General features: G+C 41.4%; 66 protein-coding genes (2 of these 66 running past the window's edge). 4 read left to right on the top strand and 62 right to left on the bottom strand.

Features of this window, described 5'->3' with window-relative positions:
* Positions 1-174: the end of an LTA synthase family protein gene (locus DWV68_RS00845; protein ID WP_197420789.1), read on the top strand. The gene continues 2091 nt to the left of window position 1, outside the view; only the last 174 of its 2265 coding nucleotides appear in the window; the start codon falls outside the window, past its left edge; the stop codon is at positions 172-174.
* A 73-nt stretch (positions 175-247) separates the two neighbouring features.
* Here DWV68_RS00845 and DWV68_RS00840 read toward each other — a convergent pair whose 3' ends face one another.
* The 45 genes from DWV68_RS00840 to DWV68_RS14345 form a co-directional block, all read right to left on the bottom strand.
* A complete protein-coding gene (locus DWV68_RS00840; RefSeq protein ID WP_118664775.1) occupies positions 248-1414 on the bottom strand; it encodes a cation diffusion facilitator family transporter in 1167 nt (388 codons plus the stop codon).
* 35 nt (positions 1415-1449) lie between these two features.
* On the bottom strand, positions 1450-2145 hold the full coding sequence (gene lepB, locus DWV68_RS00835) for a signal peptidase I (RefSeq protein ID WP_118664773.1): 696 nt from the start codon (positions 2143-2145) through the stop codon (positions 1450-1452).
* A 430-nt stretch (positions 2146-2575) separates the two neighbouring features.
* Positions 2576-3349 (bottom strand): N-acetylmuramoyl-L-alanine amidase, encoded by a 774-nt coding sequence (locus DWV68_RS00830; RefSeq protein WP_197420788.1) that lies wholly within the window; start codon positions 3347-3349, stop codon positions 2576-2578.
* A 19-nt stretch (positions 3350-3368) separates the two neighbouring features.
* Positions 3369-3623 (bottom strand): DUF2829 domain-containing protein, encoded by a 255-nt coding sequence (locus DWV68_RS00825; RefSeq protein WP_243089412.1) that lies wholly within the window; start codon positions 3621-3623, stop codon positions 3369-3371.
* Position 3624: 1 nt separating this feature from the next.
* Positions 3625-4086, bottom strand: a complete 462-nt coding sequence (locus DWV68_RS00820) for a phage holin family protein (RefSeq protein ID WP_118664769.1) — start codon at positions 4084-4086, stop codon at positions 3625-3627.
* A complete protein-coding gene (locus tag DWV68_RS00815) occupies positions 4079-5146 on the bottom strand; it encodes a tail fiber domain-containing protein (RefSeq protein WP_118664767.1) in 1068 nt (355 codons plus the stop codon). Before DWV68_RS00815 ends, DWV68_RS00820 begins: the two co-directional genes overlap by 8 nt.
* 2 nt (positions 5147-5148) lie before the next feature.
* Positions 5149-6138: a BppU family phage baseplate upper protein gene (locus DWV68_RS00810; protein WP_118664765.1), complete on the bottom strand. Its 990-nt coding sequence runs from the start codon at positions 6136-6138 to the stop codon at positions 5149-5151.
* A 52-nt stretch (positions 6139-6190) separates the two neighbouring features.
* Positions 6191-15583, bottom strand: coding sequence for an ADP-ribosyltransferase-containing protein (locus tag DWV68_RS00805; RefSeq protein WP_118664763.1), 9393 nt, complete (start codon positions 15581-15583; stop codon positions 6191-6193).
* 11 nt (positions 15584-15594) lie between these two features.
* Complete coding sequence (locus tag DWV68_RS00800) at positions 15595-16752, bottom strand: hypothetical protein (RefSeq protein WP_118664761.1); 1158 nt, start codon at positions 16750-16752, stop codon at positions 15595-15597.
* A complete protein-coding gene (locus DWV68_RS00795; protein ID WP_117841386.1) occupies positions 16739-16921 on the bottom strand; it encodes a hypothetical protein in 183 nt (60 codons plus the stop codon). Before DWV68_RS00795 ends, DWV68_RS00800 begins: the two co-directional genes overlap by 14 nt.
* On the bottom strand, positions 16914-18734 hold the full coding sequence (locus tag DWV68_RS00790; protein WP_118664759.1) for a hypothetical protein: 1821 nt from the start codon (positions 18732-18734) through the stop codon (positions 16914-16916). Before DWV68_RS00790 ends, DWV68_RS00795 begins: the two co-directional genes overlap by 8 nt.
* Before the next feature lie 11 nt (positions 18735-18745).
* On the bottom strand, positions 18746-19111 hold the full coding sequence (locus DWV68_RS00785; protein ID WP_117841388.1) for a hypothetical protein: 366 nt from the start codon (positions 19109-19111) through the stop codon (positions 18746-18748).
* Between the two features lie 69 nt (positions 19112-19180).
* Positions 19181-19501, bottom strand: coding sequence for a hypothetical protein (locus DWV68_RS14620; RefSeq protein WP_242988676.1), 321 nt, complete (start codon positions 19499-19501; stop codon positions 19181-19183).
* 11 nt (positions 19502-19512) lie between these two features.
* Positions 19513-20493: a N4-gp56 family major capsid protein gene (locus DWV68_RS00775; RefSeq protein WP_118664757.1), complete on the bottom strand. Its 981-nt coding sequence runs from the start codon at positions 20491-20493 to the stop codon at positions 19513-19515.
* A 17-nt stretch (positions 20494-20510) separates the two neighbouring features.
* On the bottom strand, positions 20511-21410 hold the full coding sequence (locus DWV68_RS00770; protein WP_118664755.1) for a hypothetical protein: 900 nt from the start codon (positions 21408-21410) through the stop codon (positions 20511-20513).
* A gap of 48 nt (positions 21411-21458) precedes the next feature.
* Entirely contained in the window at positions 21459-21809 is a 351-nt protein-coding gene (locus DWV68_RS00765; protein WP_118664753.1) for a ribosomal-processing cysteine protease Prp, read from the bottom strand.
* Positions 21810-21818: 9 nt separating this feature from the next.
* Positions 21819-23792, bottom strand: a complete 1974-nt coding sequence (locus DWV68_RS00760; RefSeq protein ID WP_197420787.1) for a portal protein — start codon at positions 23790-23792, stop codon at positions 21819-21821.
* 11 nt (positions 23793-23803) lie between these two features.
* On the bottom strand, positions 23804-25252 hold the full coding sequence (locus DWV68_RS00755) for a terminase large subunit domain-containing protein (protein ID WP_243089410.1): 1449 nt from the start codon (positions 25250-25252) through the stop codon (positions 23804-23806).
* A complete protein-coding gene (locus DWV68_RS00750) occupies positions 25191-25952 on the bottom strand; it encodes a terminase small subunit (protein ID WP_158561806.1) in 762 nt (253 codons plus the stop codon). Before DWV68_RS00750 ends, DWV68_RS00755 begins: the two co-directional genes overlap by 62 nt.
* 213 nt (positions 25953-26165) lie before the next feature.
* Complete coding sequence (locus tag DWV68_RS00745) at positions 26166-26507, bottom strand: hypothetical protein (protein ID WP_118056621.1); 342 nt, start codon at positions 26505-26507, stop codon at positions 26166-26168.
* Positions 26508-26527: 20 nt separating this feature from the next.
* A complete protein-coding gene (locus DWV68_RS00740; RefSeq protein WP_117841395.1) occupies positions 26528-26758 on the bottom strand; it encodes a hypothetical protein in 231 nt (76 codons plus the stop codon).
* Between the two features lie 24 nt (positions 26759-26782).
* Positions 26783-27358 (bottom strand): HD domain-containing protein, encoded by a 576-nt coding sequence (locus DWV68_RS00735; RefSeq protein ID WP_243089409.1) that lies wholly within the window; start codon positions 27356-27358, stop codon positions 26783-26785.
* The gene (locus DWV68_RS00730) at positions 27355-27933 is read right to left on the bottom strand and encodes a hypothetical protein (RefSeq protein WP_118664749.1); all 579 of its coding nucleotides are present in this window, start codon (positions 27931-27933) and stop codon (positions 27355-27357) included. The genes DWV68_RS00735 and DWV68_RS00730 overlap by 4 nt, the downstream gene beginning before the upstream one ends.
* Positions 27933-28160 (bottom strand): hypothetical protein, encoded by a 228-nt coding sequence (locus DWV68_RS00725; RefSeq protein WP_118664747.1) that lies wholly within the window; start codon positions 28158-28160, stop codon positions 27933-27935. The genes DWV68_RS00730 and DWV68_RS00725 overlap by 1 nt, the downstream gene beginning before the upstream one ends.
* Entirely contained in the window at positions 28160-28450 is a 291-nt protein-coding gene (locus DWV68_RS00720; RefSeq protein WP_118664745.1) for a hypothetical protein, read from the bottom strand. Before DWV68_RS00720 ends, DWV68_RS00725 begins: the two co-directional genes overlap by 1 nt.
* Positions 28447-29595: a hypothetical protein gene (locus DWV68_RS00715; protein ID WP_118664743.1), complete on the bottom strand. Its 1149-nt coding sequence runs from the start codon at positions 29593-29595 to the stop codon at positions 28447-28449. Before DWV68_RS00715 ends, DWV68_RS00720 begins: the two co-directional genes overlap by 4 nt.
* Position 29596: 1 nt before the next feature.
* Positions 29597-31729 carry a PcfJ domain-containing protein gene (locus DWV68_RS00710; protein WP_118664741.1) on the bottom strand — a complete coding sequence of 711 codons (2133 nt, stop codon included), beginning with the start codon at positions 31727-31729 and terminating at the stop codon, positions 29597-29599.
* Complete coding sequence (locus DWV68_RS00705) at positions 31726-32265, bottom strand: DUF7666 domain-containing protein (protein ID WP_118664739.1); 540 nt, start codon at positions 32263-32265, stop codon at positions 31726-31728. The genes DWV68_RS00710 and DWV68_RS00705 overlap by 4 nt, the downstream gene beginning before the upstream one ends.
* On the bottom strand, positions 32262-32759 hold the full coding sequence (locus tag DWV68_RS00700) for a hypothetical protein (RefSeq protein WP_118664737.1): 498 nt from the start codon (positions 32757-32759) through the stop codon (positions 32262-32264). Before DWV68_RS00700 ends, DWV68_RS00705 begins: the two co-directional genes overlap by 4 nt.
* A 68-nt stretch (positions 32760-32827) precedes the next feature.
* Positions 32828-33034, bottom strand: a complete 207-nt coding sequence (locus DWV68_RS00695) for a hypothetical protein (protein WP_118664735.1) — start codon at positions 33032-33034, stop codon at positions 32828-32830.
* A complete protein-coding gene (locus DWV68_RS00690) occupies positions 33027-33293 on the bottom strand; it encodes a hypothetical protein (RefSeq protein ID WP_118664733.1) in 267 nt (88 codons plus the stop codon). The genes DWV68_RS00695 and DWV68_RS00690 overlap by 8 nt, the downstream gene beginning before the upstream one ends.
* A 23-nt stretch (positions 33294-33316) precedes the next feature.
* Positions 33317-33571, bottom strand: a complete 255-nt coding sequence (locus tag DWV68_RS00685) for a hypothetical protein (protein ID WP_118664731.1) — start codon at positions 33569-33571, stop codon at positions 33317-33319.
* Positions 33572-33629: 58 nt separating this feature from the next.
* On the bottom strand, positions 33630-33830 hold the full coding sequence (locus DWV68_RS00680; protein ID WP_118664729.1) for a hypothetical protein: 201 nt from the start codon (positions 33828-33830) through the stop codon (positions 33630-33632).
* Between the two features lie 13 nt (positions 33831-33843).
* The gene (locus tag DWV68_RS00675; RefSeq protein WP_118664727.1) at positions 33844-34080 is read right to left on the bottom strand and encodes a DUF3850 domain-containing protein; all 237 of its coding nucleotides are present in this window, start codon (positions 34078-34080) and stop codon (positions 33844-33846) included.
* Between the two features lie 140 nt (positions 34081-34220).
* Positions 34221-34565: a hypothetical protein gene (locus DWV68_RS00670; RefSeq protein ID WP_118664725.1), complete on the bottom strand. Its 345-nt coding sequence runs from the start codon at positions 34563-34565 to the stop codon at positions 34221-34223.
* A gap of 253 nt (positions 34566-34818) precedes the next feature.
* Positions 34819-34992 (bottom strand): hypothetical protein, encoded by a 174-nt coding sequence (locus DWV68_RS14350; RefSeq protein WP_156454667.1) that lies wholly within the window; start codon positions 34990-34992, stop codon positions 34819-34821.
* Between the two features lie 2 nt (positions 34993-34994).
* A complete protein-coding gene (locus DWV68_RS00665) occupies positions 34995-35342 on the bottom strand; it encodes an HNH endonuclease (protein ID WP_118664723.1) in 348 nt (115 codons plus the stop codon).
* Entirely contained in the window at positions 35302-35757 is a 456-nt protein-coding gene (locus DWV68_RS00660) for an RNase H family protein (protein WP_118664721.1), read from the bottom strand. Before DWV68_RS00660 ends, DWV68_RS00665 begins: the two co-directional genes overlap by 41 nt.
* A 2-nt stretch (positions 35758-35759) precedes the next feature.
* Positions 35760-36530, bottom strand: a complete 771-nt coding sequence (locus DWV68_RS00655) for a rolling circle replication-associated protein (protein WP_118664719.1) — start codon at positions 36528-36530, stop codon at positions 35760-35762.
* 174 nt (positions 36531-36704) lie between these two features.
* Positions 36705-37238: a hypothetical protein gene (locus DWV68_RS00650; RefSeq protein WP_118664717.1), complete on the bottom strand. Its 534-nt coding sequence runs from the start codon at positions 37236-37238 to the stop codon at positions 36705-36707.
* Positions 37223-37465, bottom strand: a complete 243-nt coding sequence (locus DWV68_RS00645; RefSeq protein ID WP_118664715.1) for a hypothetical protein — start codon at positions 37463-37465, stop codon at positions 37223-37225. Before DWV68_RS00645 ends, DWV68_RS00650 begins: the two co-directional genes overlap by 16 nt.
* Entirely contained in the window at positions 37455-37748 is a 294-nt protein-coding gene (locus DWV68_RS00640; protein ID WP_118056636.1) for a hypothetical protein, read from the bottom strand. The genes DWV68_RS00645 and DWV68_RS00640 overlap by 11 nt, the downstream gene beginning before the upstream one ends.
* A complete protein-coding gene (locus DWV68_RS00635) occupies positions 37745-37975 on the bottom strand; it encodes a helix-turn-helix domain-containing protein (protein ID WP_242988674.1) in 231 nt (76 codons plus the stop codon). The genes DWV68_RS00640 and DWV68_RS00635 overlap by 4 nt, the downstream gene beginning before the upstream one ends.
* Before the next feature lie 9 nt (positions 37976-37984).
* A complete protein-coding gene (locus tag DWV68_RS00630; RefSeq protein ID WP_118056637.1) occupies positions 37985-38170 on the bottom strand; it encodes a hypothetical protein in 186 nt (61 codons plus the stop codon).
* A 10-nt stretch (positions 38171-38180) separates the two neighbouring features.
* Positions 38181-38330, bottom strand: a complete 150-nt coding sequence (locus DWV68_RS14345; RefSeq protein ID WP_156454666.1) for a hypothetical protein — start codon at positions 38328-38330, stop codon at positions 38181-38183.
* 127 nt (positions 38331-38457) lie between these two features.
* Here DWV68_RS14345 and DWV68_RS00625 point away from each other — a divergent pair, with 127 nt between their 5' ends.
* The gene (locus DWV68_RS00625) at positions 38458-38820 is read left to right on the top strand and encodes a helix-turn-helix transcriptional regulator (protein WP_118056638.1); all 363 of its coding nucleotides are present in this window, start codon (positions 38458-38460) and stop codon (positions 38818-38820) included.
* Positions 38821-39144: 324 nt separating this feature from the next.
* Here DWV68_RS00625 and DWV68_RS00620 read toward each other — a convergent pair whose 3' ends face one another.
* Complete coding sequence (locus DWV68_RS00620; RefSeq protein ID WP_118056639.1) at positions 39145-39333, bottom strand: helix-turn-helix domain-containing protein; 189 nt, start codon at positions 39331-39333, stop codon at positions 39145-39147.
* A gap of 127 nt (positions 39334-39460) precedes the next feature.
* On the opposite strand from DWV68_RS00620, the gene DWV68_RS00615 reads away from it, so the two are divergent.
* Together DWV68_RS00615 and DWV68_RS00610 are read left to right on the top strand one after the other, a co-directional pair.
* Entirely contained in the window at positions 39461-40075 is a 615-nt protein-coding gene (locus DWV68_RS00615; RefSeq protein ID WP_118056640.1) for a YHYH domain-containing protein, read from the top strand.
* A 27-nt stretch (positions 40076-40102) separates the two neighbouring features.
* On the top strand, positions 40103-41215 hold the full coding sequence (locus DWV68_RS00610) for a tyrosine-type recombinase/integrase (protein ID WP_118664713.1): 1113 nt from the start codon (positions 40103-40105) through the stop codon (positions 41213-41215).
* A 134-nt stretch (positions 41216-41349) separates the two neighbouring features.
* On the opposite strand, the gene gdhA is transcribed toward DWV68_RS00610, so the two are convergent.
* The 16 genes from gdhA to DWV68_RS00530 form a co-directional block, all read right to left on the bottom strand.
* A complete protein-coding gene (gene gdhA, locus DWV68_RS00605; protein WP_022243643.1) occupies positions 41350-42684 on the bottom strand; it encodes an NADP-specific glutamate dehydrogenase in 1335 nt (444 codons plus the stop codon).
* A 238-nt stretch (positions 42685-42922) separates the two neighbouring features.
* Positions 42923-43384 carry a MarR family winged helix-turn-helix transcriptional regulator gene (locus tag DWV68_RS00600; protein WP_117841417.1) on the bottom strand — a complete coding sequence of 154 codons (462 nt, stop codon included), beginning with the start codon at positions 43382-43384 and terminating at the stop codon, positions 42923-42925.
* Between the two features lie 12 nt (positions 43385-43396).
* Positions 43397-44359, bottom strand: a complete 963-nt coding sequence (locus tag DWV68_RS00595) for a beta-ketoacyl-ACP synthase III (protein ID WP_117698963.1) — start codon at positions 44357-44359, stop codon at positions 43397-43399.
* An 11-nt stretch (positions 44360-44370) separates the two neighbouring features.
* The gene (locus DWV68_RS00590; protein ID WP_278336391.1) at positions 44371-46083 is read right to left on the bottom strand and encodes an acetyl-CoA carboxylase carboxyltransferase subunit alpha; all 1713 of its coding nucleotides are present in this window, start codon (positions 46081-46083) and stop codon (positions 44371-44373) included.
* Position 46084: 1 nt separating this feature from the next.
* Positions 46085-46522 (bottom strand): 3-hydroxyacyl-ACP dehydratase FabZ, encoded by a 438-nt coding sequence (fabZ, locus tag DWV68_RS00585; protein WP_117698965.1) that lies wholly within the window; start codon positions 46520-46522, stop codon positions 46085-46087.
* 14 nt (positions 46523-46536) lie between these two features.
* Positions 46537-47772: a beta-ketoacyl-ACP synthase II gene (gene fabF / locus DWV68_RS00580; protein WP_118056644.1), complete on the bottom strand. Its 1236-nt coding sequence runs from the start codon at positions 47770-47772 to the stop codon at positions 46537-46539.
* Between the two features lie 94 nt (positions 47773-47866).
* Positions 47867-48607, bottom strand: a complete 741-nt coding sequence (fabG, locus tag DWV68_RS00575; protein ID WP_118056645.1) for a 3-oxoacyl-[acyl-carrier-protein] reductase — start codon at positions 48605-48607, stop codon at positions 47867-47869.
* Complete coding sequence (fabD, locus tag DWV68_RS00570) at positions 48594-49508, bottom strand: ACP S-malonyltransferase (RefSeq protein WP_118664709.1); 915 nt, start codon at positions 49506-49508, stop codon at positions 48594-48596. The genes fabG and fabD overlap by 14 nt, the downstream gene beginning before the upstream one ends.
* A gap of 10 nt (positions 49509-49518) precedes the next feature.
* Positions 49519-50445, bottom strand: coding sequence for an enoyl-[acyl-carrier-protein] reductase FabK (gene fabK / locus DWV68_RS00565; RefSeq protein ID WP_022243651.1), 927 nt, complete (start codon positions 50443-50445; stop codon positions 49519-49521).
* Positions 50446-50448: 3 nt separating this feature from the next.
* The gene (gene acpP, locus DWV68_RS00560; protein WP_022243652.1) at positions 50449-50679 is read right to left on the bottom strand and encodes an acyl carrier protein; all 231 of its coding nucleotides are present in this window, start codon (positions 50677-50679) and stop codon (positions 50449-50451) included.
* 329 nt (positions 50680-51008) lie between these two features.
* Positions 51009-52265, bottom strand: a complete 1257-nt coding sequence (locus DWV68_RS00555) for a leucine-rich repeat domain-containing protein (RefSeq protein WP_118664707.1) — start codon at positions 52263-52265, stop codon at positions 51009-51011.
* Between the two features lie 51 nt (positions 52266-52316).
* A complete protein-coding gene (srtB, locus tag DWV68_RS00550; RefSeq protein WP_022243654.1) occupies positions 52317-53432 on the bottom strand; it encodes a class B sortase in 1116 nt (371 codons plus the stop codon).
* Positions 53433-53575: 143 nt separating this feature from the next.
* Entirely contained in the window at positions 53576-54235 is a 660-nt protein-coding gene (locus DWV68_RS00545) for a hypothetical protein (protein WP_117841423.1), read from the bottom strand.
* A 1-nt stretch (position 54236) separates the two neighbouring features.
* Positions 54237-56348, bottom strand: coding sequence for a transglycosylase domain-containing protein (locus DWV68_RS00540; RefSeq protein WP_118664705.1), 2112 nt, complete (start codon positions 56346-56348; stop codon positions 54237-54239).
* Between the two features lie 52 nt (positions 56349-56400).
* Positions 56401-56949, bottom strand: coding sequence for a stage V sporulation protein T (spoVT, locus tag DWV68_RS00535; RefSeq protein ID WP_022243657.1), 549 nt, complete (start codon positions 56947-56949; stop codon positions 56401-56403).
* 203 nt (positions 56950-57152) lie between these two features.
* A protein-coding gene (locus DWV68_RS00530) for an MATE family efflux transporter (protein ID WP_330419920.1) crosses the window boundary here: on the bottom strand, positions 57153-57393 show its final stretch. The gene runs 1109 nt beyond the window's last position; 241 of the gene's 1350 nt are visible here — the last part of the coding sequence; the start codon falls outside the window, past its right edge — the gene reads right to left on this strand; the stop codon is at positions 57153-57155.

Below are 57393 nucleotides of genomic sequence, written 5' to 3'. Positions count from 1 at the left end.
CATACGGAAGAGCCTGCTACCGAAACAGAGCAGCCTTCTACTGATACAGAAGGTTCTACCCAGTCCACTGAGAAATCCACAGAGCAGTCCTCTGAACAGTCTTTAAGTGGTGCCGGTACAGCAACTGGCCAGTCTGTAGAGCATGCAGTCAATACTCCACTGACACAGAATTAAAATAATACACAGAAAGCCCCGATGGGATGAATTCTTCTATCAGATTTCTCCCATCGGGGCTTTGTTATTTCTTTTATTTCACATAATTTTTGTCTACGTTGACCACGATATGATACTGTTCGCCCAGCTTTTCCTTTACCTGATGTTCCAGTTCTTTTAACACTGCTTCATCACTGGAACGGTAACCAAATGGAATCACTACATCAAAGATAAGATTGGTATGGGTCGGTCCCTGAACCATACGAAAATCATGCATGGTAATGACCTCATCAATATCCTTCAAAATACCTGTAACCGTTTCTTTTATCCCGGTCAGTTCCTTGCTTCCGGTAATCACCGGATCCATATGTATGACAGCCTCACAATTCAGTTCCCTTTTCAATTTCATTTCTACATTGTCTATCATATCATGTATTACAAGGATATTCATTTCTGCCGGCACTTCCGCATGTAGTGATACCATCAGACGTCCCGGTCCATAATCATGTACGACTAAATCATGAATACCGATAATCATTTTTTCTTCCAACACCAGATGTTCTATCTCTTTTACGAATTCTTCCTCCGGTGGCTGTCCCAGCAGTGGATTTAAAGTCTCCTTCGCTGCATTAATTCCACCATATAAGATAAACAGTCCTACCGCCACACCACAGTAGCCGTCAATATTGACTGATGTAAATTCTGCAATCAATGTGGTAATTAAAACCACAGATGTGGTAATGCTGTCGCTTAAGCTGTCCATTGCAGTTGCCCGCATAGCCGCTGAATTAATCTTCTTTGCAACTCTCCTGTTATAGAAGGTCATATACAGCTTTACAGCAATAGATATCAGCAGAATCACGATAATTAATACAGAGCACTCCGTTGCTTCCGGATGAAGAATCTTTCTGATAGAATCCTGTATCAGTTCCACTGCCATAATTAAAATAACTGCAGCAACCACAAGTCCGGAAACGTATTCCATTCTTCCATGTCCAAATGGATGCTCCGGATCCGGCTTTGCTGCTCCCAGTTTAAAACCAAGCAATGTTACAATGGAAGAACCGGCATCCGACAGGTTATTAAATGCGTCCGCTGTAATTGCAATGGATTTACTGATGGTTCCCGCAATAAATTTTCCTGTAAATAATAATACATTTAGTAAAATACCTACAATACCACATAACGTACCGTAGGCAAGCCTTACTTTCTCCGGCTTGTCATCTTCCCGGATAAATATCCGGGCTAATAATGTTATCATAAATCTTCTCCTTTTGCTCCCTTATTCGTTCCGCACTAATTCAATATTTTAAAATTCTTTAATGGCCAATACCGGAAAATCGCTTTTCCAAGTATTTTATCTTTCTTCACATAGGTATTGGTCCAGTATCTTCCATCATAGGAGTTATTCCGGTTATCTCCCATTACAAAATAGCTGTCCTCCGGCACTTCAAAGGTATATGGTCCTGTAGCTACCGTCCATGTCTCTTTGAGATAATCCTCCTCTAAGAGTTCTCCGTTGACATATACTTTACCATCTTCTATCTTTACCGTATCTCCCGGGCAGCCAATGACACGTTTTACATAATTCTGGCTCTCATCATCCGGAAACTTAAAGATAATGATGTCTCCCCGCTCCGGTCCGGAAAACAGATATGACCATCGGAATCCAATCAGCTTATCTCCGGTCATGATTGTATTTTCCATGGAACCGGATGGAATCTCTGCATTAATTAACACAAAACGATTTAAAAACATAGCAATCAGCACCGCTGCTACAATCGTAATTACCCAGCTTAGAAATTCCCCTGCTGTAGACGCCGCATTCTTTGTATCGGATTTTCTTCCTTTCTTCCTGCGTCTGCCACCTTCTGAATATTCCTCTTCTGGTTCTTCTAATTCTTCCCGGTAGTCCTCTGACTCTTCCGGTTCTTCGCCATCCTCAAGTTCATCTATATATTCTAATTCTTCATTTCTTTCCTTTTTCTGCATCTAAACTGCCTCCGGTCTCTTTTCTTCCCGTTGTTCGTTCTATTATACTCCAAGCAGGGAAGAAATTCCACTGGAAATGCTTTGCGAATTTCTCGTGTAAATTAAAAAGTCCCCGAAACATAACGTTTCGGGGATGTTTTCTATGTGTTCAATGACATCTGCATTCTCTAAGTGTTCAATGACATCCACTCGGCTAAGATTCAAACTTCGTCTGCGACTCGTTTTCATCAAGTCTCGGGATGGGCTTTCACACTAAGTTCACGCTTCGCCTATGGCTCGCGTTCTCTAAGTGTTCAATGCCTAGCAGACGCCCTGGGCAAGCATAGCCCTCGCTTAGGGTATATCTTATTTACTTACATGCACACATTTTTGTAACCCACCAGTATACAGCCATTGTCAGACTATTTGGCTTTTCTCGCCCTATAATACACTATTTTTCATACACCGATACATACTTACTTGCTGCTGTAATATATACTCCTGAAATGAGTTTATACATACTGCCGCCACCCACTTTAATAGGTCCTTCTGCGATTGTAAAGACTTCATTCTTTGCCACTCTTCCATAAACAGCACTACTATCCCAGCTTGGTGTTTTTCTGACTGCCAAATTATCCACCAGTACTTTCACATACTTTTTCTTCTCCGGCAGTTGTACCGGTGCAACTGGCTTCGATTCAGCTGCTACATAATCAGATAAAGCGTATGCGATTGCTCTGCATACCTCTTCAAACTTCTGTTCATACAGTGCTGCATCCGGATTGTTCACAAAGCAAACCTCAATAAGCATTGCCTTTGCCTTTGTTTTGCGGATAACATATAATCCGCTTCCGGCTTTTACTCCACGGTTAGTAAATCCAAGTGCTGCAATGTGTTCACATACCTCTACAGCATCCGGATACTGTCTGCCCTCGTATGTATACGCCTCTACTCCATGTCCTGCTCTTGCAGCATCATTGTTAAGATGAATACTAATAAAATAATCCAAATCAGTTGCATTTGCCATTGCTACTACTTTCTGTAAATATGCTGCCTGTGTTGGTGCGGAATCTACTGTGCATGGTACCACCTGCACCCCCGCTGTTGTAAGAAGCTCTGTCAATCTGTTACAGACTCTTCTTGTTTCTGCGCTCTCTGAAATAACTCCAATTGTTCCACTTCCTGCTCCGGAAAGTGTATGTCCTGCATTTAATCCAATCTTCATCTTACTACTCCTCCTCTTTTTATTCAGCTTTAATCCAATCTTCAGCAAGCATATCTGCTTGTGATGCAAGCCACCCCATCTGAACGCCAGATGTTCCAACAAATGCAATAGCCTTGTTTCCAATTGCTTCATGCTCGCAATTCACGAGTTCTCCATCCGCTGACACATATGAAATGCCAGCTGCAAGCTGGATGTACTGTTTCTTCCCATTCCAACCCTTGCGAGCAACCTTTTTTCCTTTTTTCAAAAGTTCTAATGCTTCTCCAAAATTCATCTTATTCTTCCTCCTTCTCTTCTGTCTTTGCGGCATCTTCCACCTGTGATTTCAGATTTTTCAACAGTGGTAATAAAAACGGTGGAACCGGTGCACCTATATCCTTGATATTCTCCAGAATACTGATGATTTCATTGCATATGATCCATATGGCTACCACGCACGCTATGAGGAATGTTATTGGCATTGTGATTCCGATTGTGGTGGCAGCATATTTCAGTAACTGGTCAACAATTGCTCCAACCACCACCAGAAGCCACATGGAAATCTTCTTTGCAATTCCACGAAATCCTCTGTATGAATCTACCGGCTGATTACGGTACTTGGATGCGAAGATACCTGTCGCATAGTCAATAATGTTGCATGCCACCAATAACAATACCGGTACATACAAGATACCGAGCAGGGATGATAAGAACCCCGTTACTGCTGTTATGATTGCTTTGATTGTGTTGTTATTCATTTTCTTTTCCTCCTTCTTTGTTCATTGCTTCTTTCAGTTTTTCAATTTCTTCCTGTTGTATCTGCACCATCTTAATAAGGTATGGAACCAGTTTTGAATAATCAATTGCAAGTACCTTATTCTTAATTCCTTTACTTGCATTGAACTCTTCTTCTGAATATCCATCAGGGATTTGAACGCATGATGGGATTATATTAAGAACATCTTCAGCAATTAAACCTCTCTGGTCTTTATCTCCACCAAACTCTTTGATGTAATCAAAACTTACTGGTGTCAGCTGAAGTATTTTCTTTGCTTCCTCTTTTGATAAATCTGCAACATTCTTTTTTACTAACTTTGAAGACGGATTTGTAAAGGAAGCACCATACACTGTAGCATAGCCAGAGCTATTCCAATCTGCCGCCATGTAAATAGGATTACCAATTATAGCTGTTCCTCCTGCGCCTGCACCAAATGAACCGTTAGCTTTCAAACATGCTGTCTGATTTCCATTTGAAGTGTTTTTAAAATAATGGTTACCATCACTTGAGGAGTACTGAAATCCGCCGCCAGGACCATAGTCTACAATCCTACTGGTGAAGTCTGCATTACTGTTGTTATAATGAAAGTCTATATATGGAACAACGGCGGTAATTTCTAATGCTCCCGCATCCAAAGCCTGCCCTGCATGGCTATGACTAGCCGGCGGATAACTACTTGGTTTTCCAGTTACTTTACTCCACGCTACTGCATTTGCACTTCCGGCACTGGTTGCATACTTGACACTCTGCGAACCTATATTTGATGTTGTGATTGCAGTAGATGCATCCTGTTTCTTATTTACATCCGTCTTTAATTTACTGATCTGATTTGCCATGGTCCCAGAAATAGAAGCATTCTTTTCTCTTGCATCTAGTGCATATCCATCCTGGTTAACTGCTGTACTCTGTGTTATTTTGTCAATATTCAGTTTTTCATCATCCAGTGCTTTTATTCCATCATCCATATGACCGAGATTTTCAGCCGATATCAAGGTTGATTTATCTGGGTAATTTTTCCAATTTACTTTCTCATATGACATTCCTATTCTCCTTTCGGATAGCCTATCGAATCTATTACATTCTGAAGACTATTAAATAATTCTAGTGTTTTTTCATAATAAAACTTTGCTGAGTTTTTATCTCCGGTAGCGTAATTTTTTGCTTCCGTTGCACTACTCGCTGCTCCTGTTGCACTGCCGGCTGCTCCTGTTGCACTGCTTGCCGCTTCCGTTGCACTGCCGGCTGCTTCTGCGGCACTGCTTGCCGCCCCTGCGGCACTGTTCGCTGCTCCTGTTGCACTGCCGGCTGCTTCTGCGGCACTGCTTGCCGCCCCTGCGGCACTGTTCGCTGCTCCTGTTGCACTGCCGGCTGCTTCTGTTGCACTACTCTTCGCTCTATCTGCATATCCACTAGCTTCTGTTACTGACTGGTTTATTAAAGTTATTGCATCATCTGCCTGCTGCCTCAGTGTTTCCTGCATACCTGATATCTCATTCTGATACTCCTCAAGAGCTGTTGCTTTCTCGGTAAATCCGCTTTCCATAGCAGATATATTCCTCTCTGCGTTCTCCGAAAGTGTCTTGTACTGTTCTGCCTGGTTGCAATAGTCTTCTGCCTGAGCAACCTGCTGCACCAATGATTTGTATTCATTTTGAGATTCAATGATATTCGGGTCCAGAATCTTGTTATATACATAGATTACAAACTCCGGCGAAGTAATAACTGCCCCATCCTGCATAGACAGCTCTATCTGTCCAATACATTCGCCCAACACATTAATGGTCTGTGTCGTGACTTCGTACTGTATCTCAGAGCCATCTATTACACAATCGTTGTAGCAAACTTTACCATCTGGCTTCACGATGCTTACTGCCGCCACTAATACATCCGACAAGTCGTATATCTTTCCGCTCTGCATAAGTGTAAAATGCAGGCTTCTTGTCTTTGTATCTCCCTGTCTTACAGAAATCCGGGGGCGTGTCCGTTCATGATCCAGGTCAAGTCGCATATTATTTACGATATTATTCCTCATAGATAACCTCCTTCGCCCTCATTATATAAAAAAGAAATAGGGGATTTCTCCCCTATTTCGTCTTCTTTTTTGACCATTCTTCGATTTTTTTATTTGCTTCTGCATTCGTATATCCAAGGTGCATATAGATTGAGATAAGCAGGTTCTTCATATCAGCATATTTACCTTTTTCCTTTGCCTTAAGGTATTTCTTTTTATATTCTCTTGTTACAACTCCACTGATATCTTTATTTTCTTTCCCGCCTTTACTTTTTGCTTCACTTATGTAGTCAAAGATAGCCTCTCTGTCTGCTCCCTTGTTTATAGAATTGTCAATTGCATCATATAGCCTCTGATATGTTTCACCGTAGTTCCATTCTTCCAGGGTGCACCATATCTCCTCATCACTCTGTCCAGCTTTCTCTCTAAGGAACTTCTTGGCTTCTTTCTCTGATATATCTCCAGCAAGATAACCATCCTTCATCTCTTTTTTCACCTTGGATGTAATCTCCTTTTTCTCCAGTCCCTTTTCTTTCAGTTCTCCTTCTATCTCTTTATATGCTGCATTATCTTCGGAAAGGTATGCATCCAGCATTCTCTCATACTGTCTGCTATTCTTTCTCTTGATTCCTCCCAGATATTTTCCAGTTGTAGTATTATAGATTGCTTTGAAATCTCTTTCCACATTGTAAATTGGAATACCCGTTACAGAAGAAATTCCGCTCATTAAAGACTCAGCCGCTTCTAACCAGGTATGATTTTCTCTGTAGTCTGCATCTGTCGCATATTTCTGCACATTCCTTACTCCGGCAAACAGTTTTGACAGCCCCTGCATATCCAGTCTGTTTACATCATATCCCTGTGCTATAGAAAGAATATCTTTCATGTATGGAATTAACTGAACTGGATTCAGGTTGTCTACTACATTGTCTTTGTAATCATCAAGCCATCTCTCCCAGTATGTAGTATCATCATCCTTCTTGTCCCTGAATGCATCCATAAAGGACTGTGCTGCTGCATTCACAACATTTGTAATAATATATGCTTTCAATGTCTGTTTAAAGAATCTTTTACTTCCGGCATTCCATTTACCCGGCATCTCATACCAATCCCTCAATGCATTTGCCAGCATATTGTAAGACTTCGTAGGCTCTGCCATGAACGACGTTGCCATTTTATGTAAGCCATTGTTGCTTCGCATAATCTGTGACCGGTGCAATACAGAGTCTACTACCTGTGTCTGGTCGATTAGTTCATCGTATCTGTCTACACATAAATCTGTAAACTCTTTGGAATTTACGTCTATATCCGGATGCAGTGCCTTTGTCTCCTGTTTTACTGCATTCCACAGTACACCCCATGTAATATCATCTGCCTGTTGAGCAAGAATCATGGATTTTTCCTGCAATCCCTCTTTAAAGGTATGCTGGTCCGTAATAACCTCTTTCATAGACTGACCAATTGATGTTTCAAAATATCCCCAGGACTTCCACTTTGCAATAGGTGCTTTTTCCTGTACCTCATGCACTGCAGGTTTCATGGTCAATGCTTTTAAAAGATACTTGGAATCCATCACTGCCATTGCACGGAAATAAGCTGTTGGCTGCTGTATTGCTACCCTGATATTTGCTGCTACAGATGCAGCCTTCATATTTCCAACCAATTCATCCACAAACTTGACCTGGACATCCCCTGTTCCTTCTGCATTAATATCCTGCACCAGTTTTTTAAAGTATTCCTGGTATTCTTTTCCATAAGCCCTTTCTATCTGTGCCTTAACGGATGTCTTGGAATTCAGAATATCCAGCATTTCATCCTCTGACATATGTTCATCCAGTCCTGCTTTTTGTCTGTAATTAAACCACTTCATAGCATCTGACAGTGCCGCTGTATAGCTTCCGTAACTTGCCATATCTGTTACATGCTTCGTAAATACATCAAAGATATCATCCACCACGATAGCATTTCTCGCATTTTTCATAGTCTTCTTAGTGAATCCCTGATTTTTTACTCCCCAGTATGAAGTCTGATCCTTTGTATCTACAGTATTTCCGGATGTCTTAATAGGATAATAATGCTGTCCACCGAATCTTCTGTATCCATACATCTGCATTGTGGTAGCATTACCCCATGCGGAGCATCTATTCTGCATAAACTGCTGCATAGAATCCGCCACTTTCTTCTGCTCCGGAGTAAGCTCCTCGCATATCTTTCCAACTTCGTATTCGGTAAGCCGGATTCCCTCGGAATTCCGATATACCTTTGTTCCAGCTTTGGTTGTTGTTATCAATCCACCATACTTGATATGTTCTTTCGCCTGCTCTCTGTTTTTAAGTTCATACAGCCCCATCATCTGTGCTGTTGTCATCCGCAACTTTTTATTGCCAAAATCAAACTCATGAACTTCCGCATCCCTTCCGGTCCACTTCTTCATTTCAGACTTTAACTGTTTTTCGGTAAGTCCGCATTCCTCGGCAATCTTTCCAAACTGAGACTGCATATAATCCTGTGCTTCCGCAATCTTTTCCGTTCTGGTATTCAGTCCCTTACGCAATCCTTTATAGATGCTAAGTGCAGAATCTCCCAGTCTGTAGAAGTATGATCTTGGGTCCAGCATATTGGCATCCAGCATATTTTCTGCTTTGTTAATTGCCTTTCCCCTTAAAGTATCATTATTCCATACTTTCTTATCCTTCTTGGTTTTCAGTTCTTCAATTGTGTTGTCTCCAAGTTCTTCCACGTTCTGTGCACGTTCATTTACATATAACTGATTTACACTGGTGATGGCTCTCTTTAATCCGGATACCAGTCTGTCCAGATATCTCAAGCCATTCATATCCATGTCCGAAATTCGTACACCCTCATTATTGTTCAGGAAATCTGAAATATCATCCAACAGTGAGCTTGTCTTCCTGTCTCCGGAATTGCCATCCATAAGAGCATTATAAATATCCTCATAATCTCCAGCAATGGCTTCTCTCTCGCTTGATAACTTAAGCTGCATCTGACTTAAAGCATTGTACCATTTCAGTGAATTAACACTATTTGGATTCGTCCGATCTGTCGTGAAGTCTATCGCATCAATGAAATCTGCAACCGTTTTCTTTAATGCATCCGGCACATGATTCTTATCTGTATTCTGATTAAATGCAGTTACAATTCCCTGTGCATTTTTTCTAATACGTTCCCGGTATCTTCTCCGCTCCTCAATATTTCTCTTCGCCGTACGGTTCTCTGACTGTGCCGCTTTCAGCTTCATATACTTATCGTTGCTCTGCTGTTTCACCTTTGCCAGCTTTGCTTCGTATGACTTTATTTTCTTTCTGATTTCCGTTTCTGCCTTTGCATCACGATAGGCCATAGCCGAGCTGAGTTCTCTTCTCTGTTCATCCAAAGCCCTTTCATACTTCTGTTTCAGGCTGTCTCGTCTGGTCTTTTCCTGCTCTTTCAGTTTTTCGAATCTTTCACGGTATTCTGCATTCAGATTCTTTCTGTATTCCTGCTGCTTTGCAATCAGCTTCTGGGTTTCCGCCAGCACCTTTTTATTTGCTGCATCCGTGCTCTGCTCTACAAAGAATCTCCGGTAAATGTCTAATGCAAGGTCATATGCTGCCTGCTGCTTATTCATTCCAAAGATATTATGCCTTGCCGGTTTCATCTCATTCATAGCATCAATCAATGCTATTGGCTGATCATTTACTGCAGTATCCATATCCAATATGTAATTAGAGCTCTGGCACAGCTCATCCCACAAGGAATCCAGGTATACTCCATCTTCGGAAAACGTAATGTTTCCGAAATTCATCTTCCGGAATTTATCATAGCTGTCATAATAATGTGCTACTTCTTTCTTCTGGGCTTCATTCAATCTGATTTTCTGCCCTTTCAATGTTTTACGGAAAGAGTTATACACATCTGCTTCCACACTATCCACATCTGTACTTTCTTCGATAACCGGCATAGCAATTTCCTGTACGATTCTTACCATATCCTCATACGAAACATTCTTTGTATCTTTTAAATACGCAAATACCTTAGTCAGATTATCAGCCAGTTCTTTGGCATTATAGGTACTCTTGTATTCCTGCTTTACCTCGGATGCTATCTTACGCATTGTCTTATCGTCAATGCTCACATTTTCAAGTGCTTTAAAGCCATCCTCAATAATAGAACCCATTTCCTTTTCTGTATCGGAATACTCCTCTTCCAGAATTGCCATGAGGTCTTCATCAATGTCCACTGAATGTCTGATGTCCGGGTCTGCTGTTGGCTTTTTATTATCTACGTTTTTAATTTGGTTCTGACTAAACGTGACATAGCTTATTCCCCTTTGCACTATCTTTCCATCTTCTCCCGGAAATCCACCTTCATCCACAATAATGCCGTCATATTCATCCAGCAAATCATTATCCTCAAGGAACTCATATATATTATCTGCTTCTTCCCACGATGGGAGTCCACTATTTGTAGTATCCTTATATTCTTCATATGGATTGATTCCTAATGCATATCCTCCTTTTACATAATCATTAATAAATATTTCCTTCGTTTCCGGATTTCTTATATCAAAAGGTTTCGTGATATTTAAATATACTTCATATGTTTTTTTATTTGTAACTGTCTTTCCCGCTTTTCTTGAACTCGCACTTGGCTCCTGGTAAAAATCTGCATACCATCTATTTGGAGTAAAAAACTGTATATCGTTTTTAAAAACCGTAAAATCTCCATTTGGTGTACCATGATACATAGGAAGAAGATTTCCATTGTCATCCCTTACAGTCGAATTTTCAAAATATTTTTTCTGCTCTTCTGATAATTTTCTTCCTTCGGAATCTACATCAAGTGAAAAAGTTGTTGCATTTTTCTGATTCTGTGATATACTATTTTTAGAAGCAGTTTCATTATCGTTGTAAAACCCTCGGGAGTTTGATCGTGAAACTGCTTCTTTTAATGTTACATCATATACATAATGTTCATTTCCAGTATCTTTTACATTTATTAGCACATCGAAGTAGTCTCCCTCAAATTCAATTGTTTTGATATAATAATCCCATGTTTTTGCATTTCTATGGAATCTGTTTGTTTTCCCTAGCTCTGTTTTACTTCCTGTATAAATACTATTTTCTGCAAGCTCAATATACTCTCCTTCTGCGCCTATGCTGATTTTAGCTCTTAATCCTTTCCTGCTAGATTTTTTATCTCCATATATCCCCTTTCTAATTCCGCTTTCATCATAAAGTGCATAATATACATGTCCATTTTTTACAAACTTTGCTGTACGACCTGCATATTGTTCTCTCATGATATTCAGCATTCTTTTTTTACGTTCTTTAAAAGTCAGTTTTTTCGTTTCATTACTTAGCGCATATCTTTCTATTCCATCTGGTCCAATTGTTATTGAGTATCTGATTCCACTCTCAGTTGTCTTCATCCGCTGTATACCATCTATCACAAGTGAATCCGATACGTCGTATTCCCAACTTTTTTCAAGCGGAAGTCTAAAGTGCAATTCATCCCCAAAATCATCATCCAGCACAAGCTTCTCGACCGGTATAGTAAATTCCAATATTTCCTTTCCATACCCTACAATCTGACCATCTTTCTTCGTTGAAAAGAAGATGCCGTCTTCCTTTGCAACCATTATCTTTTCTTCTCTAATTTTCTTTGCCGCTTTTTCGCTTGTTGCATGATACAATCTTACATTTCCATACTCATCTACTTCCCCGCCTGCTCTTTTTATTTCCTCTATCATATCGAGAGCATTTAGCAATTCATCTCCGCTTAATCTCTCTTCAATGTTTAAAGAATATGTTTTAAAAGGATTCTTCTTGTCATCTTTAGAAACCGTTTTTTTCGAGCTAATGTCTATTGTCTCTGTTTCTCCCTTCTCTGCCGTTACATTTTCCCGCTTATAATTTTCCTGCGCCTTTGTCAATTCACCCAAAAACATATCTCTTATCCTTTGTGCTTCTTCCGCATCCGCTCTCAGTGCTTTCTTTGCTGTGCTAGATAATACATGATCATTCAGGTATGATGTGATTTTGTCGTAAACTCCCTTGAAGAAGTCAGCAATCGTCTTGAGAATGCTCTTATGCTGGCTCTCTGTCATGTTCTCTGACATATACTTGGAAAATGCTTCTACTCCCTTTTGGTCAGCAAACAGTCCTGCTACATAGTCAAACACATACTCATTTGCAGAATCTTCATAGGTCTTTCCTTTTTCTACTGTCTTATATGCCTTATGGTACTGTTCAATAGCATTTGTAAGGTAAGCAGCTCCTTCTTTCGTTGTAACATAATTCAATACCGTATCTACTACTTTCTGCATACCTTCATGATTATATGCCTCGGAGAATTCACCCAATTCATGCACAAGTGTTGTGTATTCATTAGTAGTATTTCCCTTTCCTGTGGTCTTTGCTAACGCTATTCTTGACAATGCTTTCTGGAAGTTACCATTTTCTCCATGCTCCAGTTCATCATTCAATTCAATGTCAAGCCCGGTTTTCTTTGCTACCATTTCCACAACCGATTTCATGCGATTGTCAGATTTATCCAGTCTGTTATCGATTACGGATCCAGTTCCCATCTTCACGGCCTGCTGCACATTGGAATTCTGTGATAACGGACTTCTGCTGTTTTCTCCGAGATAATACATTTCCAGCAAGGTTGATGGTGACATTTCACTTACAATTCTTGCATTTACCGGATTATTCATAATACTCTCATATGAAGTTTTTCCAAGTTTTCCAGCATTGTAAAATACTGCGGTTGATTCCAGGTAAGTAGGCATACTTTCCCCGTTGTAATTCTCAATGACTGCATTGGCCGCTTTTGTATCATCAAATGTTGCCGCAAAATTATACAGATTTCGCATGGTTGGATTACCTATCTCCACTGTCTTATAATCTACAACTCTTCCATCTGACAGTTTTACCATGGTTTTCTCCGGTGTGCTCTCTGCAATCTCTACAACGATATCCTGTTTTCCTGTATTTCTATTTACTGCTGCAGTTACCCCTGTCTGATTTCTGCTATACGGTTGCACCGGTGCAACTTTCTCATTTTCTATCACTATTCCTTCCGCATTTTTTACTCTGCCTGTCATGTTGCCCGTGGTGTTCTCAATTGCATTATCTTCCCTTGCAGCACTGGTATCTGCAGTATTATTCATCAGCTCCTGCGCCTGCTGCTGTGCCTGTTCCTGTTCAGCTCCTTTTCTGACAAATCCCTCTGTTATAACCTTGTCCAGATTTACGTCTTCACTTTTTGCCATGGACTCTATAATCTGGCTCATTTGCGAATCAGTAATATTATCTGCTTTTACTGTATCCGCAATCTGCTTTGCAGTAGAATTCTCCGGCATCTGCTCTGCTGTTTCCAGGATAGTGTCTCTCATTGTATTATCCTGGTTAATTGTCTTTCCCATTTTATGATACTGCACGGAATTTACGGTATTTGCTACTCCACCAAATACTGCACCAGAAATAGCACCGGCTACGAAGTCCTGTCCTACCTGATTCCAGAACTGTTTATTTGCCGCTGTTTTTGCTTCGTCTTCCGACATTCCATTTTTCATATACTCTTTTATATTCGTGTTATATTCAGATAATCCGCCGTTGATCATGCGGTCTGCTGCTTCATCTGCAAAATCAGTAAATACTTCTTCGCTTCCCTCGATTCCAGACTGTACCGCCCAATCCAATATTTTTTTCTTAACTGTTGTTTTAGTTGGATTCTCCACCATGCCATATAAATGGTCTAAACTCAGTTTTTCAAAAGCAGCCTCTGCTAATGCATTAGCGATTCCGGTGGTAGCCGCTTTATTGGTGTCTGCCCCGCGTTCTGATGCATCTACATATGCCTGAGAGCCGGCACTTGCCGCCATAATTCCAAGGGATACCGGTCCGCTTCCTGTTGCCATAGCTGCCGCCGTGTCTACTATACTCATTCCTACATCATATAAAAATCTTCCCGTAGTAGTATCGATATCGTTTGATACCGCTTCTCTTTTCCGGTTTCTTGATTGTGTGAATCGTGCTGAATACGGATCATACGGTGTATAGTCTTCCTCTTCTCCGAAATAATTCTTTGCCGAATGTCCTAACTGGTCTGCAAAATCTACTCCCAAAAGCAACGAATCCCCTACAGACGTAGCAGACTCCTTTAAATTAACAAGGAATCCTTTTAATCCTTCCTGTTTCGTTTCCTCTTCCAATTCCTTTCTCTTCTTTGTGTCAATCTGGCGATTGTGGATCCAGGAATAATATTCTTCCATATCGTCTGCATTGATTCCCTGGCTTTCCAGATTCTCCTTTGCGCTGTTATATGCCTTTTCTAATTCGAATGGGTCTCTGCTTCCAATTGTATCTCTTATAGCCTGTTCCTGCTCTGTTGCTTCCTCCTCGTCATGGTCTGTAATATACATCTGCATGACAGCCTGTTCCTGTTCCGGAGTGAGCTTCGCATAATCCTCTGACCATTTCTTGATTGCCTTCTGGTTTTTTCTTATGCTCTGCTCATTTTCGTATTTATCAATCGTTTCATTTTCCTCTAATGCATCATGCTCTTCCACCGTCATTGTTTCTCCAGTTACCCTGTTCCGGTAACCGGCCAGTTTTGTGTCTTCTCTGATATTCTGCGCAAGCACCGGATTGTCCAGACTTCCATATACCGGCTCGTAGTTTTTCAATTTTTCTTTATTATTTTCTTTGTTACTTTTTGCTGTATCCACTTTAGCATTCAGTTCTTCATCTGACATGCTTGCAAGTTCCGGATCTGATAAGCTCTGATAATATTTATCTATGTAATCAGCATATTCCTTTGCAGTTTCCGGTTCTTTTTCCGGCATCCATGCTGTATTCTCCTGCTGCTTTAACGCTTCTTCAATCGCACGTTTTCTTGCACCTTTAAAACTGCTTACTGCGTTTCCGTGCTTTCCTTTTTGATTTGAATTCAGTGTGCTTTTTGCATTATTATAATCTTCCACCGTCATTGTCTCTCCAGTGCTTTCATTTCGGTACTCTGTCGGTGTAAGTTTTTCTCTGCTTCTTCCTGTCATTGTTTTATCTTCATTGCTGCTATCATATACCGGTTTGAAGCTATCTAATTTTTTCTTTGTTTCCCGGTTTCTTTTTGCAATATCCAAAGCTCCCTGTAATGCTCTTCCATTTTTTGACATTGCTCTTGCGGTCGTATTTGCCGTGTTCCGTACCTTTTCCAGTGCATAGTCAAATCCAGCAGGTTTTTCCTGCTGGTATCTGCTCATGCTGTTGTGAAAAACTGAAACATCCGGCGAAGCATTTCTATTCATTCTTGCCTGTCTAAGTTCTTCCAGGCTCTTTCTTTCTCCGCCCGATTCTCTTGTTATTGCAGCGCTCCGTGTATTCAGTTTTCTTTCTGTATTTTCATGTGTTCCTTCCTGCCTTTTTTTCTTTAATTCTTCCAAAGATAATCTGTCTGCCATATTGTTACCCCCTACTTTTTCTTCTTTTTGTTGTTAAGAAATCCACTCAAGCTAGGTGCAGAACTTCCCCCTGCTAATGTACTTGTTGCGCTTCTAGCTGTTGGTGCATCAAAGCCAAGGTCGTCATATAGTTTATTCCATATTCCCTCGTCAATAATTCCTGCCTTATACAAGCTGTCTGCATATGAGCTTCCCTGTGATGCAGCTTTATTTTTTAGCTCATTATAGTAGCTGTTGCTGATTGTTCCGCTCGTTGCCGGCCGTGTTCCACCGGATGATGAACCAGAAGAACTCCTGCTTGAGCTACGTCCAGATGAACCGCTTCTTGCTGCTCTTGCCTGCGACAATGCGAATTCCTGCGCCCACTGGTCATCTGCGATTTGATCTCTCTGCCTCTGATATTCAAACTGTTGCTGCCACTGGTCATCTGCAACATTATCTCTGTCTACCTGATAGTTGTAATCATTCAAATACTTATCGTTAGTCTGTGAATTCTGAAGTGCATTAAACAGATAATCTCTGTCATTCTGCCAACTACTTACTTTCTGCTGATATTCGTCAAAATCATTTCCATGAAGAATGTTATATGCATTCAATGCATTACTGGTATCATTCTGCCAATTCTGGTATTTATCCTGATACTGTCCATATGCTCTATCCTCTGCCTGTCCCAATGCGGAATACTCATTATACATATTGGTGAGGTCTGTATTGTATTTATCTAATGCCTGTCCATAAAGATCCGGAATAATATCATTCAGCTTTCCAAGATATGCCTGGTATGCCTGAGAGCCTGCTGTTGCTCCATAACTATTGCCATATCCTCCGGATAATGCTGCTGCCTGTGATGTTGTATCAAGCATTGCCTGTTTCCCCAGATTAGCATACTGCTCCTTATACTGTTGGTATAATGGGTCTGCATTGAAATCGTATGAAAATGGCTTTTTATTCTGTATTCTATTTAAAATTGTATCAATTGCCCCCTGATACCTGCTGTTATAAGCCCCAGGCTTTGCATTCTGAGTGTCTGTATAGTTTTTATAAGCATCCTGCACTCTCTGCGACTCCTGATAATCTCCAACTTTATTGTTCAGATGGTTATCAAGATTCGTCTGTGCTGTTCGTGTCCCGTCAGATATTACTTCCTCCCAGTTTTTATGATTCCCCATTGTCCTTACCTCCTGTTGATTCTTCTAGTGCCGATATCCTTGCATCTACCTGATTTAATGAATAATTCAGTGTATCAGAAAGATTGTATAGAAAGCTCTTTAAGCTCTCTATATTCTGTTCATTTGACATGTTCTCTATATCTACATTTGGATAATCAAATTTAGCCACTTACTGCACTTCCTTCCTGTATCATTTGTGCTATTGAATATACTTTAACTGCGCCTTTTCCGGATAATCTTAGTTTAAAATGGTCGCATCGTTTTATTCGAACCGGCACCTGGTATGACCGTTTTTTTGTTCCTGTATATTCCATTACCTTTTGCCAGTTTTCCGAATCATACATTATCTCTATCTTGAAATATGCATCTGCTTCTATCTCAAGCCGGATAACCAGCTCTCTGATATATTTGTTATAAATAGAGTCAAGACCCATATCCCCTGTCACTGCATACCATTCCTGATTTTCTTCTTCCTCTCCAACTGGAATTGCTCCAGGATACCACTCTCCCGGATACATATACATTTCACCAAACCGGTCATCTTTTGGTGCAATTGGCATAAATATCTGTTCGTAGTTGATAACCCATACCGTATTTTCATCATCCAGGAAGTATAGTCCACCGTCTGAATACGCAAATGCTCTTTTAACTCCTCTATCTTCTATGGTCCATGTTCCTTTTGTGATATCATATACATATGTACGGTAATTGCTTCTTTCGTCCCTCATGCATATGTAATACTTGTCTCTATATCCGCCTGCCACTGCGTCATAATACATTTCTTTTCCAAGGTTCCCCGATATCTTGCTTGGCAGGCCTCCACTATAAGCACATACGCCATCCCTGCTCTTGTAATATAAAACCTCATTTAATACAATCAGGCTCTTTTCTGAGCCAATTTGTACCCCACGCATAGGTTTCCATTGCAATTCATAATTCGCCGGCTTGTCACCGAATAGCTTATGTACACCGCCTTCTTTGAAAAACAACACCGTTCCAGAATATGATATTGCTCCGGTAAAATCCCCTTCTGAACCTACCGTTGCCGCATAGCTGTCTGATGATAAGCCCATATAACATCTCCAGTTCTTTGGGTCTCCCAGCTTACAGGCATATATTTCATGGTTTACAGAAGAGCACCCCCATAACCTATTATCCATTTCTGTTACAAAGTCCATATCCGGGACTGTTCTTTCAATGGTTATATTCTCGCTATTTTTAAACACTTTATTAATCAGACCTACAACAATTACATAATCATCACTGCATCCATATAAAATGTTTGAGGTGTTAAAATTGTAATCATTATATATCTCTGCTCTACGGTCTACTCCACTGAATGTAGCCGCATCATACTCTTTAAATCCTTTTCCGATTCCCGGAGATTGTATTTTCACATACGTTGTTCCTACCGATACCCAGGCAGATGAGTTTTCACTCCACATTTTCATTACAACAGTATTTTCCGATGTATCTATCCAGTAGTCATAATTTGTCTTGTCCGGCTCGCTATCTCCCGTATATGTTTTCTTTTCCGGGAAAACCGTTCCATCCATTTTGCAAAGCGTAAATGACGGTGGTTGGGTTGTTGTGACTGTGTTTTCCATCTCCGTCAGTGTCTGATCGTATATGTTGTACATTACTTTATCTGGGAATATGCAAAGGTATGCTCCCATTCTTACAAATGTTCTTTCCTTATCCCTGCAGGATTCTTTTAAATCACATACTTCAGACTGGTTATAATACAATTTATTCTCGGTCACCCACACCAGTTTATCTGTCCCATATAATCCACAGCAATCTGTAAGTACCCTTAACTTTCCTCTTGGAATTCTCGGAGATAATATCGGGTAATAATCTGCTGTCATATTTTCCATGTCGGAAAATTCACCATCCTGGATTCTTTCATTGGCATTGTAGCCACCAAATGCACTCAGTACCTTGGTTTCCGACCTTGTACTTTGAAGTTTAGGTAATCTCATATGTCACCTCTCTAATACATTGTTGCCCTTAAAGAGCTTTTATGTGTCCGGTACCAGTAATTAGCAAAATCCTGGTATTTCTGATTAAACATAGCTGCTGAATTTGCGTATCTGTCCATTTCATTGTTATAATAATCAATCTGGCTCATAAGCCACTGGACATATAAATTGTCATATGGGGCAGGCACAAGAAGTTCTTTATCCATATCAGCTTCTGTATAAGGCTCTACCACTACATCCTCTTCACGTTCTCTTACGTTCAGGATTTCAATAGCAATTCTTTTATCCAATTCAGTGATCCAATCTAACTTTTCGTTATCCTCATAAGTATTTGGTTCCAGGTCATCCACCTTTGTTATTGCTTCATTTACCTTCATACATGTCTCTCCTTCTAAAAAAGAGGCACAACAATGCTGTGCCTCTCCTCGTTTTAATGGAATCTCTTATTAGTTAAAAGCCTTTCCTTTTGCAATAAGTTCCTGCTGTCTTCTCATTGCAAGCTGGTCCATTTCTGTACTGTTCTTCAGAACTTCAAAGATTGGTTTCGGAATGGTTACCTCTTCCCCTCTTTTAATTCTGTAATTATGTCCATTTAAAGCTACAAAAATGTCTCCTTTTTCACCATCCAATGGTGCCATGAACTTAACTTCTTCTTTCCATGGATCAGCTTCTACCGCATCTTTTACCTGAATTTCTTCTGTTGCCTTGGTTTCTTCTGTTGCCTTGGTTTCTTCTGCTACTTTCGTTCCTTCTGTTTTTGTTCCCATACAGTTTCCTCCTAGTTTGCCTCTACGCTTTCGCTGAATTTTGATGTTGATTCAATACGAATCATATACTGTTCTATCAGACGTTCTGCCGTTTTAATTGCTTTCCATCCTACCGTGGAGCGCTGGTTTAATGGGTCCTGTCCTGCACCTGCCGGCTTGATAATCATCTGTAATGCTCCACCATCAATACCGGTTTTGGCATACGCATGTGCTCCAAGTACTAATGTACCAAATACTGCAGTATCTGCCGGGCATCCTGTGCCTTTCCAAATTTTTGCGTTTGAAGTAGATACAAAACGTACATTTCCAATCTTTCCAATTTCTCCTTCAAAGATTGCTTCTGGTGCTGCATATTTATGTACGTCAATCCATTCCTCGCTGCGCATAAGGTCATATGCTGCGTATGGATGAATAATGGCTACATAAGATTTCTGAATTTTTGGAGCATTCATTGTTTCAAGCATAGCTGCGGCACGGAAGAAGATTTCCGGCGTCAGTGTGTCTGCTGCTGTTAACTGGGCTCTTGTTGCTCTGTCTCCAACAATTAATACGTTTGTGCCACCGGCCATAACGTCTCTTGTAACATTGTCCAATGTCAAGCCTGCCTGAGCTCCTAATACTTTTGAAGCCTGCACAACATTGTTATCGATGGCTGTAAGGTCCAGTACGTCAGAGATTGTGATGTAATCTCCGTACTGTTTTACCGTACTTGTAACTGTACTTACGCTTAAGCTATTTCCATCCGGTGTCACACCTTCTGTAAGTGGTGTATTCGCCGGTTTCAAAGAGTCATACTTTCTGAACTCAATCTGTTTACCACCATTTTTAGGAATTGGATAATCATCTCCAAACTGGTCATGCACCAATTCTGGGGATGCTTCTTCAATTAATTCCTTTTCGTAAAAAGTTTTATTTTCTGCTGACAGACTGGATGTACCAGTTGTCTGCGTATTCGGGTCTGCAAAAAACTGCAAGATATTTCTAATTTTCATATATATTCCTTTCTGAATTACGAGAAAGAAATACGTTCTCCTTTGAGTGCTCTCTTCTCGTATTCTCTCATCTGCTCAGACGTTAAATTTCTAACATCTACTTTCACTGTTCCTTGAGAACCGGAAGATGCTGCACCTTCAATTGGTCTTCCACTCTTTGAATTGATGCTTTTTACTACATTGTTTTTTGCTGTTTCTGCTGCCTGCGCCATTCCATATGTCATAATCTCATCATGGTGTGTGGCCATGTAAGCCGCTTCAATGCTTCCACCAACTTTAAGAATTGCCGTGAAGTCTGGATTTGCAAGTTCCTCATTAAGGTTAAAGTCCATGTTGTACTTCTTTCTTAATGCATCCGCCTGCTGTGTCCACTGTGCATAAATCTGCTCGCCTTCTTTTTTCTTCTCCAACTGTTCCATTGCTTCTGTCAGTTTCTTGTTTTCCAGTTTTACCCGGTTTACTTCCCGAAGCTGGTCTACGGACATTCCATGTCTTGCTGCTTCATCTTCCAGAAGTGCATTGTCCTGCTGTACTGCTCTTACGAGTCCTTCCACATCATCCGCTTCGAGACCATAACGCATAGCAAGCTCTCCCATGATTGGAGTCATTGCATCATACTGTTTCTGCAAGTTACTGATTGTTTCATTCGATTTTTTCAATCTGTCCTTAACGATTCCTTCTGTACGCTTTCTATATGCGTCTCTGTAATCGCCCTTAATCAGTTCCTCGAAGGCTTTTTCTGTGTCTTCCGGTGTTGTCGCATCCTGCGACGTTCCAGCGTCGTCCTGGCCTGTTCGACCGTCTGTGGCTCCGGCGTTGAGCCCTTCCGCCTGTCCTGCTGTTCCTTCTGCTCCAGTTGAAGCTGCGCCTGCTCCACCTTCCGCAAAAAACTGCAAGTTAAAATATTTTTTTCTCATACTTTCGTCCTTTCCGAAGTGCCATGTTTTTTTCTTAAACCACTTGCACTATATCAATTTATTTTTTTTGCAACTCCCAATTTTTGCCACAAATGAAATATTTTTTGGGAAATTTTTTTCAATGATTTTATAGCCGTTAAAAATTGTTTCTAATACTACTTCTGTCTCTTTGACCCAGTCCGTTATTTCCATTCTGCATCTCCCGGATTCTTCCATTTCCAAGACCGTAATTTTTACTTTTCCTGTTGCCTGCTGCTTTTGCAATTCCTCAAGAAGCGTAAATAAAAGGATACTGCATGCCGAGCACACAATATCCTTTCCTGCATCTGCATAGTCAGCATGGCCTTCCATTTTTATTTCCAGCAGATTTTCTTCTTCTCTCACTCTGACTTTAAGCATATCTTTCTCCTATACTGACGTAGAATTTCTAGTCGCATGTGCCGCCTGACTTGTTAATGAGCCATTGCTGTTTCGATTCAGTACGGACTGACTCTGTGCCATAGGTTCTTCTGCCTGCTGCATTGCAAGCTGTGCATTTCCCGCTATTCTTTCTGCATAATTCGTTGTTCCGCCACTCGACATATCTACTGCCTGTGCCAGCGCAAGAGCCTGCTGCTGCATCTGTAAGTACAGGTTGTAATATGTCTGGGATTTATTTAATCTCTGCTTCACCTCGTCTTTTCCGTCAAAGTCCATCATATCCAGACATCCGATAGTCATTTCTGCATTCTGCGGATTAAAAAATCCAAGGTTGTAGAATTGTAATGCAAGCTGATTCTGTGTCTCCCTGGTGTATGCGCTCTGCTTTGCTGGTACAACCTTTACATCAAAAATTGGAACTCTTTCTGACTGTGCCTGTCCAAATCCGGTATCCATTGGTTGTCCTTTTAATGCGCTATTATCAAACGTCACATAATCTGTTTGTCCAGTTTCTCCGGTAATTCTGAATTCCCTTGGCTCATCATAAAATTGTCTGATAAGCTCAATCACCAGATAGCATATCTTTGTAAATGCTCTATAATCCGCTCTGTTTGCATCTCTCGATAATTTTCCGGATGCTTCCTGGAGACTTGCAATTCCACTTGCTGAAGTAACATTAGAGGTCTGTCCCTGTGCCGCTGCTGTATTTCCAGAAGTATCCTTCAGTTCTTCGATTTTATTATTCAAAATGGTTTCATAAATGCCCGCCATTGGTGTCGATGTGATCTGTCGAAAAGCATCCTCTCCCAAGTTTCCGCTAAAGTGCACAAGTGACTTTGAAAAATCGCAAAAATCATTTTCATTCAGCCCCACATCGTCTCTGACCGCCCATCTTGGCTTTGCCAGTGACAATCCATTTTCAAGAATACCCTGCTGCATCTTATCTATATATGCCTGGGTGTCTTTCATAACATCAATATAACCAAATCCACAGACACTGCTTTCGATTGGAAACAATACATCAAACACAAACGGATATAGACCATGGTCATACAGCCCTGTGTATTTTAATTCATCATCGTTTTCTGTCGCATAGAGCACTTTTCCATTGCAGAATTTGCAATAATGCAGCACGTTCTTTCTCTTAATCAAACCATTATCGTCTTCCAGTACAATGGTTTTGTGATAGTACCAGTCCACAACTGCAACCTTCTCTGTATTATCTTCCGCATCCGTCTTTATGTACTGCGTAATACTAATATCACTACCTGCCATTATCTCCTTATCTGGATAAGCAGCCTTTATGTCCTCTACGTCTTCCATGGATACATAGAATACATTCTTCGACCTCTGAATATCTTTTACTCCTGGTTCCCAGAAAAGATTCATAATGTCGACATTTTTAATTGATATGTCGCCTAATCCATTGTCTTTCGAACCATCCCAGAATACGCCTGTTACACACGTTCCATTTTTTAATTTATACCATCCGCAAGCTGAATACGTCTCTTCAAATTCATTTCGTTCCAATATAACCGGTATGATTTCTGATAAAGCCTTGGCTGCTCTTTCATCATTCTTTTCTCGTGGAAGCACATTTGCTTCTGGAAAATTGTCCATGATGTCAGCATGCTTATTGGCAAGTGCGTTGAAAAGCCATGCAGACCGTGGTTCTATTCTTTTTTCTGCTTCCTCTTCCTGTTCTTTTCTTGCATAATCCCAATGCCTTAACCTCCACCATTCCTCGTTTTCCACAATTGTATTTTCAAGGTTCTTTTTTCCGGCATGATATTTTCTCAATACTTCTGCTGCTTCTTTCACATCATCATCCGTGATAGCATCTACCGTCTGCTCTTCCTGCATCTCTTTTTCTTCTGATTCCGTCTGAATTAATGTGTCCTGCTGTTCTTTTTCCTGTTGCACCGGTGCAACTTCTGTTATTTTTCCTTTTTTATAAGCCATCTCTCATCCTCCTAAATATTTAATATCTGTACTCCTTGGCTTCTTTTTTGCTCTTTGAACATATCTAGTGGGTCGAATGCCGGTTTTTTTTGTAATACATTTCCTCTCGGAGCAATTGGGTGCTCCATAAGCACATATCTGCATTCATCATAGATGTGGTCTTCTTCTGTTGTGTCAATATCTTCCGGAATTGTCTCGCTATATGTAAGATTTGGGATTGTTCTGATGAAGTTTCTGCATGTGTTAAAAATTTGAAACATACAATCTCCCATTTCATCGAAGGCAAACCTATAGTGATACTGCATCTTTCCCGGCAGTCTGACATGGTCTCCGCCATGGAAGTATACAAAATTAGGGCTTCTCTCCATCATTCTGGCAATGGATTCTCCTCTTGACTCATCAAATATAGCCGGATCCGCTACACCTGTGATTCTCTTACCTTTCAGCAACGGATTATTTTCTTCAACTTCTCGAATCTTTCTTGCCTGTTCTACGGGATGCTCTTTTAATCCCTGATTAGCAATTCCATTCCAACCGTACAGCTCTGCTATCCGGTATATCTTTCCCTTTGTATCTACTGCATACCATCCAACTGAATACGGCTTTGCATATCCGAAGTCGAACCCCCGGTATATCTTCCAGTGGTCCGGTATTTGAAATGGCTCAATCACATGCGTCCACATTCTGTCTTTATAATGATTTGGATCATCTCTGAATTCTGTAAACACCTGTCCGCTAAAGCTGTCCCATGAGCCATACATCAGGGCATTTCTTTCTGCCTCTGGCAATGCGGCAAGGTTCGCTAAATAATCCGGGTCATTCTCTAACAGTTTTTTATTATCAAATACTGTGGCCGGTATGTATATCCTGTCTCGTGAAAGCTGTATCTTCTCACCCTGCGGATTAAGCACGCTGTACCTTTCCACAATCCTTGTATTTGGCGGTGCAGGCGTTACAAATCTCTGCTTAACCCATGCCATCCCTTTTCCATCCGGATTCGCTGTCGCTCTCATGTATACCCTTGTACCAGGTCCCATTGGTCTGTTACGAGACATCATATACTGATACTGCGTCAGTGAAAAATGTGTTAATTCATCAAATCCAATAAAATCGTATGCTTTTCCTTGATAGTTGAAGCGGTCAGAGTCTCTTTGCATATATCCGAAAAATATCTTTGCGCCGGACTCAAACAGCCAGCGCTTTTTATTTTCATTAAATTTGGGACGCTGCCCCTTCAAATTGCCGTACAAGTCATAGGATCGTGTAATTAATCCTTCAAGCTGCGGTACTGTGTCTCGGAATATGATTCCTCTGTAATTTGGTATGTTTATCTGTCTTAACGCTTCCGCTAACATTGAATCTGACTTTCCACCGCCTGCTGCTCCTCCAAATAAGACCTCATACTCCGGTCTTTCCATGAATATCTTCTGCTTCGGCTGTGGCATCCACGAAGCACTCATCTTCATCCACCTCCTTTACTGGTGGCAGGAATACTACTCCTTCATTGTTCTCTCCATCGTCTTCACCTTTAAAGCCATGCTTGTCCAACCAGTCAATTGCTTTTTGAGAATCTTTCAGCTCAATGACTACTCCATGCGCTGTATTCTTTACAGCTTTTACCGTTTGCCAATCTATCAAATCCGGATTTTTAATACTCACTCCATATGCCGATATATTTACAACATCTGATAAGTCAGCAAATGCAATCCTTGATTGCAGTTCCGCAACATCCTCTTCTTTTGGAAGCATCCTTTCCATCTTGTCCCGCCGGATTTCTTCCAAACGTTCTTTGATTTTAGGATTTTTTAGCTTATTATGCGCCGAAACGGCCGCCGACTGATAAGAGCAGTGATAAACACGCATATAGCTTCTTACTGCATTGAAAGATTTTGCATAATACTGGCAAAAAAGCTCATCTCTGTCTACTGCATTCTCCTCTTCTGGCGAATCTTTTTCTTCTTCTGTATATGCATTCTTTTTTTGTGTGCACACTTTTTTTCGCCTTTTGTGTGCACACTTTTTTCCTCCGCCTCTTTCCCATCCGTATCGTTGCTTCCAGGACTTGACCGTATTCAGGCTGATTCCATATTTTTCCGCTATTTCTTTATATTTCATGCCAAGCATGTAATCATTTTCTGCTTCTTCATGTACTTCTCCCATACGGTCCTCCCTTCTCCATTTCTGCCTGTATTTTATAAAGAGATGCATCCTTTTTCTCCCCGAAACTGTCTCCTTTTTATTTTTTGTGCATTTTGCAAGTAACTGGAGAACTGCTCCCTCTCATGATGGAAGATTTTAAGTAAAAAAATATGAGCATCAGCATACTTTACAGATGTGCTGACGCTCATATTTTTTCATTGCTTTATAATACGTCTATGGCATAACGATTTTCACCCTTGCATCCACAATAAATCCATTATGTATAGGGCTATAGTCTTTTTCAAACTGGATTGCTCCATTTTCTTTGAGTTTTTCGCAGATTTCACGCGCTAGCATATTTTTTGCAATTTCTACCATCCGATTTTCTCCCATTTCAATTACGTTCTGTAGTAGAATTACTTCCCGAGCTGCTAATGTTTTAATCTCTTTTCTGCCATATTCCATTGCTTTGAAGCTTAATTCATTGTTTAATCTTCTGTTTTCTCTCAAGGCAGCGTTATACTCTGCTTTCAGGCGTTTCCTTTTTAGACGTATCTCTTTCCGTTGCTTTTTCACGTTTTTCCTCCTGTTCTTTTCTATCCATTGTCACATTCTGGTCTATTATCATACTTTTCTTCCATCATCCTCTTAATCTCACACTTGCATTTATACTTGTAGCAATTCTGCTTCTGATATGTTCTTTTTCTTACCTTCGACTTAAATCCAATTGCCAATTCTGTTTTTCCCGGGCCCTCACATGTTATCTTTGTAGCTGAATCCCTTATAAAAAACGGACATTTCGTTTTTGCGTCACTTGTTTTATTCATTACCGCCTTCTCCCTCCTACACTTTTACACGCCCTTTATCTGAGAAGCTATCATGTCTGCTGTATGTGTCCACAGAACATTAGGGCATCTCTGCACTGCTCGACTGTAAAACTCCCATTCTGACTTATCTGTGAACGCTCCCATGTGATATCTGATACACATTTTCTCTTCTTCTGTGAGGTCTATTAAGCCCATCAGCATGATAAGGCTCTTGTCTCCGTGCCCTGGATACAGCCTTTCTTTTTTGTATTCATATCCAATTTTTCGGGGCTCCTCAAGCGATACTGCGTAATAATCATCCAGCTTGCACACGTCATGTAGTAGTCCTATTATCTCCGGGCTTTCCGGTCTCTCCCACCTTAAGCCCATCTTTACGGTTATTCTCTCAAGTTCATATGCCACCTGGAGTGAATGCTTCATTAATCCACCCTCATACGCTCCGTGATGATCCTTTGAAGCCGGCGCTGTAAAGTATTCTTTTTCTTCAAGCCATGCTATCAGTTTTGGCCACTTCCTCAATATGTCTCTTACTAGGTCTTTTTCATCATCTTTTCCCCTCTTTCCGGCTTTTATTGGAACTCTTCTCATGAATTCTCTCATTGTGCTCTACCCTCCATTTCTTTCAGCTTGGCTTCGGCTTCCTCTCTTGATAAAAACCAAGTATCATTAAATTCTTCAAGTGCAATGATTTCATGGTAATCTGGGTCGATATACACTTCAAAGCAGAAACAGTCAATGTCATCTGCTTCTGAAATTCCTGTTATACTTGCCTCCTCGATTCCATAAGGTTTTATGATATAGATGTGGTCTCCCACTTTACACGGCAACCGTATGAGTAACCCCTGCTCCTCGGCATCCTCATAACATTTCAACTTTTCTCGCAAATCAGCCATAGCCCACAGATTCCGATAAAATACTGCAATCAATCCTCGTACATCTGAAAACGGGTCTATAGTTAAATTGTCCAGAATCTCTTCGTCAAACTCTGTTTTATCTAATGGCAATTCGTCCTTCGTTAATGTGACCATGAGATTTATGGCAAAATCCCGTGCGTCCATTTCCATCTCAAAATCTCTATATCTTGCGTTATGCTCCTCATCTTCGTAACAGCAATTATGTGCCAGTTCAACCATTTCCATCTCTGATACTTTTTTGTTTGTTGTTAATCTCTCCATTAAATTCCGCTCCTTCCCACATACTCTCCGTATGTCATGCCTGCTTCTCTCGCTTTCGCATTCACCCAGGCAATACTTCCTACCTTTAGCTCCGGCTTCTTATATGCCTCCTTTCTTCTTTCTGCTCTTTCCTTCATCCGTTCCTGCCGGCACTTCACTGAGCAGATTACTTCTTTTCCTACTGGCATAAACAGCTTTCCACACTGCTTGCATCGTCTTCTTCTCATTATGCAAATCCCTCCGTCTCTCCGCATTCATACCATGTATTCCATGGCTTATAATTGCCGTGCTTGTAAACTTTTCCGCTCAGCGGATTCTCTGCAATCATAAGAATGTACATATCATCCTCTGCCAGTCCGTTCTTCTTGGCCAGATTATAAATATCTTCAAAAGTTAATGTCTCTTTCTCTTCCTCTGTAGGCATTAATTCCAGGCATTTAAAGGTTTCTTTCTCGCTGTGGAAAAATACTCTTATTATGTCTGCTTCAATTAACTCTTCATTTTCTACTGGTTTCATTCTGCATTCCCTCCATTCTTCTGTATCTGTTCTATCCTCCAGCGTATGCTTGTTAATTCCTCCAGGCACTTCTCCAGTTCCCGGTTTTCCCAAAGGCGGTCCAGCTTCTTAATACTGGAACTTACTGCCGCTGCATAACCTCTTAATACATTTTTATCTAAGCCTGCTGCCACCGGAGCTTCCTCTGTTGCTTTTTCTTCCTGTTTTTCTTCTGGTTCATTGTCTACCACTTCACCGGAAAGTACCTCGCATTCTGTTTTTTCAACGTTTTCCGATTCTTTTGGCTCGCTTTTTGGTGTTTCTGATTCGATTTCCGGCTTTTTGATAACACTTTCTGACTTTTTGATAACATTTTCCGGTTGCACCGGTGCAACTTCCGTTTTTTCATAAGCATCCGGCATATCTGCTATCTGAGCAAATACCTCTCTGACCTTGGCTGCATAATCATCCATGCTTAAGGTGTGCTTTTCATTGTTTTTGACTGCCAGGATGTCCACCGGCTGTCCTTCTCCCTTGAAGGATGTGAATACCTTTCCGATTCCCTGTGGCCGGGAAGCCAATACTGCAATTCCGGATGGTGCCAGGATGCTCTCAAGTTCTTCTGAATCTCCATCCTTTGTCCACTTCACCAGCGCTTTGAACTTCTCCGGATTATCCTTTGCATACTTGTATATGGCTTTCTGGCACAGTTCCATATCCGCCTGCTGCACATCCGTGCCCTCAAGGGCTACTTCTATTGGTGATATGGCTTCCTCTGCTTTGACCTCTGCCTTGACTTCTGCAATCTCTTTTCTTGTCATTTCAGGCGATATGAGATCTACTACCTCAATTGGAAGGGTGAGCATATCCTGGAGCTTCGCCACGCCGTACCCTTCGTACTTATCCTGGAGGCGGTCAGAATAACCGCCCTCACTGTATCTGTCATTAATGGCTATGTACCGTGATACAATATCTTTTGAAAGACCATATTCTGCCTTTGCAAATTCAGCTACTGTACTGTATCCGGATGATGCAAGGATATCTGTGTCTCTTGCCTTTTTCAGCAGGTAGCCAGTTCTTACGAAGCCTGCTGCCTGATTTGCCAGCTCCGTGTCCAGAGCCTGCTTGAACTGCTCATAATTTTCTATATTCCTTAATTCTTCCATATCAAACCTCCATAAAGTCTTTTTCTAATGCATCCACCAGCATGGTACCCTGCAGTCTTCCATGCCATATCAGCTTTTTCTCTTTTCTGAGCTGTCCATAGTTCTTTTTTCTTGCCTTATTACTCTTATCAGCCAGCACCGCATCCTCTTTTGAAAGGTTTTTCTTTACCCACTGCTGCCACTCTTTCAAAAATGGCATTGCATCTTCCAGATCTGAATATGCTTCATTGAGGACTGATTTCTTTTGCCGGATATTTCCGCCAGGTTCTACTTCCAAGGTATACCATGGGGTGTCCGGCTTTTCTGTTCTGCGGAGGAACAGCAAGTATGTTTCCTGAATATCTATTCGCTGAAAGTAGATATCACATGTGTGTATGCAGTGTTTTAAAGTCATTCCCTCGTTGTATATGTCCTTAATTCCGGTTGGGGAAAGAATGCAGTATTTCTCATTCTGGTATTCATATTTTTTAAGGGCTCCGCTCTTCATCAGTTTTTCTGCATTTTTGAAAGTTTTCTTTTTTTCTTCAATCTCTTTTCCTTTATTCAGCATGTCATTTTGAATCACAAGCTCATTATGTGCCAGTGTCAGGTCTTTCGGGCGTAAAAGCATACCGTTTGACATATCTGCATTTCTTTTTTCTAACATGGACAAATAATCTTCCCAATCCCTTGCAAGATCCACAAGATTTCTGTCCCTGATAGCCTGCTGCTTTCTCAAATAATTGGCTGCTTTTGCCACACTGACATACTGAAAGATTCTGCTATCCGCTCCGTCTACCAGCGCATTTGCAAGTGTCTGTACATCTTCATCCTTGTATATGGTGTTGTTTTTCTTTTCATCTTGTAGCCACAGCAACTCATGCCTTCCGCCATTCATCCTTTTCAGACGTGCCAAACGTGCCTTGTCAATATGCAGTGCCTTGATAAGTTCCGGCTCTTCTTCATCAACCAACTCCCTGTATAAGTAATCACTTTTGTTGATTAAATCATTTCCAATCCGGTACAATTCTGCTTTGAACACTTTTTCAATCAGAGGATTCCTTTTTTCCATTTTCATAAAAAATACAGGGTCGCCTTTATATCCATGTTTAATTGCAATGTTATAAGTTGTTCTTGTATTTTTCAAAAGGGCTGACAGATTTCTTCGATAAAGGTTAGCGTACCTTTCCTCGTAGTAGCTTGTATCCTGCTTTCGCCATCTTTGTCCTTTGAATCTGTAATTTTCCCAGCAATATGTATCCACGCCATCATCCGTCAGCAATACTCTCTGTACTTCCCTTATGATTAATTTTGGCTGTCCCATATTTGCCCCGGTATCTATTCTGGTACAACTGAATATTCTTTTTACAATCCCTTCCCGATATCTTTGAAGCAAGGTTGCTGTTCCATATGACCATATAGGATTTTTCTTTTTTGACCTAGATTCATATATAATCTGCTTTCCACACTTAGGGCATTTATTCCACTCGTTATGCTTTGGTCTTTTATTTAATGGAACTTCCTGGAGGCATCCTGTGCAGTAACCAATCTTTGCGTCTGCTCCTTTGTAAAAAATGTAATGGTCGCTGAATGCTTCTGTTTTCCAGAATTTTTCAAATCCTGCCGGATAGCTCTCCGGAACATCCTTCATGGCTGCATCCCATCTATCCGTCTTTCTCTTCTCTTCACGTTCTATCTTTTCTGTCCTGACTTTCTTCTGCCATTCTATAATTCCATCTACACCGGAGTTTTTTGTTTCAAGGATGGCTTTTATTGCAGCTTTTCCTTCAGGATTGATATAGTAGTTTTCATCCGCACCGGCTTCTTCCCATTCCCATTCGAGATTGTCTACTTTTGCCGTCCTCCATTTATATGTCCCATCTTTCTGTCTTTCTCTTGTGATGTATGTCTTATCCCTAGGGCTTAAATACACATCCCATTTTGGCTCCGTCTCTCCCTTTCTTATCTCTTTTGTTTTACAGATAGAAAGTTTCAGTATGCCGTTCAGATACTGGCATCTTGCCATGTACCTGTATCTGTATTTGTTCAAGCCACATGTATATCTTCTTTCTTTTCTGCCCGGCATTTTTGCCAGTGCAACCATTGAATTTGTGGCCGGAAGTCTTCTCAGCTTACTCAACTGCTTTTTATTCACTGTCTCATCCTCCCTCTCACATCATAGAAAGTGTCTGGCAAGTATTCTTCTCCGTCGATTAAATACTCTGCACATTCTGCTATTTCGCCACTTTTGTTTTCTTTCAGGAGAAAAATGGTGCTTCCCATTTTTCCTTTTGCAGTTGGATTTTTCCCTCTGACGATTACATAACCATCAAGTGCTGTTCCTGTATTCTTTTCAACACCTTCTATCTCTATGTGCGGGTGATTTGCTATCCACATGACACCCTCTCTTGCCAGTTCTATCCTTGACAGCTCTTTTACCAGCTGAATCTCCGGAGCAGCTATCCTGGTATCATGACCATCCTCGTCCACATTCCCTTTCAAGGCTACGATGAAGTAGCGTCCTTCTCGGTAGTAGCCCAATACATCAAGCGGATTATCTGTCGCATGAAATCCTGTCCTGGCACAGTATGCTTTTTCTTCTTTGTACCAGACTCCCGGCTTGTACTGGAATGTTCCATTTCCCATCGTGCAGGTGAGGTCTTTATTAAATCCCTTGTACGCTAGTCTCATTTTGTGCCTCCGTAATAAGCTCTGATTGTCTTCTTTCGCTCTGCTAAATTAGGAAATCCGATTGAAATTTCATGGTTGTCTGCTACTTTTGCCACTTCCTTTGCCTGCTGCACAATGCGTTTGTCTACCACCGCTTTTTCTTCAAATCCTTTTTCCAGTAAAATAGCCATATATCCTGCAAGTGAATGCTTCATTACTCCGGCACATACTTTTTCATTTGCAAGACACTCCTGACGTATTTCATCCACCCAGTCCATAAGCACTCCGGCAATCTTTAAATCTTCTGATTCCACTTTCAATCTTCCGTGTGCGGCGGTACATGGTGTTGCCAGTTCTTCCATTTCACCTTCTGCATAATCCTCTGCATCTGCCTTATCCAGTCCATTTTCTTCTGCCAGCACAATGATGGATGCTACATCTCCCTCTTCTTTCAAGCCTGCTGCCGCTTTGTTCAATTCTTCTACTGAGTTTAATTCGCCAAATTTTTCAAACATAATACTTACTTCCTCCTTCTGATTTTTCTCGGCACATAGAATATGTGCGATTTTAAAAAAAATAAAATTCAAATTATTCCGCCACATGATTCTGGCAGTTCCCGGAGCGGACAGAAGTCCGGTCTGCATGTAACATAATCAGTCACTTCTTCACCCATGTCAGGTGCTGTGCAATACAATGTTTTTTCTCCATATCTTGGCGGTTGCTCATCATCTACGAAATCGCACATATCACACGATTCCGGCATATCCATAACTAATACTGCTTTAGCCATATAATTCTTCCTTTCTTCCCTGCACTATCTCTTTTACCTTTTTCTCGTAAAATTCTTCCGAAATATACTGATCTCTATGAGGGAACTTACTGTCTGTCAAAACAGCATAGGCTTCCGCCCAAGACAGACCTCCTCTGGCTGCTAATCTGTCTAATGTCTGTCCACAATGGTTTTTTAATGCCTGTTCTTCATGCGGTTTAATGATATCGTAGGGAATATATTCCTTCCCTTTGTTTGTCATAATCGGAAATTCTTTCATATACTACCTCTATTTCAGTTTATCTATTCTCTTACAATCTCAATATAGATTTGAGAACGTATACCCTCATTGATTATTTTCAATTCGTGAATATCAAAAATATCAAAACCATCAATGCAATCATAATCTTTGGTATACTTTTCTACAAACTCAGACGGTGAACCTTCAAAACAGTATTCCTCATCTATGCCTTCATCTATCCAAAACCATTCTAAAACAACCTTTGTTGTAGCATTTTTACGCTCTGCATATTGCTTTATAAATTCAATTAAACTCATATTTTCCCTTTCTGCCTTTATTGGCTAAATTCTAATTTATTTTTTCTTTCTCTCCTTTCTACTTTCCCATCATATCTGGAAAATCTCTCCAACTCTTTTCCGTTTCCAGTTCATCATTTTTCTTCCGAAGTGTGCGATTTTCCGCTCTTAATTTATTATTTTCTTTCAAGATTTTTTGCAATTCGCAATCCTTTTTATGTTCACATCTTGCATCAGCTGAATACTCTGTGCATATTTTGCATAGATCTTTGCTTTTCACTCGATTCTCCTTTCTACCATCCCGCTATTACATACCCCGACATTAATCCGTATTCAGGAACATTCCGCAGCACATATTCTATCCTCCTGCTTGTCTCACGTCCGGTATATTTCTCCCCATCCCATTCTTTCAATATCAATACATCCCCTTTCTGCAAATTATCTTCATCCTTACGGATTTCAAATTTTTTCTTATCATGTATAACTGCTTCGAAATATTTCGGCAGAATCTTTTTCTTAACTTCTCTCATCTACTCCACCACCTCTCAACATTTTCAAAAACTTTTCATCGTTTCTTTTGCACATCTTTGCTCTTTCACAAGGTTTTTCGCACTTAAAATAGTCACTCCCATATTTCTTGTGATCTGATTTATCGCAATGCTCGCATGGCTTATTCATCTATTCCACCGCCTTTTACAATCTCAATAGCCTTTTCATAGGCTATAAGCATTCCTAATTCCTTTGGTTTATCATTTACAATATCATCAAGTACCCTATTTACTGGTACAAGGCTTTTCAGCTTTTCTAATTGTGTCGCAACCTTTTCTCTATTACAGCAATCCCAGCACTCATCCGGAGTCATCCCTGAATCTTCATAATCCTTCAGTTTTGCCAATGCTCCATATATCTTCTCTTGTACCTGCTGTGTTATCGTCTCGCCCACATGGAGCTGATTCCATTTAACACCTTTCAAAGCCCAGTTGCCTTGTTCATCCTTAATTGTCAGTCTTCCCATCACGCTCTCCTTTCTCCGGAGCATGGTGTATATGTGTGGTCTTTTGTACCTCTTCCAAAAAACGCTCCGCATTCTGTGTTTATGCGGTTTCCATGCCCCGGCTGTGACAGATTTATAAGTTACTTCGTGTATATGTAAGTTAATCTTGGAGGTCTAGACTTCTGCCGCCCTCTGGACAGTTGTTTTGCGGTTTATTTCCTGATCCGAAAAGCTCTTCAATTCTGAAATCTGCCTTTTCTTTCCGGTACAACCTTTATATATAATTCTGTGCTTCATAACAATTGCACTGCTCTGTGGCCAGTTCGTTCAATTCATCCTCGTTGAATTCCTCCAGTGCCTCTACGAGCTTTATCTGACCGCAAAATCTGCAGGCTCCATTTTTTTCTACAGCCCTGTCCTTATTTTCTTTCACTAATTTTTTCAGCATCTTCATACTCCTTTCTTGTATACCAGCTTCTCCCGGTCCCATCCCGGGTACTGCTCTTTCAGGTAACATTCTGCAAAATCAAGCATTTCAGCTCTTAAGCCCTTGTTGCCGTTGTCCAGTAACTGGTGATGACTCCGGCAGGCGGTGACACCGTTCTGCTCCACTCCGAGTCCACCCTGGCTCCGGTTCACCACATGGGCGATATCCCGGATATGTGCCCCGAAGTCCTTCTTTGCAAGTGGCCATCTGCCACTAGCACAGAATATACAGGTGTCTCCGTCTCTGCTAATGATTCTTGCGATTGTGCCCTTATCGAAGGTGCACGCTTTTGTTCTTCTGCTCTTGCTCATACTCTCTCATTCTCCTGTCCTGCCACATGGAATACTTGGTGTGCTCCTCATAGCAAATATTTATATTATGTGGTGCAAGCAGCTCTGCCGCCCGCTGCCATAAAACACTGTGTTTCACCGGCTCTCCGTTCTGCTTCCGAAAGCCATCCGCTATCCATCCATCTAGGAACCGGTTCACACCGGATTCCAGATATTTACTGTCTGTGAATATCTCAAGGTCAGACGCTCTTCTCATATGCTCCATGGCTTTTATCAGCCCCAGCAAGGCTATCTGATTGGCTGTGCCGGTGTCTTTCCCGGTCTCTTCCAGTGTCTTCTCTCCTTCACTGGTATCTGCTTCCAGGATGCCACAGTAACACCCTTCCGCTTTCCGGAGACCATGGTATGAAGTTCTTAAGTAAATCCTTGCTTCCATCTTCAAATTCTCCTATCCAGTTTCTCCTCGGTATATCTCATGTAGGAATACCCGGTATACCGGTTTGTGCCGCTCCGGATGCTCTCCGTGACGATATAATATCCCGGTGTCGGCTTCGGACCGTATAGCAGCAGTTTTCTCATTGTCCACCGCCGGTATCTCTTCCTCTCCGGTTTTGGCCGGATTAAATTCCGGCTGGTGGAATAGCTGTACTCTTCTTTGGTCAGCTTCCGGGGGAGACCTTTCTTCTTTCTCTCTTCCTCATCCGGCACCTTTGCCATATACTGGGCGAGCTGTTCAAAGCCGCCCTCTTCATAGAGGTTTGAGAAAAATATCCTTCCATGCTGCCAGCACTCCTTGATTAATACATCCGTGTCTGCTCCTCTGATTCTGTTCATGATCATGTGGATATGTATGCCGCCTCTGGCTCCGATTTCAATTACTCTCATCCATTTCAGTTCTGCTCCGAACTTTCGGTAGCGTCTTGCCAGCTTTCGCAAAACGTTATTCAGGTCTTCTTTCACTCCCTGCATATCCTTCCGCTCTCCCTTCCGGTATGTGAAGGTCAGCCAGAAGTCATTTTCCACGAAGTTAGCTTTTATCGTCCTGCGGATTCTATTTTTTTTATTAATCTGATTCTGCAATTCTATCTGCCAGGGGGAAGGTCTCTCTCTTGCGGCTCTTTTCTCGCCCTTTGCTCCGTAATTTCCTTCCCACTTATACTCATACTCAATGGAGCCTGGGAAGTTATAAATATCAACACAATATGCCATAGCCTTGTCCTTATCTTTAATATTCCTAATCGAGTTGCGAAAACAGGTCTGAAATGCCCTGTTTCCTTGCATTTTTGCGGCTTTTATGGTATATTGTTCATGCGGGAAGTTTGCAATTCGCCAAATTACTTACAACCCACTTGAGGACGTGCGCCACACGTTCTCTTTTTTTATCTATCCGGCAGCATCCACCACCTGGATATAAACATAATCTCCATACTGTTCTATCCATCTGTAACAGCCCTCCAGTGTATCTCTATATACATCAATGCTTGTCCCGTTCCGGATTGTCTCGCCCTGTCCGTCTCCGTTCAGGTCAATCCCATCCCCGGTATCCGTGAAGTCGAAGTATCCGATAAAGTCACCGATTCCGCCATCTTCTGCGACTGAATACATGATGATTGCCTTTCCCAGCCATTCTTCCTTACCGGCTACGGATAATCCCTCTACCGGCCAGCTACCATTCCGGCACTGGTTTCCAGTCCATGTGTAGCAGGTGCACCGGATGAGGAACGGTTCACCGAGCGGATTCTCCTGTTCCTGCGGTTGCACCGGTGCAACTTCCATCTCTCCGACTGCGTTCATGGTCTTTGCGGTGAAGCTGTTTACTTCTCCGGACACTTCCTGTGGTGATGTCATCCACATGGTGAAAAGGAAAACTGCTACCGCTATTGCCATTAATGTGATTACTCTTACTCTGTAGCGCATTTTTTTCTCCTTATCTCCTCACTCATTTCCTGCACTGCTCCAATTGCTTCCCGCAATGCCGACTCCATCAAGTGGTCATCACTGACATCCTGCTTTTTAATCTCTGCTACTGGCATTCCGGATATAATCATGTACCAGACGCATTCATCCCGATACTGGCTTATCAGTTCATTGATTCTGTCCGTAATTTCCTTTTTCTTCTTTTCTCTCCACTTCTTAAAAAACATATCTTTTTCTTTTCCTTTCTCTTTCTCGCTTCTGGAAGCCCGATCCAAATATGAATGTCTCCATCGATACTATCTCTCCGGTCTTTCTTCGGTGCCTGCTGCAGTACCAGTACATTCCAGTGGAATCTCTGTAGTAATCCGTGATTCTTCCAGCTTTTTCCGTAGAACCTATGTACTCTATCCGGCGATTCTCCGCTTCCCATCCTTCCATGTTCTCAATACTGTATGCCAGTCTATATGCTTTCTTCAGTTCTTCTTTGTCTATTTCAAAGAAGTCTTTCATCTCTTACCACCCAGCATTTTCATATTCTTTTTATAGGCATCCAGTGCATCCCGGTAAATATAATATGTTGTCCTCTTACAGCCTTCTCTTAATACTGCATATCCGATTGGAAGTCTTTCTTTTCTCATCAGATATTTCACTGTCTCATGGTCCATGTTCAGCTCTTCCGCTGCCTGTTTTACAGTTACACGTTCCAGCTTTTCATGTTCTTTTTTTTCACTTTCCATTTTGTCCTCCTATCGTCTCCGGCGCCTGTTTCTGAATTTTTCATATTCTCGTACATCAATCATCCATTTACCGCCGCCGGATGTTTTCCATGCAAATTTCTGCCCCGGAACATGAACATCATTTTTCATATCCCTTACAGAAAATCCCATGGCTCCAAGCTCTGCAATGCTCATCACTGGTTTCTGATACTCCATATTTTTCTCCTTATGCTACTGGCAATTCTTCTTTTGACTCCTCCCGTCTCTTCTCCGCTGTCTGCTCTACTTTTCCTAATATGTAGCCCTTGTCGAAGTCTGATAATTCCGGTAAGACTTTCACCAAGCGCTCCATTACGTTTTTTTCTTTTTCACTCATGTTTTTCACTTCCTCTCTGTTATTGTTGATTGTAAAACTATTATATGTCGGTATCAAACTTTTGTCAACTCTTTTTTGTTGATTTTTTCAACATCTTATGATAGTATAGCGTCAAGGAGGTGATATTATGAATGAGCGTATTAAGAAGATACGGAAAGAGGTTGGATTGACCCAGCAGGAATTTGCTGAGGCAATTAAAGTTAAACGTAATACCGTTGCCACATATGAAATGGGTCGCAGTATCCCAAGTGACGCCGCAATTTCTCTAATTTGCCGTGAATTTGACGTTAATGAAGAATGGCTCAGAACTGGTGAAGGTGAAATGTTCATTGAAAAGACAAAGGATGAGCAGATTGCAGAAATGCTTGCGGACATCCAGCTTTCCGGTGAAGATTCGTTTAAGCACCGATTGGCTTCGGCATTGGCAGCTTTTACAGAAGATGACTGGAATGACCTGGAACGATTGCTTAATAAATTGTCCAGTAAATAATAAAAAAAACAAGGGTAATGCGCAGGCCCTTGGTTCTTTTATTATCTTTATACTTGTTGAAAAAGCCGGGGCAAATGCCCCGGCTTTTTCAACCAATCATTTTTTTCACATATATATAAACCGCTCTAAGCATATGAAGACTATTGCAGTTCATAATCATTTTTGTTATCTCTTTTTTCATTTGTTCCAGCTTCATAACTCAGCCCCCTTTCTGCTATGAGTTTACCACTACTTCTCCCCACAGAAAAGTGTTTCGCTTAAGAATTCCGAATATCCGGAGAAATTCTAAACATTTGGCTTATTTCTTCTATCTTTCGCACAATTCTATTCTGTATACAAATCTCTGATTCTTACCCCCATTGCTTTTGCTATTTTTTCTAAAGCTCTCAGTGTTGGTGATGTTCTTCCGCTCTCATAGTCATACAGGGTGCTTTCTCCTATCCCCGTCAGTTCTGCCAACTCTGGCATTGTGATATGTTTCTCCCTTCTGATTTGCCAGATTAGTATTTCCATGTAAATATTCTATCATTGTGCCTGCTGCACATCCACTGGTAATGTATTCCATTTCATTTTATCTTGACCTTTCTTATTTTATTTTCTATAATTTCCTTAATATTATTTTTATACGAGGTATTGGGTTATGAAAAAAAGAGTCTTTCTTTTTACATTTTTAGTTTTTATTTCTATCTTTTCACTAAATGCTTTTGCTCATCCAGGAAGGACAGATTCTTCTGGAGGTCACTACAACCGCTCTACCGGCGAGTATCATTATCATCATGGCTACCCTGCGCACCAGCACCCTGATGGTGTTTGTCCTTACGATGATTCTGAATCAGATAGTAATGATGAATCAGTGGCTGTCGCTACATCTGATTCCTATTTTCGTTATTGGCTTTTTGGAGGTCTTTTCTATATATTTCTTTTTGTGGCAATATATATTTACAATAAAATACACCCCCTCAATGAAGGAGATTCTTATTTTTCAAAATTTGTGTGGGTTATTTTTCTTATTGCCTATGTTGTTTTAATTGTATCCTTGTTTTTTTCGGTTGATTTGCAATTATTTATTGAAGCACTCGTTCGCATTGACATCTGTGCATTATTCCTTTTGCTCATTCTTCCACTATTGAAATTAATTCCTTTTTTTGATAATGAAACCTTTGTGAATCTTGTAGAAAAACTTTTCTTCATATTCCTAATTATGTTCTTTGTTTTACTATTGCCGTTTCTTTGTGTGATGTTTATCAATAGATAACTTTTTTCAATTTTGGAGGTGTTAATCATGAAATTACCTAATGGCTATGGCGGAATTGTTAAGCTCTCTGGCAAGCGGCGTAAACCCTATGCCGTTCGTGTCTCTTATCTTGAAGAACAACCAGATGGAACTATAAAGCGCAAAAGAAAATATCTGGAATTTTTCACTAAACGAGACAGTGCACTTGCTTATCTCGCAGAATATAACAATGGTTCTGTTGTTTCTGAGCATCAAAAATATACTGATGTTCCAACCTTTGCAGAAATGTATGAGAAATGGAAAAAATATCGTTGCTCATTAAAAAATAAGCCAGGAGCTGCTACCTGGAAAAATTATGATATTGCTTTTTCAATGTACGCTCCAGTTCATTCCAAAAAAATTATATCTATTCGGGCGCAAGACCTCCAGGACTGCATTACTGCTCACAACAGTAAATCCCGCTCTACAATAGGAAATATGCGTGCTATCGTTCGTGGTATGTGGAACTATGCAATTGCCAATGAATACACGGAAAACGATATTACGCAACGGCTCGTCTTTGAATACACGGATTCAGACACTCCCGTCCATACAAGATTCACGGATGCTGAGATTGCTCTTCTTTGGAATTCCTTGTGGTCCATCAACAATGTCGATATTATTTTAATTTATATTTATACCGGGCTCCGCCCAGCAGAATTGTTGGAAATTAAGTCTGAAGATGTTCACCTTAATGAGCGGTATATGATTGGTGGTATGAAAACAGCAGCTGGTCGCAATCGTATTATACCTATACACGAAGCAATTGTTCCTTTGGTAGAATATCGTCTCAAACAGCAGCGTCCATACCTTATCACAAATAAATACGGCAATATGTATACTCGTGCAGTTTATACAGCAAGTAACTGGATCACTGTCATGAAAAAACTCAATCTTAATCATGCTCCGCACGATTGTCGATATACATTCGCTTCTTTGGCAGATAATGTCTGTATGAATGAAACGTCAAAAAAAATAATAATGGGACATGCCGTTTCTAATAAATCCGGAACTGCTTTTAAGACTGGCGGCTCCGGCGATGTAACTCAAAGCGTATATACCGAAAAAACAATCCCTGAGTTAGTAAACGAGGTCAATAAATTACCAATTTCTTTTGTGTAACCCACTTGCAACCCACTTGTAACCCACTTGTAACCATCGACCTTATTTTTCCACCTTTTTACTCCTTTTATGTGAAAATTCTGACAATAAAAAAAGCCCCGAAACATAAGGTTTCGGGGACTTTCTTTTTATTATTAGCAGACACCCTGAGCGAGCATAGCCTCAGCTACTTTTTCGAAGCCTGCGATGTTAGCTCCTGCTACATAGTTACCTTCCATGTTGTAACGTTTTGCAGCATCATCAATATTATGATAGATATTTACCATAATCTGTTTTAACTTAGCATCTACTTCTTCGAATGTCCAGCTTAAACGCTCTGAGTTCTGGCTCATCTCTAATGCAGAAGTTGCAACTCCACCTGCGTTAGAAGCTTTACCACAGATGAACCATACTCCGTTATCCTGTAAGTATTTGGTTGCATCTAAGGTTGTAGGCATGTTAGCACCTTCACAAACTGCTTTACATCCGTTTGCTACTAACTGTTTTGCATCATCGATAAGGAGCTCGTTCTGTGTAGCACATGGAAGAGCGATATCACATTTAATCTGCCATACGCCACGGCCTTCATGATATTCTGCACTCTTTCTTGCAGCAGCATACTCAGTAAGACGAGCACGTTTTACTTCTTTTACTTCTTTTAATAATGCAACATCGATTCCTTCCGGATCATAAATCCATCCGGTAGAATCAGAACAGGTAACAACTTTTGCACCCATCTGCTGCGCTTTCTGGATAGCGTAGATTGCAACGTTACCAGCACCAGATACAACAACTGTCTTACCTTCCATAGATTCACCATGGCATTTCATTAATTCTTCTGTAATGTATAAAAGACCATATCCGGTAGCTTCTGTACGAGCTAAAGATCCACCATAGGTAAGTCCCTTACCTGTCAGAACACCTTCGTACATTCCACGGATTCTCTTATACTGTCCAAACATGTATCCGATTTCTCTTGCACCTGTTCCGATATCTCCTGCCGGAACATCAACGTCAGCGCCAATATATTTACAAAGCTCGGTCATAAAGCTCTGGCAGAATGCCATTACTTCACGGTCTGATTTTCCCTTAGGGTCAAAGTCAGAACCACCTTTACCACCGCCGATTGGAAGTCCTGTTAAAGAGTTTTTAAATACCTGCTCAAATCCTAAGAATTTGATGATTCCGATATTTACGGAAGGATGGAGACGAAGACCTCCCTTGTACGGTCCAATAGAATTGTTGAACTGTACTCTGTAACCTGTATTAACCTGAACCTGTCCCTTGTCATCTACCCAAGGTACACGGAATTTAAGCTGTCTATCCGGCTCGGTTATTCTCTCAAGTAATGCTTCTTTACGATATTTCTCCTCATTTGCTTCGATTACCGGTCTTAAAGACTCCAGTACTTCTTCTACTGCCTGAAGGAATTCTGGCTCAGAAGCGTTTTTTGCTTTTACTCTTTCTAATACTTCATCAACGTAGCTCATATTATATCTCCTTTACATATTAATTTGAGTATTATATATACATCAACACTACTATTTTAGTATGAAATGAATTTTTTCGCAACGTTTTTTTCATATTTGTGTCAAAAACTTTATACTTTTGTGTACTTTTTCTTCTTTTTTGCAAGTTTTGTACCAGGAAAATTCATTTTTGTAATTAAAAAGAAGTAGAAAACAGTTTTTTATTTCCCTTTTCCACTTCTTTTTTTGTATAAATATACTATTTTTTATTTTTCAGATATGGTTCATATTTCTTCTGGAAGAACTTCACCAGTTTTCCCAGTGTTCCAATCAGAATCTCACTCTCCTGGTCACTCAGGCTCTCCTTGATATCATGTATCATATTGCTGTGAAAACGTGCATGATGCTCATATGCCCGGACTCCGGAATCGGTGAGTGATACACGGACTACCCTTTTATCCCTGTCATTTCTGCAACGATTTACATAACCTTTCTGTTCCAGTGCTTCAACAGCTTTTGTCAGGGTTCCTGTTGTAACATTCATCCTCGCCGCCACTTCCGACATCCGCTTTGGTTCATCCAGACCAATTGCTTCAATAATATGCATATCATTTCCGGAAATGTTCATGAATTCTCCGGAGATTAAGCATTTTTCCTCAATTTCCATCAAATCATTAAACAGCTTTACCAGAATGTCATTTAAGGTTTTATCCGCATTCATTCTTATCTCCTTTTACCAGACCAGTACCGCTGCGCCCCATGTGAGTCCGCCGCCGAAACCAGCCAGTACAACTTTATCTCCTCTATGTATCATACCATGCCGGTTGATATTATCAAGCAAAATCGGCACACTTGCTGCCGAAATATTGCCACATTCTGTCAGATTTACCGGGAATTTTTCCATCGGCTGTTTCAATCGTTTTGCTACCGCCTCAATAATTCTTAAGTTTGCCTGATGTAATACGAAAAGCGAAATTTCCTCTGCCTTTAAATCTGCCTCTTCCAGCACCTTTGTAATGGTTGCCGGAACTGTGCGGACAGCAAATTTATAAACCTCCTGTCCATTCATGCTTACATAACCCAGAGGACTTTCCATCTTATGATATGGATTATTGACCGGACGGTTCTCACATGCCAGTACCAGTCCCTTCGCACCATCTGAGCCCTGCACCACATGGCAGATATTTTCTTCGTCTGCCCGGACTACCGCTGCTCCTGCGCCATCTCCAAAAAGAACACAGGTACTGCGGTCATTCCAGTCCATAATTTTAGAAAGTACTTCTGCTCCGATTAAGAGTGCATTTTTAAATCTGCCACTGGCAATATATGCCTGTGCTGTACTCAATGCAAATAAGAATCCGGAACATGCTGCACCAAGGTCAAAGGCTACGGCATTCACTGCTCCGATTTCCCGCTGCACTTCACAGGAAAGTGTCGGCACAAGATGATCCGGTGTTACCGTCGCTGCAATAATAAGTTCCACTTCTTCCGGCTTCATGTCTGCATCTGCAAGTGCTTTTTTTGCAGCTTCTGTGGCAAGTGATGTTGTTGTCTCTTCCGTTGCAAGGTGTCTTGTTTTTATTCCTGTTCTGCTGGAAATCCATTCATCGGAAGTATCCATAATCTGACTTAAATCGTCATTGGTAATTTTTCTTTCCGGTAACGCGCTTCCAGTTCCACATATTCGAATGTTCATGCTCTGCTCCTTTAAAATTTACGGAAACGTTCATAACGTGCTTTTGCAATCTCTTCTCCGCTCTTTCCTTCATATGATTCTAAAAATTCACGGATACATTTATGCATATAAACTGCAATGGAACTCAATGCCTCATCATCTGCTCCACCATACTCCGGTATAATTTTCTCGATAATGCCAAGTTCTAAAAGATCCTTTGCTGTTATCTTCATTACTTCTGCTGCTTCTTTGGCACGCTTGCCATCCTTCCAGAGAATAGATGCAAAGCCTTCCGGAGAAAGTACGGAATAAGTTGCATTCTCCATCATGCAGACTTCATTTCCAACTGCCAGTGCCAATGCACCACCACTTCCGCCTTCTCCTATCATAAAGGTAATAACCGGAACTTTCAACCCTGACATTTCATAAAGATTTCTTGCAATAGCTTCTCCCTGTCCGCCTTCCTCTGCTTCCATACCGCAGAATGCTCCGGCTGTATTAACAAAGGTGATAACCGGACGATGGAATTTTTCTGCCTGCTTCATCAGGCGGATTGCTTTACGGTATCCTTCCGGAGACGGCATTCCGTAATTATGACGCATGCAGTCCTTCATGTCCTTTCCCTTCTGGATTCCGATTACCGTAACCGGTTGTCCGTCAAGGTATGCGATACCGCCCACAATTGCCGGGTCATCCCTGTAATAACGGTCTCCATGAAATTCTATGAATTTGGTAAAGATACTGTTGATATAATCCTCTGCGGACAGACGGTCTACCTTACGTGCCATCTTAACCTTTTCCCATGCACTCTTTTCTTTTGTATTGTAAGCGCGTTCCCGCATCAGCTCTGTCGGTCTTCCATCTACTTCAGTTGCCGGGTCAAATTTGGCATATCCACTTACTTTATGCATACGAAGGATTTCATACAGACGTTTCTTTAAATCTTTCCGCTCTACAATGGCATCCACAAAACCATGCTCTAACTGGAACTCTGCTCTCTGGAATCCCTCCGGCAGTTTCTGTCCGATGGTCTGCTCAATTACTCTTGCTCCGGCAAATCCAATCAGTGCGCCAGGCTCTGCTAAAATAATATCACCTAACATAGCAAAGCTTGCTGTTACACCTCCGGTTGTCGGGTCAGTTAATACAGAAATATATAAAAGTCCGGCATCGGAATGTTTCTTTAAAGCTGCTGCTGTCTTTGCCATCTGCATCAGGGATACAATACCCTCCTGCATTCTGGCTCCGCCGGAACAGCAGAAAAGAATAACCGGAAGTTTTTCTTCCGTAGCACGTTCTACTGCTCCCGCAATTTTCTCTCCGACGGCATGACCCATGCTTCCCATCATAAATCTGGCATCACACACACCAATAACCGCATCTTCTCCGTAAATCTTACCTTTTCCTACGGTAACTGCTTCTTTTAATCCGGTTTTCTCACGGACTGCCGTCAGCTTATCGACATAGCCCGGAAAATCCAGTGGATTTGTTCCATGCTCTTCGGCAAACCATTCTTCAAAGCTCTGTGGGTCTAATACCATTTTCAGGCGGTTTCCGGTTTTTACGCGGAAATATGCTCCACACTCATAACAGACATAGCGGTTTCTTACTACCTCTGCTTTATTTACCATTTTGCCACAGGCTTTACATAGTACTTCCTCTTTCCTTTTTTCTTCCTGTAAAATACCTTCTGCGGCATCCTTTACGGCTTTATTTTCCTTGATTTTATCCAGTAATCTGCTCACTTTACTCACCACTTCCAATCGCAAATGTCAACTCTGCTGTTGCAGCTATTTTTCCATCTACTGTTGCAGTTGCCTTTCCAATTCCAATCGGTCCCTTTACTTTTATGATTTCTGTTTCTAAAACAAGTACATCCCCCGGAACCACCTTTTTCTTAAATTTTGCATTGCTGATTCCTGCAAAATATGCGGTTTTTCCTTTGAATTCATCCTGACAGAGCATAGCTACCGCACCGGTCTGTGCCAGTGCTTCTATAATTAAAACACCCGGCATTACCGGTTCTCCCGGAAAATGTCCTGCAAAATAAGGTTCATCAAAGGTAACACATTTTTTTCCTACTGCACGAAGTCCCGGCACCAGTTCTTCAATCGTGTCAATCAGAAGAAACGGATGACGATGTGGGATGATTTCCATAATTTCTTTCGTTGTCAGTACTGACATAGTTCCCTTCTCCTTTATGCCTGATATTTTTTCAGAAGCAGACTTGCATTATGTCCGCCAAAGCCCAGTGAATTGCTGATGGCATATGGCACTTCTTCTTCATATGCCTCTTTGCAGTAATTCAAATCCAGTTCTTCATCCGGTGTCTCATAACCTACCGTTGCATGAATGTAACCTTCTTCGATTTCCTTTACACAGGTCAGGCACTCGATGGCTCCTGCTGCTCCAAGAAGATGTCCAATCATGGATTTGGTGGAATTAATCCGGATATCCTTTGCATGCTCACCAAACGCCAGCTTGATTGCTCTTGTCTCAAATAAGTCATTATGATGGGTGCTGGTTCCATGGGCATTGATATAAGTAATTTCCTCCGGATTTACACCGGCATCCTTCATTGCATTTATCATTGCGGTTGCTGCGCCTGCACCATCCTCTGCCGGAGATGTAATATGGTATGCATCCGAAGAACATCCATATCCGGTTACTTCTGCATAAATCTTTGCTCCACGTTTCTTTGCATGCTCTAATTCTTCTAAAATTACAATTGCGGCACCTTCTCCCATAACAAATCCACTTCTGTTTTTATCAAACGGAATGGATGCATGTTTTGGATCATCCGAAGAAGTAAGTGCGGTTAAAGATGTAAATCCTGCTATTCCAAGCGGAGTAATGCAGCTTTCTGTTCCACCTGCCACCATCACTTCTGCATCACCATACTGGATGGTACGAAAGGCTTCACCAATGGCATTCGTTCCGGATGCACAGGCGGTACTGATATTTAAGCTCTTTCCTTTTAATCCAAACTGAATGGATACATTTCCTGCTGCCATATTGGAAATCATCATCGGGACAAATAAAGGATTTACTCTTCCCGGACCCTTTTCCACTAATTTGCTATGCTCTCTTTCGATTGCCTGTAAACTTCCGACTCCGGAACTGATGGAAGTACCCACACGGTATGCATTCTCTGCCTCCATGGAAAGTCCGGAATCCTCCAGTGCTTCTCCGGCTGCCGCTACGGCAAACTGGCAGAATGCTTCCATTCTCTTTGCAGAGCGGAAATCCATATATTCTTTTGCATCAAAATCCTTTACTTCTGCTGCAAGATGACATTTATAGTCTGTTGCATCAAAATGTGTAATCTCTCCAATACCTACCTTCTGCTGCTTTACTGCAGACCAGAATTCCGGCACATTATTTCCAATTGGTGTAATCGCACCCAATCCTGTTACTACAACTCTACGATTCATGTTCTTATCCTCTCTATCTAAACAATCCATCTCACGTTATTCGTCATCCGCTGTTTTTTCTAAGCTTTTACATCAGCCAGTATTATTTCTGCATCTACATAGTCATTCCGCCATCTACAGCAAGCACCTGTCCTGTGATATAACCTGCCTCTTTGGATGCTAAGAATGCAACTGCTGCCGCAATTTCTTCCGGCTTTCCGATTCTTCCCAGTGGAATGTTATGAAGCATATGTTCTTTTACCGTATCCGGCAAATCCTTTGTCATATCGGTCTCAATCATTCCCGGTGCTACTACATTTGCAGTAATACCGCGGGTGGAAAGTTCTCTTGCAACACTCTTAGTCAATCCAATGACTCCTGCTTTGGCTGCACAGTAATTTGCCTGGCCGGCATTTCCGGTAATTCCGGATACAGATGATATATTGATTATCCTTCCACTTTTCTGTTTTAAGAAATAACGGGATGTATGATGAATGGTATGGAATACACCCTTTAAGTTTGTCTCATAGACTGCATCAAATTCTTCATCATTCATCTTCATCACAAGATTATCTCTTGTAATTCCTGCATTATTTACAAGAATATCCAGATGTCCGTATTTCTTTATGATATCTCTGATCATGGTCTGACATGCCTCGTCATCTGCCACATTGCACTGATAGGATTCTGCTCTGCCACCTATATCGGTAATCATTTTTACTACTTCTTCAGCCCGCTCTTTACTGCCATTGTAATTTACAATTACCGTTGCTTTGTCTTCTGCCAGACGAAGTGCAATGGCACGGCCGATTCCTTTGGCTGCACCGGTTACCAGTGCTACTTTATTCTCCAACATAGGCTTTATAATCCTCCAGTTTTTCAATGCTTACCGTTTTGACATCCCGGTTGATTTTACGCATAAATCCAGATAAAGTATGTCCCGGTCCGATTTCTACGAATTCATCATAACCGTCTGCAATCAGACGCTCGATGCTCTGCTGCCATCTTACAGAAGAAGATACCTGCTTCTTTAACAGTTCTTTTACCGGTTCTGTTGTGGTAACGTAATCTGCCGTCACATTGGTTACATATGGAATAGTGAAGTCCTGCAGCTTTGTATTTTCCAATACTTCTGCTAATTTTTCTCCGGCTCCGGTTAACATGGCGGAATGGAACGGTCCACTTACTTTTAATGGAACCACACGCTTTGCTCCAGCTTCCTTTAATGCTGCACCGGCCTTTTCTACTGCCGCCTCTTCTCCTGTAATTACAATCTGTCCCGGACAGTTATAATTTGCTATAGATACAATTCCTTCGGTATTGCTGCATACTTCTTCAATCGCTTTCGCATCCAGTCCTAAGACTGCTGCCATTGCTCCGCCGGTTGGTACTGCTTCCTGCATAAAGATTCCTCTTGCACGAACGACACGGAATGCATCTTCCATACTCATGACACCGGATGCAATCAATGCGCCGTATTCTCCAAGGCTTAATCCTGCACAAGCTGCCGGTTCTTTTCCAGCTTTCTTTAATGCTGCATAAATTGCTGCCTCTGTGGTCAGCATGGCAATCTGTGTATACTCTGTAATATTGATCTCTTCATTTTCTTCAAAACAAAGCTTTGCAATATCAAGTCCGGTTACTTTTGAAGCAAGCTCATATACGGCTTTACTCTCTTCACAGGCATCATAGAAATCTTTGCCCATTCCAATATACTGCGCTCCCTGTCCAGGGAACATGAATACAACCTTACTCATTTTCTTCTCCTTATTTCCGATTCATCAGACGTTCTGCTTCTGATACGATAGAAGTAATAATTTCCTTACAGGACAATTCATCCTGTATCATTCCGGCAATCTGACCTGCCATCAGACTTCCATTTACCACATCGCCGTCCATCACTGCTTTGCGGAGGGAACCAAGGGTAAGCTGTTCTAATTCATCTAATGTTGCGCCTTCTTTTTCCATCTTCAGATACTCACGGCTCATCTTATTACGGATGACACGGATTGGATGTCCGGTACTGGAACCTGTTATTTCAGAATCAATGTCTTTGGATTTTATCAGCTTCTCTTTGTAGTTTGCATGTACGATAGATTCTTTAGCTGCCACAAATCTTGTTCCCATCTGAACTGCTTCTGCACCCAGCATAAATGCTGCAGCCATTCCTCTTCCATCTGCAATTCCTCCGGCTGCAATCACCGGTGCATCAATGGCATCTGCCACCTGTGGCACCAATGCCATGGTTGTAGTGGAACCGATATGGCCACCGGATTCCATTCCCTCTGCCACAACAGCATCTGCGCCACCGCGGACCATAAGTTTTGCCATGGCTACACTTGCTACTACCGGAATTACTTTAACACCTGCTTCTTTCCAGAGGCTCATGAATTTGGCTGGATTTCCGGCTCCTGTTGTGACAACCGGAACCTGCTCCTCAACTACCACCTTTGCCACTTCCGGTGCATTCGGATTCATCAACATGACATTCACACCAAATGGTTTGCTGGTGCGTTCCTTCACCTTGCGAATCTGCTCCCGAACCACTTCAGGTGGAGCACTGGCTGCACCGATAATACCAAGTCCACCTGCTTCAGATACTGCAGCAGCCAGATGATATTCTGCAACCCATGCCATTCCGCCCTGGATAACAGGCTCTTCTATTCCTAACAGTTCTGTGATTCTTGTTTTCATCTTTTATTCCTCAACGCCCTTTGCTTTTAAGTAGTCAATAACATCTCCTACAGTTGCGATTTTCTCTAAATCTTCTGACGGAATCTCTACACCGAATTCCTCTTCCATGCTCATAACCAGTTCAAACAAGTCTAAAGAATCTGCTCCTAAATCATCCTTGAAATTGGATTCTGCTTTTACCTCTCCATCATAGTTTAACTGCTCTTTGATTAATTCTGCTAATTTCTCTAACATTATTTTGTTCTCCTTTTTTGTCTTTTCTTTGATAATACTTTGAGTTACAAATATTTTGATTATCAAATTATTTGTAACTCAAAGTATATACATAAGCATTTCTGTTGTCAACTATATTTTTACTCAAGGAATAAAGAATGTGCCTTGGCACATTCCCGCGCCTGCGGCGGTCGCTTGCGACATCTACCTTATACGCCGCAGTGTGCATCCTCGCGGAGCGTTTTTTACTTTACAGGAAAGCAATTTCCTGTAAAGCAAAAAAGACAGTGTCGGAACTTTTCTGTTCTTTCACTGTCTTATGTTGGTTACTTCTTTTATTTTTCTATCGCTTATGCAGCTTTCTTACGATTTGATACTACAAAGTAAACACCTACTAATAATACTCCGATGCATAAGAAGAATACCGGATTGATACCGTCACCTGTCTTTGGTGTGCTGTCCTTCTCATGGTTGTCGGAAGTTACAGTCTTACCGGAATTGCTGTTCTTGGTAGCGCCAATCACATTTCCGCCGGTCACTGCTGTGCCGCCACCGGTTACTGTAGTAGCGGAACCACTTCCGTTGTTGCTGTTGGAAGTATCTGTTGAACCATTGCTATTGGAATTATTTCCATTATCCGGAGTCGGCTGTGGATTCTCCCCTCCAAGGCTCTGGAAACTGATTCCATTTCCGGTTGCATATACCTGTGCCTGTGTTCCTGAATAACCGGAAATTGTGGATGGACTCCAGCTGCTCTGGCTTCCGATTGACGTTACACTTGCCGGAATCAAAATTGTACTGATACTGCTGCCGCTGAACGCATCTGTTTCAATGGTATTAACAGAATCCGGAACCGTCAGCGAAGTAACCGACTTGCAGTTTGCAAAAGCTCCTGCTCCGATGGTTACAGTACTGGTCACAATTTTTGCACTGGATTTTCCCTCCGGGCAACGGATTAACTTGGTCATTGCTTTGTTATAAAGACATCCGTCACTGGATGCATATGTACCATTTCCTGATGCAACACTGATGGATGCCAGTCTGCTGCAGCCGGTAAATACGTTGCTTCCGATGCTGGAAACGCCAGCCGGAATTGTAATTCCGGTTAAAGAAGTACAATCATAAAATGCTTTATCCCCGATGCTTCCTACGGATTCTGGAATTGTAAACTGGGATAATGAACTGCACTCTGCAAATGCCTGGGAACCAATGGATGAAATTGAAGTTCCAATAGATACACTGGTAAGGCTTGTACAGTTATAAAATGTCTCTGCCGGAATAGAACCGATATCTCCTTCTATGCTGACAGAACCAAGGCTTGTACAGTTATAGAAAACTGCGGTTCCCATTCCAGTCACATAAGATGGAATCGTTACACTTGTAATGGATGTATTGGATGCAAATACACCACTTGCAATTGTAGATACTGACTCTGGAATTGTAATTGCTCCACCAGCTCCGCTGTAGGCAACCAGTGTTCCACTGTCATCTACTGTAAATCCATTTTCATCTGTTGTCTCGTCTGCCCGGACTGTCTGTCCCGGCATCACTGCCAGCAGCAAACATACTGCTGCAAAAATAGAAAATCCTTTTTTCAATATCTGCATCTCTCATCTCTCCTAGCTTTATCTGCTTGATACATTATACTTCTTATCTGCTTACTGTACACGCTTTGCCAGTATAAACATTCTTCCGTCCTGTGTATAATTATTGCAGGTAGAAAGAGTCAGCAGCTGGTCTCCATAAGTACTGTCTATCTCTGTGCCATATACAGAAAGCTGTGCCACATTATTTAAATATTCCTGATATTCTTCTTCGGAATCTGCATTCAGAAAATTATAATACCGGAATACATTTTCATCCTGATACTGGACCTCCGATAATCCCACTTCAATGACTTCATAGACTCCTCTTTCATAAAGAGTATTAAATTCTATCGTCTTATGGGCATTGTAGAAATCTTCGTCCAGATATTTCTTTAATTCGCCAAACATCATTCCGCTTTTCATATTATGTCCGTAAATGATGATATTGGTATCCCTGTTTATGTAATCATTTCTGGCATCGATAAAAAGGGTGCCATTCAGGTCGTCATTTTTATCAAAATCATGTTTCAGATAATAATCCGGTTCTTCCTGTGAAGACTGCATGACCGGATAATCAATATCCGTATCCGGAATATGTAACCATCCGATTAATTCCGGATTTTCCGCATACAGGGAAACATAATCCTCTAACATAATCAGTGGCTGCTCTGTTGTCTCTCCTGTTTCAGTTGCATCTTCTGTGATTTCCGGATTCATCTGCTCCGTTCCTGTTACAAGGTGCTCTACTACATTATTCTGTTTCTTATTCTGTAAATCCTTAAGCCTGTTAGCAGCTTTATAATCCGCATATTCCGAAATCGCATAATATCCGATACAGGCTGTCGCAACAATGATGCATACGATGCCAACCACCTTCTGCCAGGTAAAATGAAATGGCAGCTTTGCTTCTGCTTCCGCTTCTTCCTTGGCAATTTTTTCTTCTATCATGTTCTGCGAACTATCCGCAACAATATCTGAAATGCACCAGAAGAACGATTTTCCGATTTCACTTTTAAAACGGATTTTCTTCGTGCGCATCATGGTATATAACCGGATTGCCACTTCCGGATCATAAATATCCAGTTCATCGGTAATATACTTGATTTTCTTTAAATCTTCCTGCGCCTGCCTGTATTCCCTTAAGGTTTCGAATTCATAATCGCCTATTTTATAAATCTTTTCATCCATAATTTATGATTCATCTGCCTTATCTTCTCATGGTCCAGGTAGTTTTATTATAGGTCATTTTGTCATCTTTCGCAAGATTTTTCCGCAAGATATACACAATGTACCATTTCTCATTTTTATATCGTCTATATCTTGCGCTTTCTTTAGTCTAAATTGGATTTTTCCAGCAAATAACGGAACATCTGCTCCGCTGCTTCCTTATGTTCGGAGCCAAGGGCAATTCCAAGAATACATTCCTTTTCATAATAACCGTGTTCAACCGGCCAGCTTCCGGCTCCCAGACGGATGCCTGCTGCAAAAGTATCTCCGGTGTCCTTATCCTCTACATAGAAGATATAATCCTTTAACTGTTCCAGCTCGTCTTTGGAAAAGTACTGCGTCAAATCTGCTATGGCACCAGACTGGGCAAGATTTTCAAAAACCATTTCATCGGCACCCAAAACATCTACTCCACCGCCTGCAATCACTGTCTGCAGGGACTGATAGGAATAGAGATTACTGGTATCTGTGCTGGTTAAATCCACATAATATGCATCATTTACCACAACCTCCTGGGCTGCTGTATCATATCCATATTGCTCCATGAATTCTGAGAAATCCGGTTCTTCATCTGCCGGCATACTCTTTGCATTTACTAATACAATCTGGGAAACATCTTCCTTTGTGGTCATATAATGATGTACCGTCATACCAATCAAAATAATCACTGCAACTGCTGCCAGTATTACAAGTCTGTAATAGTCCCAGACAAATCCGATCCGCTGTTTCCAGGTCATTGTCTTTAAATCAGCTTTCTTTTCCATATTATCGCCTTTCTTCCTCTGCCGGAGCTATATTATCTCCTGTAGTGTCATTCTCTACGGTATCATTCTCTGCTGCATTACCCTCTGTCACATCTGTGTCACTCTCCGCATCAGCATCATTGCCTGTGCCAAGAGGTGCCACAAAATCTGCATACGGTAATTCTTTATGTAAATTTTCCATATAATCATACCAGATTTCTCCCGGATAGCTGGCTCCTGTCAGTCCTGGAAGTTCTGCCGGAATATCATATCCAACCCAGACGCTGGTGGTGTAATACTTTGTATAGCCTACAAACCAGCCATCCTTATTGGAATTGGTGGTTCCTGTTTTCGCTGCACTGGCAGTCTCGGACAATGCCAGTCCCTTTGCTGTTCCTTGTGTCAGAACACCCTCTAATATATTGGTCATCCAACGGGCTGCATTGGTTTTATAAACCTGCTTTTCATCGACAATTTTCTGATAGATTGCATTTCCGTCTGCATCCTGTATCTCTACAATGCAGGTAGGCTCCCGGTATTTTCCATCATTTTCTATGGTGGCATAAGCCGCCGCCATTTCTACCGGAGAGACTCCATTGGTAAATCCACCCAGGGATGCCGCCGGTCTTTCATCCTCCGGGGACAGCTTTGCGAAATTCATCTCCTTCAGATAGGAAATTCCTGTAACGGGAGTCATCTCTTCCAAAAGATTCCACGCCACTGTATTAATGGAATTTTCTACTGCATAACGCAAGGTTACGCTGCCAAGATACCTGCCACTGGCATTTTCCGGTCCATCCTCAATCGGTGCATCTTCCACCACAGTATCCGGGGTATAGCCCCGCTCCAACGCCGGTGTGTATACAATCAACGGTTTGATGGCACTGCCCGGCTGCCGGTAACTCTGATAGGCGCGGTTTAGCATATGCCCGTCATATTCCTGACTTCTGCCGCCTACAATTGCCTTTACAAAACCGGTCTCATTGTCAATGCATACTGCCGCACTCTGCAATGTATAAATGCCCTCTTCATTGACATCGGTAAAATCCTGCAGCTTCTCATCCACTGCATTCTGAAGCTGCTCTTCCATATTTAAATCAATGGAAGTATAGATTCTATAGCCTCCTGTATAAAGAGACTGTTCGCAGGTTTTATACTGCTCCTGATAGGCATCTTCATAGGTCTTTCGATCTTCCTCCGAAGAAAAATCTGTCCGGAATTCAAAACCCTGCTGCTCCATCAATGCCCGTGTTGCACAATAGCAGGCATAGGTCTCTACCGCATCATAACGCTTTGTTGGCTCTGCTGTGCTGAGTACAATCGTTTCCTGTCTGGCATCCTTATATTCCCTGCGGCTGATTTTGCCATCTTCATACATGTTTTTTAAAATGCGGTCACGTCTTCCTAACGTATTATCCGGGTTCTTATAAGGATTATACATCGTCGGATTATTCGGTATCGCACAAAGATATGCCATCTGGGACAATGACAAAAATGAAACATCTGTATCAAAATATCCCCGGCTCGCCGCCTGAATGCCATAATATCCATTTCCAAAATAAATATTATTAAGATAAAACTCTAAGATTTCATCCTTGGTATATTTCTTTTCCAGCTCTGTGGCAATGAAAATTTCTTCCATTTTTCGCTGCCACGTTCTGTCATTATTTAGGAAAATGGTTCTTGCAAGCTGCTGCGTAATGGTACTTCCGCCCTGGGTTACTTCTCCATTACGCACCATCGCCCAGACTGCACGGATAATTGCCTTAAAATCAATTCCGCCATGACTGTAAAATTTTTTATCTTCTATACTGACCATGGCTTCTTTGACTTCTTCCGGTATCTCATCACTGGTCAGATAGCTTACATCCTTGGTGCCACGAAGTGACATGATTCTCGTTCCATTCACATCATAAACCTGGCTGGTCTGCTCCGCCCGGAATGTGTCCTTCGTTGACTCTTTTACAAACCGGACTGCCTCTTCATGCATGGCACTGACCTGACTGGCATACCCGCCAAAATAGTAATACGCCAGCCCGCCGATTACCAGAAGTACCAGAACTATCTGCAGCTTTACAAAAAGCCAGAAACCACGGTATTTCTTTTTCCTTTTTTTCTTCTCTTTATGGGACATGGGTTTCCTCCGTATTGCTCTATTTTACACTGTTCCATAAAAAGATACAAGGCTACTGTTCCATTTGTCTTCCTAAAAATCCCGCCGCTGTAATAGCAAGCTTGCTTTCGGTTTCTCCCATTTTTGCAGTTTCATTTTTCTCATATAAAACAACTGCTCCGATGGCATCTCCTTCACAGATAATCGTGCTGATTGCCTGGTCATGATAGTTACCGGTATCATCTAAGGTAATTCGTACAAATTTGCTGTCTCCCTGCTGTGCAAGAATATTTTTCCGGTCTTCGATCAGTTCCTCTAACTGCCTGCTGATTGGTTTTCCTTCGAATTCCTTCTTTCCGTTTCCTGCAGCCGCAATCACATGGTCCCGGTCGGTAATACATACCAGATGCCCGGTGCTCTGCGCAAGGCTCTCCGCATACTGTCCGGCAAACTGGCTCAGTTCTCCAATCGGTGAATATTTCTTAAGAATAATCTCACCTTCCCGGTCTGTAAAGATTTCCAGCGGGTCACCTTCCCGGATGCGCAGTGTCCTGCGGATTTCCTTTGGCACTACAACTCTCCCCAAATCATCTATTCTACGTACAATTCCTGTTGCTTTCATTAAAAATTCCTCCTGTTTCCTACATACTTTCCATTTTTGTGCTGTATGGGTAGTATGTGGAAAACAGGAGGAATTATGCAAGCCTTCCTCGTATTTACATTTTTAAATCACTGGTGTTTTTATTAGCCAAAATCAATCTTTTTTCATTTTTGGCTAATAGCTGCAACCAAACAGTACTGGCAGTGCAAACAAAATTAACGGCTTCATGATTTTTCCTTCCGGTTTAAGATTGTAAATGCAACAACACAGATGATTGCGGAAAGCAGGGAGCCTGCTGCCGTTGCCAGTCCCATTGGGAATAAGGTATCCGGGAATAAAGTCGAAGTCAGATAAACGCCCGGAATTCTTACCAGTGTAATTGCAATGATATTATGTAAAAATGAGATGCCGGATTTGCCGCAGGCACAGAAATATCCGCTGAAGCTGAAATGAATTCCTGCGAAC

Origin of the sequence: Roseburia sp. AF12-17LB (genome assembly GCF_003479605.1) — a bacterium.
Lineage (GTDB): Bacteria > Bacillota > Clostridia > Lachnospirales > Lachnospiraceae > Roseburia_C > Roseburia_C amylophila.
The sequence above is the reverse complement of the archived record's forward strand: the minus strand, read 5'-3'. Positions and strand labels throughout refer to the sequence as shown.

Bases quoted from the DNA above. Each gene is read 5' to 3' on its own strand.
- DWV68_RS00840 (WP_118664775.1), bottom strand. From the start codon at position 1,414: ATGATAACATTATTAGCCCGGATATTTATCCGGGAAGATGACAAGCCG.
- lepB (WP_118664773.1), bottom strand. From the start codon at position 2,145: ATGCAGAAAAAGGAAAGAAATGAAGAATTAGAATATATAGATGAACTT.
- DWV68_RS00830 (WP_197420788.1), bottom strand. From the start codon at position 3,349: ATGAAGATTGGATTAAATGCAGGACATACACTTTCCGGAGCAGGAAGT.
- DWV68_RS00825 (WP_243089412.1), bottom strand. From the start codon at position 3,623: ATGAATTTTGGAGAAGCATTAGAACTTTTGAAAAAAGGAAAAAAGGTT.
- DWV68_RS00820 (WP_118664769.1), bottom strand. From the start codon at position 4,086: ATGAATAACAACACAATCAAAGCAATCATAACAGCAGTAACGGGGTTC.
- DWV68_RS00815 (WP_118664767.1), bottom strand. From the start codon at position 5,146: ATGTCATATGAGAAAGTAAATTGGAAAAATTACCCAGATAAATCAACC.
- DWV68_RS00810 (WP_118664765.1), bottom strand. From the start codon at position 6,138: ATGAGGAATAATATCGTAAATAATATGCGACTTGACCTGGATCATGAA.
- DWV68_RS00805 (WP_118664763.1), bottom strand. From the start codon at position 15,583: ATGGCAGACAGATTATCTTTGGAAGAATTAAAGAAAAAAAGGCAGGAA.
- DWV68_RS00800 (WP_118664761.1), bottom strand. From the start codon at position 16,752: ATGGGGAATCATAAAAACTGGGAGGAAGTAATATCTGACGGGACACGA.
- DWV68_RS00790 (WP_118664759.1), bottom strand. From the start codon at position 18,734: ATGAGATTACCTAAACTTCAAAGTACAAGGTCGGAAACCAAGGTACTG.
- DWV68_RS00785 (WP_117841388.1), bottom strand. From the start codon at position 19,111: ATGAAGGTAAATGAAGCAATAACAAAGGTGGATGACCTGGAACCAAAT.
- DWV68_RS14620 (WP_242988676.1), bottom strand. From the start codon at position 19,501: ATGGGAACAAAAACAGAAGGAACGAAAGTAGCAGAAGAAACCAAGGCA.
- DWV68_RS00775 (WP_118664757.1), bottom strand. From the start codon at position 20,493: ATGAAAATTAGAAATATCTTGCAGTTTTTTGCAGACCCGAATACGCAG.
- DWV68_RS00770 (WP_118664755.1), bottom strand. From the start codon at position 21,410: ATGAGAAAAAAATATTTTAACTTGCAGTTTTTTGCGGAAGGTGGAGCA.
- DWV68_RS00765 (WP_118664753.1), bottom strand. From the start codon at position 21,809: ATGCTTAAAGTCAGAGTGAGAGAAGAAGAAAATCTGCTGGAAATAAAA.
- DWV68_RS00760 (WP_197420787.1), bottom strand. From the start codon at position 23,792: ATGGCTTATAAAAAAGGAAAAATAACAGAAGTTGCACCGGTGCAACAG.
- DWV68_RS00755 (WP_243089410.1), bottom strand. From the start codon at position 25,252: ATGAGTGCTTCGTGGATGCCACAGCCGAAGCAGAAGATATTCATGGAA.
- DWV68_RS00750 (WP_158561806.1), bottom strand. From the start codon at position 25,952: ATGGGAGAAGTACATGAAGAAGCAGAAAATGATTACATGCTTGGCATG.
- DWV68_RS00740 (WP_117841395.1), bottom strand. From the start codon at position 26,758: ATGAATAAAACAAGTGACGCAAAAACGAAATGTCCGTTTTTTATAAGG.
- DWV68_RS00735 (WP_243089409.1), bottom strand. From the start codon at position 27,358: ATGAGAGAATTCATGAGAAGAGTTCCAATAAAAGCCGGAAAGAGGGGA.
- DWV68_RS00730 (WP_118664749.1), bottom strand. From the start codon at position 27,933: ATGGAGAGATTAACAACAAACAAAAAAGTATCAGAGATGGAAATGGTT.
- DWV68_RS00725 (WP_118664747.1), bottom strand. From the start codon at position 28,160: ATGAGAAGAAGACGATGCAAGCAGTGTGGAAAGCTGTTTATGCCAGTA.
- DWV68_RS00720 (WP_118664745.1), bottom strand. From the start codon at position 28,450: ATGAAACCAGTAGAAAATGAAGAGTTAATTGAAGCAGACATAATAAGA.
- DWV68_RS00715 (WP_118664743.1), bottom strand. From the start codon at position 29,595: ATGGAAGAATTAAGGAATATAGAAAATTATGAGCAGTTCAAGCAGGCT.
- DWV68_RS00705 (WP_118664739.1), bottom strand. From the start codon at position 32,265: ATGAGACTAGCGTACAAGGGATTTAATAAAGACCTCACCTGCACGATG.
- DWV68_RS00700 (WP_118664737.1), bottom strand. From the start codon at position 32,759: ATGTTTGAAAAATTTGGCGAATTAAACTCAGTAGAAGAATTGAACAAA.
- DWV68_RS00695 (WP_118664735.1), bottom strand. From the start codon at position 33,034: ATGGCTAAAGCAGTATTAGTTATGGATATGCCGGAATCGTGTGATATG.
- DWV68_RS00690 (WP_118664733.1), bottom strand. From the start codon at position 33,293: ATGAAAGAATTTCCGATTATGACAAACAAAGGGAAGGAATATATTCCC.
- DWV68_RS00685 (WP_118664731.1), bottom strand. From the start codon at position 33,571: ATGAGTTTAATTGAATTTATAAAGCAATATGCAGAGCGTAAAAATGCT.
- DWV68_RS00675 (WP_118664727.1), bottom strand. From the start codon at position 34,080: ATGAGAGAAGTTAAGAAAAAGATTCTGCCGAAATATTTCGAAGCAGTT.
- DWV68_RS00670 (WP_118664725.1), bottom strand. From the start codon at position 34,565: ATGGGAAGACTGACAATTAAGGATGAACAAGGCAACTGGGCTTTGAAA.
- DWV68_RS14350 (WP_156454667.1), bottom strand. From the start codon at position 34,992: ATGCTGAAAAAATTAGTGAAAGAAAATAAGGACAGGGCTGTAGAAAAA.
- DWV68_RS00665 (WP_118664723.1), bottom strand. From the start codon at position 35,342: ATGAGCAAGAGCAGAAGAACAAAAGCGTGCACCTTCGATAAGGGCACA.
- DWV68_RS00660 (WP_118664721.1), bottom strand. From the start codon at position 35,757: ATGGAAGCAAGGATTTACTTAAGAACTTCATACCATGGTCTCCGGAAA.
- DWV68_RS00655 (WP_118664719.1), bottom strand. From the start codon at position 36,530: ATGGCATATTGTGTTGATATTTATAACTTCCCAGGCTCCATTGAGTAT.
- DWV68_RS00650 (WP_118664717.1), bottom strand. From the start codon at position 37,238: ATGCGCTACAGAGTAAGAGTAATCACATTAATGGCAATAGCGGTAGCA.
- DWV68_RS00645 (WP_118664715.1), bottom strand. From the start codon at position 37,465: ATGTTTTTTAAGAAGTGGAGAGAAAAGAAGAAAAAGGAAATTACGGAC.
- DWV68_RS00640 (WP_118056636.1), bottom strand. From the start codon at position 37,748: ATGAAAGACTTCTTTGAAATAGACAAAGAAGAACTGAAGAAAGCATAT.
- DWV68_RS00635 (WP_242988674.1), bottom strand. From the start codon at position 37,975: ATGGAAAGTGAAAAAAAAGAACATGAAAAGCTGGAACGTGTAACTGTA.
- DWV68_RS00630 (WP_118056637.1), bottom strand. From the start codon at position 38,170: ATGGAGTATCAGAAACCAGTGATGAGCATTGCAGAGCTTGGAGCCATG.
- DWV68_RS14345 (WP_156454666.1), bottom strand. From the start codon at position 38,330: ATGAGTGAAAAAGAAAAAAACGTAATGGAGCGCTTGGTGAAAGTCTTA.
- DWV68_RS00625 (WP_118056638.1), top strand. From the start codon at position 38,458: ATGAATGAGCGTATTAAGAAGATACGGAAAGAGGTTGGATTGACCCAG.
- DWV68_RS00620 (WP_118056639.1), bottom strand. From the start codon at position 39,333: ATGGAAATACTAATCTGGCAAATCAGAAGGGAGAAACATATCACAATG.
- DWV68_RS00615 (WP_118056640.1), top strand. From the start codon at position 39,461: ATGAAAAAAAGAGTCTTTCTTTTTACATTTTTAGTTTTTATTTCTATC.
- DWV68_RS00610 (WP_118664713.1), top strand. From the start codon at position 40,103: ATGAAATTACCTAATGGCTATGGCGGAATTGTTAAGCTCTCTGGCAAG.
- gdhA (WP_022243643.1), bottom strand. From the start codon at position 42,684: ATGAGCTACGTTGATGAAGTATTAGAAAGAGTAAAAGCAAAAAACGCT.
- DWV68_RS00600 (WP_117841417.1), bottom strand. From the start codon at position 43,384: ATGAATGCGGATAAAACCTTAAATGACATTCTGGTAAAGCTGTTTAAT.
- DWV68_RS00595 (WP_117698963.1), bottom strand. From the start codon at position 44,359: ATGAACATTCGAATATGTGGAACTGGAAGCGCGTTACCGGAAAGAAAA.
- fabZ (WP_117698965.1), bottom strand. From the start codon at position 46,522: ATGTCAGTACTGACAACGAAAGAAATTATGGAAATCATCCCACATCGT.
- fabF (WP_118056644.1), bottom strand. From the start codon at position 47,772: ATGAATCGTAGAGTTGTAGTAACAGGATTGGGTGCGATTACACCAATT.
- fabG (WP_118056645.1), bottom strand. From the start codon at position 48,607: ATGTTGGAGAATAAAGTAGCACTGGTAACCGGTGCAGCCAAAGGAATC.
- fabD (WP_118664709.1), bottom strand. From the start codon at position 49,508: ATGAGTAAGGTTGTATTCATGTTCCCTGGACAGGGAGCGCAGTATATT.
- fabK (WP_022243651.1), bottom strand. From the start codon at position 50,445: ATGAAAACAAGAATCACAGAACTGTTAGGAATAGAAGAGCCTGTTATC.
- acpP (WP_022243652.1), bottom strand. From the start codon at position 50,679: ATGTTAGAGAAATTAGCAGAATTAATCAAAGAGCAGTTAAACTATGAT.
- DWV68_RS00555 (WP_118664707.1), bottom strand. From the start codon at position 52,265: ATGCAGATATTGAAAAAAGGATTTTCTATTTTTGCAGCAGTATGTTTG.
- srtB (WP_022243654.1), bottom strand. From the start codon at position 53,432: ATGGATGAAAAGATTTATAAAATAGGCGATTATGAATTCGAAACCTTA.
- DWV68_RS00545 (WP_117841423.1), bottom strand. From the start codon at position 54,235: ATGGAAAAGAAAGCTGATTTAAAGACAATGACCTGGAAACAGCGGATC.
- DWV68_RS00540 (WP_118664705.1), bottom strand. From the start codon at position 56,348: ATGTCCCATAAAGAGAAGAAAAAAAGGAAAAAGAAATACCGTGGTTTC.
- spoVT (WP_022243657.1), bottom strand. From the start codon at position 56,949: ATGAAAGCAACAGGAATTGTACGTAGAATAGATGATTTGGGGAGAGTT.